The organism is Pedobacter sp. (assembly GCF_035317785.1).
GTDB lineage: Bacteria > Bacteroidota > Bacteroidia > Sphingobacteriales > Sphingobacteriaceae > Pedobacter.
In genome coordinates this window covers 1-42,447 of record NZ_DATHGC010000379.1, presented here as the reverse complement: position 1 = coordinate 42,447, position 42,447 = coordinate 1, and the positions used below count along the sequence as shown (strand labels likewise).

The following is a 42,447-nucleotide window of genomic DNA, read 5'->3' as shown; positions in this document are numbered from 1 at the left end:
TTTGCTGAGGGATTGGCCAAAGTGGGATTAAAGGTTTCCTTCTCTGACAGACAGGACGAAACTTCGTCACTTTGTGATGTCATTGCGATCAATCCTAATTATCTGGAGTCATGGGGTGATGCAAATGCATATGATGGATATTACTCCATTGTACAGCCGACCATCAACCCGGTATTCAATTCACGTCAGGCAGAGGAGAGTTTGCTGATCTGGTCTAACGCACCTGTTAAGGAATACTATCAGTACGTGCGCAACAACTGGGAAGCGACGATACTTCCTGCACTGGGCAAGACCTGGAAGGATGTACTGCAAACAGGTGTATTTGCTTCGGCAGCCAAACCGGCAGGAACTTATGCTTTCTCATTGTCACTTGCGGCGGTGATTCCTTCCATCCTGAGCAACAGCAAGGCTTTAGCTAAAGATATCGAGCTTGAGGTTTACGAAAGTACCGGCATGCGCAACGGTAAACATGCGAATAACGCATTCCTGCAGGAACTTCCTGATCCGGTTTCTAAAGTGACCTGGGACAATTACATTGCCCTGGCACCTAAGTTTGCCGAGAAGCTGGGCTTTAAAGAATTTGATATTGTATCTGTAAAAGATGATAAGGGTTATTCCATTGAACTGCCTGTGCTGATCCAGCCGGGGCAAGCTCAGGGAACGGCTTCTGTCGCTTTAGGATATGGTCGTACCAAGGCCGGTAAAGCCGGAAATGATGTAGGCCAAAATGCTTACCCGTTTGTTAGCTTCACCAACGGTACTTCCAAATATGCGACTACTGTAAAATTAGAGGGAACAGGAAAAAGAGACGAGCTTGCCCAGACGCAAACCCATCACTCTTTTGAAGGCCGCAGCATTATTCGGGAAGCTAGTTTCACGGCATACCAAAAGAATCCTGCTGCCGGATCTGGCAATGATCACGCAAAGCATAAAACTTACGATCTGTGGGATAAATACGAAAAACCGGGTAACAACTGGGTAATGGCGATCGATTTGAATGCCTGTACAGGTTGCGGTTCGTGTATTGTGGCCTGTAACGTCGAAAACAACATTCCTGTTGTAGGTAAAGACGAAGTTCGCAGACGCAGAGAGATGCACTGGATCCGTATCGACCGTTATTACAGCTTCAATGTTGAAGGTGAAGCCCACGCAGAAGCTGAACACGGGGCGCACAGCACCGGCATCAATTCGGTAACTAAAGAGAAGGAAATTGCACATCTGGATAACATGGACAATGTCTCTGTAGTGCATCAGCCGATGCTTTGCCAGCACTGTGACCATGCGCCATGTGAAACGGTTTGTCCGGTACTGGCTACCACTCACTCTTCAGACGGCTTAAACCATATGGCTTATAACCGCTGCGTAGGTACCCGTTATTGTGCAAATAACTGTCCGTACAAAGTGCGCCGTTTCAACTGGTTCAACTACTGGAACGACTCACGTTTTGACAATTACCTGAACAATGAGTTTACTCAGCTGGTACTTAACCCCGATGTAACTGCCCGTTCAAGAGGTGTGATGGAGAAATGTTCAATGTGTATTCAGCGTATCCAGTCTGGTAAACTGCAGGCCAAAATCGAGAAACGTCCATTGAAGGATGGCGATATCAAAATGGCATGCCAGCAAGCTTGTTCTGCAAATGCGATCATATTTGGCGACGGCAATGACCCTAATTCGGAAGTTTCCAAAGCATTGCGCAGTGAGCGTACTTACTACGTGCTGGAAGAGATCAACGTACAGCCGGGTATAGGTTATATGACAAAAATTAGAAATACAGATACAACAGTACACGCGTAAGCAGATAGCTGATATTAAAAGAAAATAAATTATGTCAGGACATAAGGAATCAATATTAAGAGAACCACTAATTACCGGCCAGAACATCACGTATTCGAAGATTACGAGTGACATTCTGCTGCCGGTGGAGAACAAGCCTAACAGGGCGTGGTGGATTGGATTTATAATCGCACTTTGCGGTGCTACACTTTGGGTGTTTGCCGTGAGCTACACCTTCTGGTTCGGTATCGGATCATGGGGATTGAATAAAACAGTGGGCTGGGCCTGGGACATCACCGGTTTCGTGTGGTGGGTGGGTATTGGTCACGCAGGAACACTGATCTCTGCGGTACTGCTGCTCTTCCGTCAGAACTGGAGGAACTCCATCAACAGATCTGCTGAGGCGATGACGATATTTGCCGTTATCTGCGCAGCCACTTACGTAGTATCTCACATGGGCCGCCCCTGGCTGGCTTACTGGGTACTGCCATTGCCAAATCAGTTTGGTTCACTATGGGTAAACTTTAACTCGCCGCTGGTATGGGATATGTTTGCGATCTCTACTTACTTCTCGGTTTCCTTATTGTTCTGGTACACAGGTTTATTGCCTGATATCGCAACGATCCGTGACCGTGCTACAGGCCTGAGACGCAGGATCTATTCTATATTCTCATTCGGATGGTCTGGTAATGTGAAAACCTGGCAGCGTTTTGAGGCGGTGTCTCTGATCCTTGCAGGTATCTCTACACCACTTGTACTTTCGGTACACACCATTGTATCCATGGACTTTGCTACCTCGGTAATTCCGGGATGGCACACCACGATCTTCCCTCCTTATTTTGTGGCGGGAGCGATCTTCTCAGGCTTTGCGATGGTACTTACCTTATTGCTGGTTGCACGTAAAGTGCTGGGTCTGGAAAATTACATCACCATGTTCCACATTGAATCAATGAACAAGATCATCATCCTGACCGGATCTATTGTGGGTGTAGCTTATTTAACTGAGTTTTTCATCGCCTGGTATTCAGGTTCTGAATATGAGCAATACGCATTTATCAACCGCTCAACCGGTCCGTACTGGTGGGCATACTGGATGATGATGACCTGTAATGTGATCTCGCCGCAGCTGTTGTGGTTTAAAAAGATCCGGACCAACATTGCGGCTACCTGGATCTTATCTATCGTAGTGAATATCGGGATGTGGTTTGAACGTTTTGTAATTATCGTGACTTCACTGCACCGTGATTATATCCCGTCAAGCTGGGCGATGTTCTATCCAACATGGGTTGATGTGAGTGTGTTCATAGGTTCAATAGGATTATTCTTCACTTTGTTCCTGCTGTTCTTAAGGGTGTTGCCGTCAATTGCAATCGCAGAGGTTAAATTACTGCTGAAGAGTGCCAGTGAACAGGCTAAACTGGAGCAAATTAAAGAAGGTCATTTAGATAAAGAATATGTAGCAGAATACATAGAATCTTTAGATAAGTTTGATAGTGTTAAACAAGAAGAATACGCAAAAATATAACAATGAGTGATATCAAATATATTTTAGGCAGTTTTGGTGATCCTGATGAAATGATGCATGGCATCGAAAAATTGCAGGAGAATAACATTAAGATACATGATGTTTATACACCAATGCCTATTCACGGCATCGAAGCTAAATTGGGAATTAAAAGATCCAGACTGGATATACTCGCATTCTTTTGCGGATTAACAGGTACTGCATCTGCATTTGCACTGATCTATTTAACATCTGTAGTAGATTGGAAGCACAACATTGGTGGTAAACCCGCTTTAGCACTGCCGGATTTTATTCCAATCATGTTTGAGCTTACAGTTTTGTTCTGTGCATTCAGTCTGGTTGGTGCTTACTATGCATCTACACATTTGTTTCCCGGACGGGCTCCAAGAGTAATGGACCTGAGGGCAACTGATGACAGGTTTATCATTGCGATAGACGCTAAAGAAAATGCTGAGCACAGTAAAATTGATGATTTATTAAAAGATGCCGGTGCTTTGGAAATAAAGTACAATGAAAGGAAGTATGTTAGCTATGAATAAGAATAAAGTAGTTTTAGCCTCGTTTTGTATTCTGGCTAGTGCTGTGGTATTTTCAGCATGCCGGGATAAAGAAAGCACGGGTTTAGAATATGCAAGGAATATGTATGATCCGCTTGCGCCTAACCCGGATCAGCCCCTGTCTACTACTAATGAGCAGTTGAAAAGTTTTAAGGGACAAACTGCGCAGACACCTCCGGCTCATACAGCACCAATTGGGTTTGTGGAGGATGATATTTATCCGAATACAAAGGAAGGGTATGAGGCCGCAGGTGTGAGCCTGGTAAATACCATGCCGCTGACTGAAGAGAACTTACTGAAAGGGCAGCACCTTTATGTGGTGATGTGCGGTCCTTGCCATGGAGAAAAAGGTGACGGACAAGGCCACCTGGTTAAAATTGAGAAGTTTAGCGGGGTACCTTCATTCATTGATCCGGAAAAAGCATCTTCAAGGGGTGGTCTGATGAAAGACCTGACTGCAGGAAAAATTTACCATACCATTAAATACGGTGTGAACATGATGGGATCTTACGCCTCCCAGCTCACGCCTGACGAGAGATGGAAAGTGGTATTGTACGTACAAGAATTACAAAAAGCAAAATAGTAAAGAAGAAATAAATGGGAACTCATAATTATAATTTAACTGAGCAGTTTGAGTTTACAGGTAAAGCAAAAACTTTAAGCATAATCGCTATAGTTATAGGTATAGCGGCTATTGGTTTTGGTTTTTCTAAAGAGTCGCTGCATGAGCGTACTTTTGCAAACCTGTTACTAATGGCTTATTACTTCGCTTGTGTTTGCATGTCCGGCGCCTTCTTTTTAGCCGTACAGTTTGTGGCGCAGGCAGGATGGTCCGCTTCGATACTACGTGTACCTGAGGCCATGGCCAAAGTGCTGCCGATTGCAGTAGTGATCTTATTGGTGGTAATAGGGCTTGGATTATATTCGCACAACTTATATCACCACTGGCACGCAGAGGGTCTTACCGATCCCAACAGTGAGAACTATGATAAATTGATAGACGGCAAGTCGTCGTTTCTGAACGTCCCGTTCTTTATGGGCAGACAGATCGTTTTTCTGACGATATACAGTATATTCGCCTATTACCTGGCTAAATGGTCAAACAATGAAGATTTAGAGGGCGGTCTGAATTCATACAGAAAGAGCTTTAAGTACTCTTGTATATTTTTAGTGATCTACGGATTTACTACGCCGATATTTGCATTTGATACCGTGATGTCACTGGAAGCTCACTGGTTCTCTACCATGTTCGGCTGGTACAATTTTGCCGCCATGTGGGTGAGCAGCCTGGCTGCTATTGCCATCATTCTGATCCTGCTGAGAAAAGCGGGTTACATGAGCTGGGTAAATAACAGTCACCTGCACAATCTTGGACAGTTCATCTTTGGCTTCTCTATATTCTGGACCTATGTATGGTTTGCGCAGTTCATGCTGATCTATTATGCGAACATTCCGGAAGAGACCGTGTATTTTTACAACAGATGGGAGAATTATGAATTCTGGTGGTATTTAAACCTGATCCTTAACTTCTTATCACCGGTATTGCTGCTGATGGACAGGGATAACAAAAGACAGGAAAATATATTGCTGGCGGTTTCAATTGTTGTGTTGTGCGGCCACTGGGTAGACTATTATCAGATGATCATGCCTGGGGCAGTGAAGAAGGGTGAGAATGGGTTTGGATTTATTGAGATCGGAACTGCAGTAGGTTTTGTAGGTTTGTTTACCTTTACCGTTCTGAGGGCATTGAGCAAGAAGCCATTGATCGCAAAAAATCATCCTTTCTTGCAGGAAAGTTTAAATCACCACTTGTAATACCGGTGGAACAGCATATAATAAATAATAGTATAATAGAAGTACAGTGTTACTACTTTTAAGGAAATGAGTTTAAGAAAATTTATAAGTAATAAAACAATAGCGGGACTGGCAGTAATATTGACTGCGTTTGCAAATACCGGTGCATTTGCTCAGGCTGCAGAAGCTGCTGCTGCGACCGCCGAAAAACCAGTGGACATGGGCCCGGTCTATAAGTCGGCAATTTTTTACGTGCTGGCCTTTTTGGTACTGTGCTTGTTCATAGCAATAATCGGAAAGGCACTGAAAGTGTATGAACTGACCAGGCAGGCACAGGATAAACCTAAAGGGATCAACTGGGATGCTATAAATGGATTTCTTTTCGCTCTGTTTCTGATCGTAGGTATATACGGAGTATACTGGGAATATACAGTCCATGGCAACATGCTGCTGCCCGAGGCAGCTTCAGAACATGGTAAAAAGATCGATCAGATGTTTAACATCACGCTGATCATTACGACGATCGTTTTTATACTGACACATATTGCCTTATTCGGATTCGCCTATCTGTATAAGAATACCGGTAAACGAAAAGCATATTACTATCCGCATAATAACGCTCTGGAACGTTTGTGGACTATTATCCCGGCCCTAGTGTTAACGGTACTGGTTTTAATGGGTTTCCTGACCTGGAGGTCTATATTCTATAAAGTTGTAGACCCGAACAATAAGCCGATCAGCATTGAGATCACTTCTGCTCAGTTTTCATGGACTATCCGTTATCCGGGAGCCGACGGTGTGGTAGGTGTTAAAAATTACAAACTGATCAATTCCGCCAATTCACTGGGTATAGATTTTAACGACAAGAAGTCTCTTGATGATCAGGTAGCAGATGTCATGGTGATCCCGGTGAACAAGCCTGTTCGTTTGATCCTGACCAGTAAGGATGTATTACATAGTTTTTATATGCCGCATTTCAGGGTTCAGCTGAACACCGTTCCCGGCATGACTTCTTTCTTTGAATTCACGCCAACGATCACCACTGCGGAGATGAAGAAGAAAACGAATGATCCTAAATTCCAATATTTGTTCCTGTGTGCAAAGATCTGTGGCCAGGGCCACTACAACATGCAGAAGGAAGTAAGGGTGGTATCACAGGAAGAATACAATGTCTGGATTGCTGAGCAGGCTCCATATTTAACTGACGATTTGAGAAAACAATTTAACATGCCTGTAACCGCAGCACCGGCAGCTGAGCCGGCTGCAACGGATACTTCAGCGGTTAATACAAATCAAATAGCTTTAAAAAAATAACAATACTGGAATAGCACATTATGTCAACTATATCATTACACGATACACATAACCACGATAGCCATGATGATCATGGACATCACAAAGAGACTTTCTTAACGAAGTACATCTTTAGTCAGGATCACAAGATGATCGCCAAACAGTTCTTGATAACTGGTATTATCATGGCTGTAATAGCAATGTGTTTGTCCATATTGTTCCGGTTACAGCTGGCCTGGCCTGATAAATCTTTCCCTATCCTGGAAACTTTTTTAGGAAAGTGGGCTGAAGGCGGACGGATTAAACCCGATTTTTACCTGGCGCTGGTAACGATTCACGGAACCATTATGGTGTTCTTTGTGTTAACCGCGGGTTTGAGCGGTACATTCAGTAATTTACTGATCCCGCTTCAACTGGGTGCAAGGGATATGGCTTCGCCGTTCCTGAACATGCTTTCTTACTGGTTCTTCTTTTCGGCCTGTGTGATCATGATGAGCTCATTCTTTATTCAAACGGGTCCTGCGAGTGCCGGATGGACGGTATATCCTCCATTGTCTGCTTTGCCAACTGCAATTAGCGGATCCGGACTTGGAATGACCTTATGGCTGATCAGTATGGTGCTTTTTGTTGCTTCATCTTTGATGGGTGGTATCAATTATGTAACTACTGTATTAAATATGCGTACAAAGGGTATGGACCTTTGGAAAATGCCGCTGACGATCTGGGCATTTTTTCTGACTGCCGTATTGGGTATCTTGTCATTCCCTGTGCTGGTAGCCGGTGTTGTGCTCCTGATATTTGACCGTAGTTTTGGAACGAGTTTTTATCTTTCTGATATTGTAATGGGTACCCAGGTATTGCCGAATGAAGGGGGCTCGCCGATTTTATGGCAGCATTTGTTCTGGTTCCTTGGTCACCCGGAAGTATATATTGTAATTATGCCTGCTCTGGGTATCTCTTCTGAGATCATCTCGGTGAACTCCAGGAAGCCGATATTTGGTTACCATGCGATGATCTATTCATTGATCGGTATCACTACGCTGTCCTTTATTGTATGGGGTCACCACATGTTTGTAACGGGTATGAACCCGCTGCTCGGAGGTGTATTTATGATCACCACGCTCATTATCGCGGTACCTTCAGCAGTCAAGACTTTTAACTACCTGGCTACACTTTGGCGCGGGAACATCAAATTTACCCCTGCAATGCTGTTTGCCATTGGACTGGTATCCTTCTTTATTTCAGGAGGTCTGACCGGTATATTCCTGGGTAATGCTGCATTGGATATTAATCTCCACGATACTTATTTTGTGGTAGCTCACTTCCACCTGGTAATGGGTTCAGCAGCGATCTTTGGTATGCTCGCGGGTGTTTATCACTGGTATCCGAGAATGTTCGGAAGAATGATGAACAATAAATTGGGTTACCTGCATTTCTGGCTGACCTTTATCGCGGCTTATCTGGTATTTTTCCCATTACACTTCTTAGGCCTGGATGGTGTACCCCGCCGTTACTATGCTTTTACAGAGTTTGAGTTTATGCAGAAATGGCTTACCGTAAACGTGTTTGTGACATGGGCGGCGATCATCGGCGCGCTTGCACAAGTGGCCTTTCTCTGGAATTTCTTCTACTCTATATTTAAGGGCAAACGGGCACCTCAAAATCCCTGGGGAGCTAATACGCTGGAATGGACTGCTCCGGTAGAGCACCTGCACGGCAACTGGCCTGGCGAAATCCCAACTGTTTACCGCTGGCCATATGACTACAGTAAACCTGGTGCTGAAGAAGATTTTATTCCGCAAACTGTGCCTTTCTCGCAAACCATGAGTTCAAATATGCCGCATGACTTTGAGGGAAATGCTGAATCTGAGCGTATACAGAGAGAGTGGGAAGAGCAGGAAGAAGCTGCTGCAGCTAAAACGAAATTAGACTAGTATTATAGTTTATAATGAGATGGGGTATCTGCAGTAGGTAAATACTTACAACAGATACCTCATTTTTTTTAATCATTTACACATGGTTCCTAAATCTGAAGAGAGATTTATCAGGCTAAACCTTACAACAATTGTGGTTACCCTTTTGCTAATTCTGGCAGGCGGTATCGTACGCAGTACAGGGTCTGGTATGGGCTGTCCGGATTGGCCAAAGTGTTTTGATCAATATGTGCCGCCAACTGCTGTCAGCCAGCTTCCTGCCGATTATAAGGAGAAATTCGTGGCTGAGCGGGTTGCAAAGAATGAGCGTTTCGCGAAGACACTTGATAAAATGGGCAAATCCCAGCTTGCAGACAGTATCAGGCATGATGCGTCAATCCTGCAGCCGGAGACATTCAATGCTGCAAAGACCTGGACTGAATATGTAAACAGACTAATGGGGGCTTTGACAGGATTTTTGTTATTGGGACTGCTGATTTTTTCTTTTACTTATCGCAGAACAGCAAAAAGAATAATCGCACTTAGTTTTTTAAATCTGATCATCGTGGGTTTTCAGGCATGGCTTGGCTCTATTGTGGTCTCCACTAACCTGGTCGCCTGGATCGTTACCGTACACATGCTCCTGGCCCTGGTGATATTGGCAATTCTGATCTATACATATAATTATGCGCAGCAAATGCATAAACAACGGACCGTGGTTATGGCGCAGGTGTTCTGGCTGAAACTGCTGATCTTTCTGGGAATAGTGGTCACTGTGGTACAGATCGTTCTGGGCACCGAGGTAAGGGAAGCGGTTGATGCGGTATCCAGGAGTCTGAGGTATGGGGACAGGGGGAGCTGGTTAAGCAGGGTGGGTGAGATTTTCTCTTTACACCGTGATCTGGCCATAGCGGTACTCTTACTGAACATTATTATTTATAAGGTGACAAAGGACAGATTCAGCGGAAAGTCTGCTGCATTGATGGTCATAAATTCTATAGCAGTTACTTTGATCCTGCAGATCATTACTGGTTTATTGCTGTCAAATCTTGCCCTGCCTCCTTATGCGCAAGCGCTGCACATTTTATTTAGCACACTTTTATTTAGCCTTCAATATTACCTTTATTTGCTGGTTTACAAAACAACGGCCTACAAACAGGGGATTAATTAAATATAACTTGAAACAATTTTTAACAGATTTCTCCAAACTCATTAAATTCAGATTAACTTTTCTGGTTGTGTTTTCGGCATCGGTTACTTTTTTGATCGGTTCGAAGGTTTCAATAGACGGAGTTGCACCGGGCATTGACTGGACTAACTGGCTGATCCTGATCGCAGGTGGTTTTTTGGTTACTTCTGCGGCGAATTGTTTCAATGAAGTAATTGAGGTAGATCTTGATAAGCTGATGACCAGAACAAAGGACCGGCCGATGCCTGCAGGTCATATGACAACCGGGCAAGGACTGGTCTCCGGTTTGGTAATGGGTATGCTGGGGACCTGGCTGCTGGGTAAGCTGAATATTGAAACAGGTCTGCTGTCGGTATTTTCCATATTCTTATATGCGTTTGCTTACACTCCTTTAAAAAGAAAGTCACCTATAGCTGTGTTTGTAGGTGCGATACCAGGAGCTTTACCGCCGCTGATCGGTTATGTAGCCGCGCATGGCAAAATCGACAGGATCGCAGTGATACTTTTCCTGGTCCAGTTTGTATGGCAATTCCCGCATTTTTGGTCCATTGCCTGGGTATTGGATGATGACTATAAAAAGGCGGGATTTAGGTTACTGCCTACTACAAAACGGGACAAGGTCAGTGCCTTCATTACCTTTCTGAGCGCGTTGATTTTGATCCCTGTAAGTTTACTGCCAACATTCTATGGTTTTGGAGGGTATTACATTGCGGCGGTTTCCCTGGTAGCCGGATTGGTTTTTGCCTGGCTTGCATTTAAGATGTGGATGAATATGGATTTGGCGAGTGCGAGAAAAGTAATGTTTTGCTCTTTCTTTTACCTGCCGCTGGTGCAATTGATTTTATTGTTTGATTTTATAGCGAAATAAATTTAAAATGGTACATACATTAAATAAACAGGATGTGAACAACGACGCTCAGACAGATTTGAAACCTAAAAAGTTCATAGTGTGGCTGTTCATGGTGTCGTCAATGATCATGTTCGGGGGCTGGACGAGTTACTATATTGTGTTCTCCGCCTCTAAAGGGAAGGGACACGGACTGGTATTGCCGGATCTGTTCATTTACAGTACAGCGGTTTTGCTGGTCAGCAGCCTGTGTTTGTTTTTAGCCTCCAGGGCATTAAAAGCAGGAAATACAGGTGTCCAGCGCGGGCTTTTGTGGGTGACACTGGCATTGGGGATCTTATTTGGGTATTTGCAGATATCCGCATGGTCTACACTGGTTGCAACCGGTGCTTTTTTCTCTAATAATAACGCAGCGATTTCCATGATCTATGTGGTGTCCGGATTCCACTTATTACACATTTTCGCAGGGGTTTGCTTTTTATTGAACGCCATTGTGGGCACATATTTGAATATCTCTTCGGAGAGGCGTAAATTCCGGATGGAAGTCGCGGCTATATTTTGGCATTTTATAGATATATTATGGATATATCTGTATGTTTTTTTACTTTTGAACAGTTAGATTTTTTAACAAACTATTACTATTTACAAAATGAGTTCATTATCACAATTAGATCAGGTAAAAACTACTCCATGGAGTGGAGGCCGCTCGCCGTGGTCAGTAGAGTACGGCAAAATTATGATGTGGTTTTTCCTGGTTTCTGATGCATTCACATTTTCGTCGCTTTTGATCTACTACGGGGCACAGCGCTTCAGTAAGTTTACATGGCCTGCACCTGATAAGGTGTTCCAGTCCATTCCGGGAATAGCAGAACATGGCGCTCCATTGGTTTTCGTCGGTATCATGACTTTCATCCTGATCATGAGTTCGGTAACCATGGTACTGGCTGTTGAGGCCGGACACAGACGCTCTAAAAAAGAAGTTATCGGATGGATGATCGCCACGATTATAGGAGGGTTAATGTTCTTAGGCTGTCAGGCGATTGAATGGACTCACTTGCACCATGATGGTTTCTGGTGGGGAACTATTCCTACAGCAGAGGAACTGAAGCACTTCTTTAACGGACCGGTATCTTTGGTGGCGGCGCAGCAATTCGCCAACCTGTTCTTTACCATTACGGGTTTCCACGGGTTTCACGTGTTTAGCGGAGTGATCATTAATATCATTATATTGTGTATGACCATTAACGGAACTTTCGAAAAGAAAGGTCATTACTTAATGGTGGAGAAAGTAGGTCTGTACTGGCACTTTGTAGATTTAGTATGGGTGTTTGTATTTACATTCTTCTATTTGGTTTAATTGTAATTTTATAAAAATATTATCATGTCAGAACATCACTCACATACAGAAGAAGGTCACGAGCACGGTGATCACGCAGGTTTATCGAAAGGTAAAATCTGGAAGGTATTTGGAATTCTATTGCTGATCACAGTAATTGAGTTTATCATTGCGCTATGGGCAATTCCTGGTGGTCACCTTACCCAGCATACCGGTAATTACATCTACATCGTATTGACGTTATTAAAAGCGTTCTACATTGTTGCATATTTCATGCACCTGAAATTTGAGAAACGCGGGTTACAGCTGGCGTTAACAGTTTCATTCGTATTCATCATGTATTTTATCGTGCTGATGATGATTGAAGGAGATTACCTGAACGTGCATATGCCTGTTGTTTAATGAAGCCTGCTTCTATAAAGAAAATCTTAATCCTGGTCACCATATTAGCGGTACCAGGATTTTTATATTATTTGCTGCAGGACCAGGGCAAGAACAGGTATAAACCACTGCCTTTTTTTGGGCCCAAAGTGTATGGGCATTCTTTTCATGAGGTAAGGGGTAAAACGATCGCTGATACGATATATCATGAGGCGAAGGGTCTTGATTTTATCAATCAGGCTGGTAAATCTGTCAGCTGGAATAATTATAAAGACAAGATTGTTATTTTTAACGTGTTCTATACTCAGCCGGTTTCGGAAGCAGTGAGGTTATCCAATAAGGCAATGCAGGCATTTGACGCCATGTATTCGGAAAATAGAATGATACATTTTGTGAGTATGAGCATTGACCCTGTTTATGACCAGCCTGAAGTATTAACAAAATATGCAGACAGTCTCTCTGCAAAACCTGGAAAGTGGGATCTCCTTACAGGAGACAGCACTAAGCTTTTTTCATTTATAAATGAGCAGTTATTTATGGATGCGCATCAGGCTTTTGGCAGGGGACGCAAGCATTTTCTATTGAGTGATTATTTTGTGCTGGTTGATCCTCAGCACCGGATCCGGGGTTATTACCGCTCAAACAGGCAGGAAGATTTATCGAGGCTGGATGATGAGATCAAGGTATTGATCGCAGAAGTACTGAGAAATACTGAAGACGGAAGATAATTTTTCCAATATCCAATTTATATGAATATCAACGATAAGTTTTTTTTAAGATTAATATGGGTGGTGACCGCAGTGGTTTTGCTGGTGGTCATTGCTTTAAAACTGATTCCCCCGCCTCAGGGCAGACCCGCCTTTATTTATATGTTGCCGCATATTATTGGAGGTATTAACGCAACATGTTCGGTTCTTCTTGTGGTTTCGCTGATCTTTATCAGGCGAAAGAATATACAGGCCCATAAAGTGACAAATGTGATCACTTTCGTCCTGTCTGCATTATTTCTCGTATTTTATATCCTTTTCCATCTGTATGAAAAAGATACCCGCTTTGGCGATGCAGATCATGACGGACTTTTGTCGGCCGCAGAGCTGGCAGCAGCAGGGGCATTCAGGTATGTTTATTTCTTTATCCTGATCACGCATATTATCCTGGCCGTTGCTGTATTGCCGCTGATCCTGATCAGTTTCTTAAGAGGTTTCAGTATGCAGGTAGAGCGTCACAGGAAGATCGTTCGCTGGGCTTATCCAGTCTGGCTGTACGTGGCTGTTACAGGAGTTGTGGTTTATCTGATGATCTCTCCATATTATAATTTTTAGTCCGGATTTTCTTTCCTTATATTTGCAGCATGAAAAGGATAGCATTTGTTTTCATTCTTATTTTATTGTTTGCGGGTTCGTCTGTCACTCCTGTTAAGGCGCAGTGTGCGATGTGTACAATCAGTGCGGAGCAGGGTACAAAGAATGGCAATACACAAGGTAAAGGACTGAATTCAGGCATCATATACCTTTTGGTAATTCCTTATCTGATGATATCCGGTATAGGTGTATTGTGGTATTTAAAATACCGTAAAAAATCTGCAGGATATGCTCAAAACATCTAAGTTTTATGCAGTCATCCACGGCAAATGTCCGCAGTGCCGGCGAGGTGATATTTTTACAGGCAGTCTTTATGGCCTGGATGTTCAGCGTACCAATACGGTTTGTGCGCACTGTGGTCAGCGGTTTGAGATAGAGCCGGGATATTTCTATGCCGCGATGTACGTGAGCTATGCGATGAACTGTGCTGAAATGATCGGGCTGGGCATTGGTACGTACGCGTTTTCAGGAGGAAACCTCGAATTTGAATCACTTTGGCTATACATTACGGTAATTTTTACAGGCTGTTTACTTTTGGCGCCATTTAATTACCGGTATTCACGGGTGATTTTATTACATTGGCTATCTCCGAAAATAAAGTATAACGCCTATTATGATAAGCCATGATTAAGCCTGAGACCCTTGGATTTATAACCGATGTAGCTAAAAATAATAACCGTGAATGGTTCGCGGAAAATAAAGAGCGCTACGAAACGGCACGTGAAGATGTATTGTCGTTCATCACACTGCTCATTCAGGAGCTGGCCGCTGTCGATAAAGAATTTCCGGCAGATATGCCTGCTAAGAAATGCTTAATGCGAATTTACAGGGATGTGCGGTTCAGTAAAAACAAAGATCCTTATAAAAATAATTATGGCACTTCATTCAGGGTAAAGGGCAAAGGAGTTCCCGAACCCGAGTACTACCTGCACATTCAACCGGATAATTCCTTTTTTGCCGCAGGATTCTGGATGCCGGAGGCTGCTGTACTAAAGAAGATAAGAGAAGAGATTGATTACAATACTTCGGAATTTCTGGACATCATTAATGCCGGGGATTTTAAAAAGATCTATAAGCTGAGTGAAGAAGATAAATTAAAAAAGGCCCCGAAAGGCTATGAAAATGATCATCCGCAGATCGAACTTTTGAAGCTGAAAAGCTATATTGCGATCTATCCCCTTAAAGATGAAGAGTTCCTGAGCCCGGGAATCGTTGATAAGTTGAAAAATGCTTTTAAAAGTGTCTACCCATTTATTTTATTTTTGAGAAATGCCATGGCACAATGACCAGGTTAGATTTTATTACTGCTAGAAAAGCAATTATATATTAATGAAAAAAATCATTTTGTTTTTGTTCGCCGTGATGGCCGTCAGTGCATGGAGCTCCTGCGTTATTTTGTCCCCGAAAAAATACAAGTCTTTATTGTCTAAACAGGACTCATTGAGTAAAGGCTGGACTGAGTCACAGCAGAAGAATGAAAGTTTGGAAGGTCTGATCGCCAGGCTTAGAAAAGACACTGTTGGTTTAAGCAGTGCGCTAAATGATCTTAAAAGCAGGTATTCTGAGATGGACAGCAATTATACGAAGCTGCGCAGCAATAGTTCCTCTGAGATCAACAAATTGAGCAGTGACCTTAAAAAACGTGAGCAGCGGTTGAAGGAAGTCGAAGAGATCCTGCGCAAACGTGATGAGGCCACCAATCAGCTCAAAGAAAAACTGCAGCAGGCTTTGCTGGGCTTTACCAAGAATGGACTGACGGTGGAAATCAGGAACGGTAAAGTATATGTTTCGCTGATGGATAAACTGCTGTTCCCTTCGGGAAGTATCATCATTGATGAAAAAGGTAAGCAGGCGCTGAGTCAGCTGGCTAATGTGCTGAAACAGCAGCCGGAGATCAATATCGCTGTCGAAGGCCATACCGATTCACAGAAAATTACCAACCTTGGGCAAATTAAAGACAACTGGGACCTGAGTGTTTTAAGGTCTACCTCGGTAGTCAGGTACCTTACAGAGGTAAGTAAAGTGGAAGCTGTTCGCATGACTGCAACCGGCAAGGGAGAATTTCAACCCTTAGGACCAAATACAACCGCTGAAAGCAGAAGTAAAAACCGCAGGATTGAAATTGTGTTATCTCCTAAACTGGATGAGCTATACGATCTGATCAAACAATAAAGCTGATTAAAACGGACTGTCGAAATCTTTAAACGCTGGTAACAGCAAGTCCTTTTCAGACAGCAGCAGTGATTCTTCAGCAATTTCTGCATTCCATTTGATATTCAGGTCCGCATCATTCCACATCACGCCGATCTCTGAATCCCTGTCATAGTAACTGGTTACTTTGTAGGTAAAGATGGTATGGTCTGCGAGGGTTAGGAAACCGTGCAGGAAACCAGGAGGAACCCACAGTTGCTTATGGTTTTCCCCGCTTAGCTCAATGCTGAAATGATGTCCGAAGGTGGCAGAATTTTTCCTGATGTCTACAGCGACATCCAGTACACTTCCAGCGATAACGCGTACCAGTTTGCCTTGTGCGAACGGAGGTTTTTGAGCGTGAAGACCACGTAAAGCTCCTTTTTGCGAAAAAGACTGATTGTCTTGTACAAAGGCGTGGCTGATACCGGCATTGGCAAATAAATTGGCATTGAAACTTTCGTAAAAATAGCCGCGGTTGTCTTTCCAGACTTTAGGCTCTATGATCAGCAGGCCTTCTATTGGGGTTTTAACAATATTCATATGTGGGATTAAGCAATGTATTCCATCAGTGTTCTAAAGGCTACAACCCTGGTTTCAAAATGTTGAAGGGCCTCTGCCTGTAATTCGGGCGCAAATTTTTCCTGATACTCCTCGTATTCAGCCATACTTTCGGCCACATACTGGGCGCAATAGGTGACTCCTTCATTGGGAGAATCCAATACTTTTAACAAGCGGTAAGACACGAATTTTCCGGTTTCCATCACTTTTGGAATGTGTTCCTCCTGCATCCATTGCAGCCATTGTGCGGCGGTATCGTCCTCTATGATCGAGGTAACATTATATAATAACATCGGGCAAAGATATGAACTATGTACCAATAATATCCCCGCGAAGTTTTCTAAAGCGCTTGCGCGCCTCTGTGGTAAACATACTGCCCGGATGGTCATTGATCAGCTTCTGATAGAGCGTCTTGGCTTGTTCGGTATCCTTGATGTTCTTTTCATAAAGCTCAGCCAGCGCAAACAAAGCATCATCGGCCCATATGCTGCTGCTTTCCTGCGCTGTAAGCGTCGTTAAGGCCTTGACTGCATTGGTGATGTCCTTGTCTTTGATGTATATCCTTGATTTTGTCATCAGGACATCGTCAGTAAGGCTATTGGCCGGGAATGCTATACTGATACTATCCAGTTTGGCCAATGCTTTTAATGGAAGGTTTCTGAATTCGAGCATCTCTGCATCAGCATACATTTTAAGTGCGCTGCTGTCTGTAGCAGACTGCAGGTTATCAGAAATGAGCAGGCTCAGGTTAAGCGCATCATTGGCGATAAGCTGAGAAGTGGAGGCCTTCAGGACATCGGCCTGGGACTTGGCATAGGAGAAGTTGCCCTGGTAGAAAGATAGTTTTGCTGACCTGTAGTGTGCCTCATTACCGATAGGCTGTGCTTCGAACTGTTTGGCTACCTGTTCATAGATCAGAAACGCTTCCCAGGGCTGCCGGGTCAAGATATAGATGTCGCCAAGATCCAGTTTGATCTGGCCGATATCAGCAGCGGCAATGCCCTGGATCGCCAGGGCACTTTCCAGTTCCTTTTCAGCCTTATCCAGGTCACCGATATAATAGGCCTGGAGGTTTGCCAGTTTTTTTAAGGCGAATACTGTTTGGGGGGTCTTTCCATATTCCTGCAGCAGGGATTCATATTGGGCCGCGAGATCTGCTATGGCTTTCTTATCGAACTGTCCGGATAGCGCGAGCTGGTACCTGGCATCGATCATCTCTATCTTGGCGGGCAAAAAATATACGTTGTCCTGACCTTTTCCGACCAGGTACTCATAGGCTTTAATGGCTGTTGTGTAGGCTTTGTTGGCTATAAAGCTATTGGCTGCATTAAAAAGGATGCCGCCGTCATCCTTGATCCTTTTGTCCTGGGCAATGAGTTGTCTTAGGGCCATTTCGTACTCCTGCTGCTGCAGGTACTGCCAAATGAGGAGCCTGGTATAGATTTCAGCCTGCGGATCCTTTTGGATCTTTTTTAGCAGGGCGGCCTGTAAGATCTGATAATCAGTGTTGTCTTCAAATATACTCGACAATACACTCTCGGCCTGCGGCAATAATTCCGGCATAGCGGCCAATGCACTAACATATTCCTGAACGAGCATATTCTTGTCCTTTTTAAACCGGTATATCGTTAGCAGCTCATAAGTGAATATTTTTTCGCTGTTTAATATTTTTCTGCCCTGCAGGAACGTGGTAATGGCAAGATCGTAAGCCTGAAACCCATAAAAGAGATTGGCCAGTTCCCGCACTTTAAATTCATCCGCAGGCACATTGTTTATGGTTTCCATATACATTTTTGTAGCGGCTTCAGTCTGCCCTTTTTCCTGGTAGACACGGGCAAGTGCCAGGGTGTAATGGAAATTTTTCGGGTTTTGCCTGATGAGCTTTTTAACGGCCTTTTCGGCATCATCCAGTTTTTTGAGTTTTACGAGTGAATTGTAATAAAAATCAAAATAAGTGTCACTTTTTGTACGGCTGAAAAGCTTTTCAAATAATACAGAAGCTTCCTGATACTGGCCTTGCTGGTAATATTGAAACGCAAGTGCGTCATCAACCTCATCCTGGGCCAGGCAAAGCAGATGAACGGTAAACAGTAAAATGGTCAGCACAAATTTCTTCATAGGAAGTTTCAAAGGAACTACTAAAATAACGATTTGAATCGTAATGTTTAACGTATTGCCCAAACATAAAATTTGAGCCCGTATTTTAAATGTTACTCAGATTATGTTTTCCTTTCTGATGAAATTTTCTAATTTAAGCTCAACTGACAGGCAAACGGGCTTTCGAGTAACAATGTTAGTGAATAATGTATATACATAAACAGTGTTGCGTAGTTTTGCAAACCAGAAGATGATATGACAGGAAGCAGAGCATTCTTACTATTCTTTTTATTGTGTTTTGCTTTTGCATGCAGACAGCAGGATAAGGTGAGGACTTTGCCTGTAGATGCTTTTTTTAAATCTCAGGATAAGATCGCTTACAGAATATCTCCTGATGGAAAGAACTTGTCATACCTCAAACTGGAGGGCAAAAATCAGAACCTTTACATTGAAAATATTGCAACAGGTCAGGATAAGCGCATTACAACGCTGAAGGATAAAAACATTAGCTTTTATTTTTGGGCAAGTAAGAACGAGCTGATTTATTATAAAGAATTTGATGCTGGCAAACAGCGTTCGGATCTGTTTATAATTGACAAGGACGGCACCAATGAGCGGCAGCTCACCAACAATGAAAAAAACAAGGTAAAGGTTCTGGAGGACCAGTTGATCGATGATAAATATCTGCTCATCTCTTCGAATAAAAGAGACTCCACGGTATTTGATGTCTACCGGCTTAACGTGCGCAACGGGCTTACTGAAATGGCGGCCAAAAACCCGGGAAATATTACAGACTGGATCACTGATCCGGAAGGAAAATTAAGACTGGCGACCAGCAGCGACGGGGTAAATCAGACCTTGCTGTACCGGGAAAATGAATCACAGCAATTTAAGCCAGTGCTGACCAATAATTTTAAAACTACTTTCAGACCGATCGCTTTTTCACATGAGCGATCCAATGTCGTTTATGCCATTTCTAATATCAACCGCGACAAATGCGCATTGGTCCAGGTAGACTGCAACACCGGTAAGGAAATCAAAATCCTGTTTGGTAACGATACTTTAAATATCACGGATGCCCAGTATTCCAGGAAGAAGAACCAGATGTCGTTTGTCGTTTACGAAACCTGGAAAAAAGAGAAACATTACCTGGATGATTCTATAAAACTGCTGTATAATGATCTTGATAAATTATTGCCAAAGACCGAAACACGCATTATCGACAAGGACAGGGCGGAGACCGTTTATATAGTAAGAACCTTTACTGACCGTAATCCGGGGTCTTATTATTTATATTTTCAAAACACAGGAAAGCTGAGAAAGTTAAGTGACTTTAACTCTGCAATCAGAGAAGAAGAAATGTGTGAAATGAAGCCTGTTACCTATACTGCCAGTGACAGTGTGAGCATACACGGATACCTCACACTTCCGCTGTATAAGAAGGCTCAGAACCTTCCCGTTGTCGTGTTGCCGCATAATGGTCCGGGCGGCAGGGATCTTTGGGGATATAATCCTGAAGTCCAGTTTTTAGCAAACCGGGGCTATGCGGTTTTCCAGGTAAACTACCGCGGATCATCGGGCTATGGAAAAGCTTTTGCGGCATCAGGATTTAAGCAATGGGGCTGTAAGATCCAGCACGACATTACTGATGGTGTAAAATGGCTGATCAGCAAGAAAATTGCCGACCCCAAACGAATAGCGATATACGGAACAGGTTTTGGAGGACATGTTGCGCTGAACGGAGTAGTTGCAGGCAAGGGAAATTATGCTTGTGCCGCATCAAACTCCGGAGTGATCAATTTGTTTACCTATCTTAAATCCATTCCGCCGTATTTGAAGCCAAACCTTCAGATGTTTTATGAGATCATCGGAAATCCGCTGACAGATGTGGACCGGATGAAACAATCCTCTCCGCTGTTTCAAACAGACAAAATAAATGCCCCTGTATTTGTGGCCCAGGATATTAAGGACCCAAATATTAATATCGGGGAGACCATACAATTCGTTAAGAATCTGCAGAAGCGTGAGGTAAAAGTAACTTACCTGGAGAACGAGGGGAATCCCTTTTTCGGTAAAAGTGATGAAAACAGGCAAAAATTTTATACTGCACTGGAGCAATTTTTAGAAGTTAATCTCAAAAAGAAGTAAATCCGGAGTAATGTCTTCAGACAAAAAGAGCGGTTACCGTAAGAATTTTTCACTGATCATTACCTTCATCATCCTGATGTCGGTATTGTTTATTTTATCGCTTGCTCTGGCCTACCGCTTCAGTACCAAATTTATAGAAAATGAATTTGTATCTGAAAAGGTAAACGTACTCGAAAAGAGCATTAAACCCTATAATGACTTCTTTCAAAAGAAATTGCCCGAGGTGTCTTTTTATAATGGATACCTGGACTCCGCAACGGCGTCAAACTTTGTGGACACCGTTTTACTGGAATACCCTTTTGTGTCGAAGGTAATTTTCTATGATTCAGAAGTGCGGAATACCCCGGTCAGTGACGGCCTGAATATTGGGAAATTTTCTTTCGGGCCTAAAAGTATATATCAATTTGGCACTCTGGTGCCAACGGATTCGGTGTCCTTGTTTTCAAGAAATGACACCAGGAATTTTATCGCCGGGGACGATTTTAATACGCTGGCACTGAAACTGGTGACATTTATTGAAAGTCTGGATACAGGCCGGGTACCCGGCCAGGATGAACTGTTTAGTAATTTCAGTGTTGTCCGCTCTAATAAGATCACTTATTTGAACATCCCAAGAATAGAAGACCTGAAAATGTACAAGGCCATGATGCGGAAAGAGCTGAAGTCTCAGCCGGTTTACCAGCAGGACATGATGTCGTTCCATCTGGACCCTTATAAGATCAGGATCATCAATTCCAGACCGTTACTGTATCAGTACATCAAGATTGAACCGCTGACTTACGATCCTTTAGATACTTCATCAGCTTACCTCACCACGGAGATTACTCTGCCCGGCCCCTTTTCAGACTACAAGCTTTATTTTATCTCCTCTAAATCTTTTATAGACAAGGAGATCTTAAGCTATTTTTTGCCGATCGCTTTAGGAATACTTGGGTTTTACAGTATTGTGGTACTGGTGGCCTTTCTGATCTATCGTAACCTGAACATCAATCACAAGATGTTTAAGCTGCAATATGATTTTATGAACAACCTTACCCATGAATTTAAAACACCGGTAAGTGTGATCAAGATTGCAGGGAATAACATTAAAAGCGCAACTACGCTGTCACAAAAAGAACTGAACCTCTATGGCAAGATACTGGATGAGGAAGCTGATAAGCTGAACGGGCTGATGAATAAATTGCTTGCTTTCACCCAGATTGAAAATAAAGCAATAGAGCTGAACCAGGATGAAGTAAATATTGATGATTTTATTGTAAGTACAATAGAATCTCACAAGCTAAAACATCCTGATTTTGATTTTACTTATGAGGTTTCGGGTTTTACCAGTTTTATAACCGATCCGGTATTGTTAGGGAGCTTGTTTGATAACCTGGCAGAAAATGCTTACAAGTATTCTCCCCCGGACCGGAAGAAACTGCACATTAGTGCCAGGCTGATCAAAGGTAAAGTGGTATTCAGGTTTACCGATCACGGAATAGGCATTCCTGCATCAGAAATTAATAATATATTTAAGAAGTTTTTCCGCATACAGAACCAATATAACCAAAATGGAAGCGTAGGGCTGGGTTTGGCTTTCTGTAAGGAACTGGTTAACTTTATGGATGGAGAGATCACCGTAAAGAGCAGGGTTGACAAAGGAACGGAATTTAAAATTGTACTACCACATAATGATTAATAGATATGGCAAAGGGAATTAAAATACTGATAGTTGAAGATGATGAAAACCTGCGATTTTTAGTAGTACACCGTTTAAAGGCAGAAGAATATAATGTTCTGGAAGTTGGCGACGGAGAAGCTGCCGAAAAAATCATATTGACTGAGAAACCTGACATTGTGCTGCTGGACTGGATGCTTCCGGGCAAACAGGGCTCTGAAGTTTGTCAAGAGGTCCGTAAACAGGGTTTTGAAAACCTGATCATCATGATGACCGCCAAGGCACAGGATATAGACAAGATCGATGCTTATAATTTTGGCGTCTCTGATTATGTAACCAAGCCATTTAACATGGATGTTCTTGTAGCCATGCTGGATAGCAAGGTGAAGTTCCTGCTGAACAATGACCGGTCCGAAGTACACCGTTTTGGCAACATGGAGCATCATCCGAATATTCATACTTTATTCAGGAATGGAAAGAAAATAGAGCTTACGATACTGGAGAACAGGATTTTGCTTTATTTCCTCAGAAATCCAAATAAGGTGATCAATCGTGATGAGCTGATGCTCGTGGTTTGGGGATACAATTCAGATGTGAATACCAGGACACTGGATATGCATATTGTAAGGCTGCGCAAAAAGATAGAGTTAAATCCGGATAATCCTCAGCTGCTGCAAACAGTCAGGGGTGTTGGGTACCGGTTCAATCCTTCTTAGGTGAGGGACTATATTAATGCCGAAATATAGCTGAACAGGATCAGCACGAGGTATTGAAGCAGCATGGTACCGTCGAGATAGCCGAAATAATAGTATTCATTTTTTTTGATGCCGGACTTAAATATGAGCCAGCCGGTAAGCACCAATGTCAATCCAAGTCCTATGGCATCCGGATAAGTCACCTGGTTGAACAGCAGAAGCAATACCAGGTATCCTGCGAGCAAAAACTGGCAGAAAATATAGGCCTTGCGCTCGCCCAGCATAACAGGGATGGTTTTAAGTGCATAAAGTTTATCCTGGAACAGGTCCCTGATGTCAAAAGGCACGGTGATGGCAGCGATAAATAAAAATCGCTTGGCCACCAGCAGCAGCGTCTCGGCAGAAGATATATTGATATGGTAGTTTCGTTCCAGCTCGACGATGGGCAATAATACGCAGCTGACAGACCATACCAGTGCAATCAGAAAAAGTTTAATGCCGGGAATGTTTCTAAGCCCTATTTTTTGCTGATTGAGCGTTAAAAAAGGAACATTGTAGCCTACAGCCATAAGTCCCGTAAAGATCATCAGCAGCTTTGATTCTATACTGAGGTACCACAAGCCCAGCGGAATGATGCACAATATGGAGATGAGTGTTATAGAGATGATCAGCCGGTGATGTGAAAAGATCCACCTTACCCTGGCATATGGAGAACTGCCGGGATCCTTGGGCTTGGCCAGAAGCATGCTGAAATTGTAAAGCCCGATAGTGGAAAAGAAAAGAAAAGCCAGGACGTATTTATCTGCCGGCACGTGTAAAAGGTGATAGGTAATCAGGCCCTGCGCTACTGCACAAATGGCAATAAAAAGATTGCTGAAAAGCAGGAAATCAAGAATGGAAAGAAAGATCCTTTTTATCATCTGCATGAAGCCGGGAGATTGGTTATGCCCGCGTCAGTTCAAATATCGTTATTTCCGGTAAAATTCCAACTCTTCCAGGGTAACCTAGAAAACCGTAACCAACATTCACGTACAATTGCTGCTGCTGCTCCCGGTATAATCCTGCCCATTCTTTATAAATGTATTGTATCGGGCTCCACTGAAAGGACTCGGTTTTCACTCCAAACTGCATTCCGTGTGTGTGTCCGCTAAACATGGCGTCGATTTGCGGATATTTTTCCAGTACCTCTCCCCGCCAGTGTGAGGGGTCATGAGAAAGCAGCAGTTTAACGGGAAGATCATCTGTGTCCTTCACGGCCAGTTCCATTTTGCCGTATTTGGGAAAACGGCCCATGCCCCAGTTTTCTATACCCAGGATACCGATCTCTTCACCGCTGACCTTTAACCGTCTGTGTGCATTCATTAACAGGTCCCAGCCCATTAATTTGTGAGTCTTCATGACATCCTGCAGGTTTTTGACTTTAGCGGGTGAAGATTCTCTGCCAAAATAATAATCACCATAGTCATGGTTGCCAAGTGTAGAGTAGACACCCAGAGGAGCACGCACTTTGCTGAATATATCCTGATAATCCCGCATTTCAGAGGCCACGCTGTTTACAAGATCACCGGTAAAGATGATGACGTCGGGTTTCTCTGCCAATAAAAGTTCAATCCCGCCGCGGACGGCTCTCGGATTATAGAAACTCCCTGAATGAATATCTGATAGCTGCGCAAGCTTCAAGCCTTCAAATGCCTTTGGAAGATTTGGCAATATCAGTGGCTTTCGTATCACTTTATAATCGTACGCTCCTGATGCAATGCCCCAGGTCAGTGAGGTCAGGGGGACGGCAGCAGTAATGAGGCCGGCTTTAATAATAAAAGACGAGCGGCTTATGGGCTCTCCGGCAGCAACTATGGCTTCCGGCCTGCTTATCGGGGATTCCTTTCGTTTATATGTTTTCTTTAACCTGATCACGAGCCGCCGCAGGTCGTCTGCAAGCAGAAAGGGCAGCATCACCAGTTTACAGGCAGCGGTCAAGAAAAAAGCCACAAGTATGATCGATCGCAAAGAAAGATAGAAGATCGGAATGGTTACAAAAATGGAGATAAAAACGCCAAATATTAAAAAATAGTTGTATCCCCACCACAAGGCGGCAAACCATTTTTTGGTTGTGGGTTTCCAGTTTTTAAATACATTGAGAATTGCCTTGAAGCAATAATAGTCAAATGCGAAAAGGAAAGCACAAAGCACTAAAAGTAAGGTTAGTCTGCCCATTTATAGGTTATTTAAAGTCAATGTCGTCATCCTCATCCTCAAATTCACCGGCATTAAACAGGCTGTCAAACATGTCAGAAAAACCGAAACCTCCATTGAGGAAATTTTTGTTCAGCTGAGAATATTCTGCAAGTCCATGGAGTACAAATTCCATCAGCAGCAGTGTTTGGTTTTCGCTAAGCTTAGGATGGAATTTTTTGACAAGTTCATGGAGGCCGGTGACCTGCGTCAGGGCTTTTTTGTATTGGGCTATGGTAAGGGCGTCTGAAATGTCCAGTGTGTTCCCTTCTGTAAACCACTCGGTAACCGATGTGTAAGGATTGGCCGTTTTACTTTTCTTTGCTTTTTCCGGATCAGGAAAAAACCGGGAAAACAAAGTTTTAACGGCTTTGCCGATCAGTGTATTTGCTACCTTGGCTGGTCCTTCCAGCTCGCCTTCGTAAACCAGCTCAATTTTACCCGTGATCGCCGGAATGATCCCGGCAAGATCGGCCATGCGTACAAAAGTATCTTTCTCCCTGTTGATCAGCATTCTGCGCTCAGCGGTACTGATGAGGTTTTCATAAGCAGAGATGGTCAAACGTGCCGATACACCGGATTTTTGGTCTATAAACTCGCTTTTACGAGCCTCAAAAGCCACCTGTTCCACCAGGTCTTTTACCAACCCGTCTACCTCTATCAGCTTTTGTTCTTCCGTCAGCTTTGCTTCCTGAAACGTGATCTTCCTGGAAATGCCAATTGTTTTAGGGTAATGGGTGAGGATCTGGCTTTCTATGCGGTCTTTCAGGGGTGTAACAATTGAGCCCCTGTTGGTATAGTCTTCCGGATTGGCGGTAAACACAAACTGCACATCGAGCGGTAACCTCAGTTTGAAGCCCCGGATCTGTATGTCTTTTTCCTGCAGCATATTGAACAATGCGACCTGTATGCGGGCTTGTAAATCGGGAAGCTCGTTAATGACAAAGATACTGCGGTGTGCCCTTGGGATTAGTCCGAAATGGATCACACGCTCATCATTGTAGGTTAATTTCAGGGTTGCTGCTTTTATGGGATCCACATCGCCGATCAAGTCCGCTACAGTAACGTCGGGCGTCGCCAGCTTCTCGGTATACCTTTCAGATCTGTGCTGCCAGCTGATTGGGGTATTGTCACCATGGATGTGAATTTCGTGTTTTCCATACCACGATATAGGCTTCAGGGGATCGTCGAAAATCTCACTTCCGCTTACATACGGTATGTATTCATCCAGCAGGTTTACCATCAGGCGGGCGATACGGGTTTTAGCCTGACCCCTTAAGCCCAGCAGCAGGATATTGTGGCGCGACAATATAGCCGTTTGCAATTCCGGGATTACGGTTTCATCGTAGCCCAATATACCTTCAAACCCAGCCTCTTTATTTTGAAGCTGTGTGATGAGATTTTTGCGGAGTTCGTCTTTTACAGATAGTGATTTATAGTTAGTGGCTTTGAGTTGGCCGAGGGTTGTTATGTTGTTGTAGTCCATTCAGTTTTTTTAATTAAATTATTTTTCAACCTGTCGTTCCTCCTCGCAATGACGACAGAGTTTATTAGTCATTACCTTACGGTTTTCCTTCTGTTCTTAATGTAATCTTCAAATATATATTCTCCAAGTCCTGTTAGCGAACTGTAAAAAGCCCGACCTCCATTAACCCGGGTAAATTCCCGCACAAATTCCTGCAGGTACGGGTCTTTAGCGATCATAAAGGTAGTTATCGGAATATTGAGCCGCTTGCACTGGGCAGCCATATTTAACGTTTTGCTAATTACCTTCCTGTCCAGCCCCATGCTGTTTTTATAATAGCGGCCGTTTTCCTTAAGGCAGGTCGGCTTGCCATCAGTGATCATAAAGATCTGTTTGTTGTGCGTTTTACGGCGGCGCAGCAGATCGGCGGCCAGCTCCAGTCCGGCAAAAGTATTGGTATGGTAAGGGCCAACCTGTAAATAAGGAAGATCTTTTATGGTAATGGGCCACGCGTCATTACCAAACACCACGATATCCAGCGTATCTTTAGGATATTGTGTTTTGATCAGTTCTGCCAAAGCCATTGCTGTTTTTTTTGCCGGGGTGATGCGGTCTTCGCCGTAAAGGATCATGGAGTGTGATATGTCGATCATCAGCACTGTAGAGGTCAAGGTCTTATAATCTTTTTCCTCCACTTCCAGGTCGCGTTCTGTAAGGGTAAAATTACCTATCCCGTGATTGATCTGCGCATTTTGTATAGAAGCGGTCATGTCTATCTGATCCAGGCTGTCCCCAAAGGCAAACTCTCTTCTGTCCGCATTCTTTTCCTCCCCGATACCCGAGATATTGCTGTTGTGATTTCCCTTCCCGGCTTTTTTGAGCTTACCGAAAATCTCTTCCAATGCAGATTTACGGATCGTCTGCTCTGTTTTTGCAGTGATTTTCAGGTTTCCACTGCCGTCTTCATTGAGATAACCCTTTTCTTTGAGCTCATCAATAAAGTCACCCATGCCATACTCATTGTTGGTGAATTTGTACTTCTTGTCCAGCTCATTCATCCATGATAGAGCCTCAGCGGCATCACCAGCAGTGTAATTGAGCAGTTGTGTGAATAATTTCAGCAGTTCGTCAAACCCGCCTTTGGGCAGGTCATCAGGCGTAAAATCAGAAAAATGGAACCCTCTCATAGCTACCTTAATAAACGATTTACCGAAGGTAAAAGTTTGCGGGTTGACTAATGTTATCCACTTGTAAAAATAGCGGACTATTTAGGGCTGCCGTGTGCCAGCGCTCTTTCTGCTCTTTTCACGGCAAGTTTTTCTCTCCATTTGGCATAAGGAGCTTTGAAAACCATTTTCAGCATACTGTCCAGACCGCCTTTGATGGCCAGGTTAAGTACACTTTGCGCTTTTCTGGTTATTGAAGCATCCCATGCCCTGAGGCTGAGTGAAAATGATCCGTCCAGGTATTTCATCCAGTGCCACATTCCGGTGGGCATGAATAGCGTATCTCCGTGTTCCAGGAACACCTCGTATCCTTCAACGCCTTTTAAAGCAGGGAATTTTTCAAAGTCAGGATTTGCTACATCATAATCTTCCAGGGCATAAGTTGCATTGGGGATACAGTATAGTCTTTTTTTCCATTTGTTGTCAAAAAGGATGATGTGCTTTCTTCCTCCAAAGTGCGTATGAAAAAGATGAGGAAGGTCGATGTCGTAATGTAAAAACGTTACGGAATTGGAACCGCCAAAGAACATTGCGGGCATACTTTCAATAAAACCACCCATCAGGTCTTTAGGAATTACAATATCGTTGATCAGGTCCGGATGATGTTTAAAAAGGTTAAAAAAGAAAATACGCAGTTCTGTAGGCTCTCTTTTTATCAGGTCAAGATAATCTCCAAATTTCATTTCTGCAACCGAGGCATTGATCGGTTTAGAGGGATCGGCTTTGGAGTTGTCCATCAGGCTAACGGTGATGTCGCCGCCGATCTGTTTTAAATAATCGGTGTTCCATTTTTCTCTCGCCGGCCATGATTTGGTCAGTCCTTTAATGATCAGCGGACGTCTGGCATCCAGGTAGTTTTTTTTAAAATCAGCAGGGCTGATGCTCTCTACGGTATCTACCGGCTTTAAAATAAAGCTCATAATTTATAAAGAATAAGATACCTGCGAACGGCTAAATGCCAGCTGACCGACCTTATGTTAAGACAAACATATAAAATTTCCGTATCACCATAACCTCAATGTTAATTTTTAACACAATTTAGCGCAGGAATGGCGGAGATTAATACCTGTAGGAGTCGGTCGCTACTTTCAGAAATTCATTCCGGTATTGATTTGGCTGTTTCTCCATTACTGTCTTAAACTGTTTGTTAAAATTTGAAAGCGTCTGGAAGCCACATTCGTAACCGATCTGGTCAATGTTCATATTTCCTTCTTTCAGAGTTCTGATGAGCTTGCTATAGAAGGCCTTGCATTCTATAAAAAGATGTTTTCGATATCATAATGAAAACAAGCGAGGCGGGTGATGAGGTAAGCGCAAGACTGTATTTGCGAACTGTGGATTAACGGTTGTAGATTTTTACAGCATTTTTTACTTTTTTATTGGCAATAGGAATGCTGATCAACATACCGGGGAAGCCGATCATGCCAGCTGTAAAAGCAATTGTTGAAACGCTGCTGTTGGCATCACGGGTTAGAACGGCCGTTCCCGTACCTCCAATGGCAGCAATTGTCATGACCCACGCAAGGGTTCTGTAGATGCGTGCCGCGTTGGCCTTGCGATAGGCGGGAGGATTGTCTTTTGTAAGTTCCATCAGGGTCTTGCTGTCAAGACCAAAGACCTTATCGCCGGGCTTTTGCAGGAAAAGATCTATGCTAGGGCTTGAGGTCATTCTTGATGTACTGGTATTAAAAGTTGTCTGATAGCCACCAAAGGCTGACAATACCCTTAACTTGCCATATACGACTGTATTGTACCAGTCGCCGTTTTGCTGAACGTAAAAATCTTTTTTTCTTTTTACAGCACTGACTTCGGTTTTTTGATAGACCACCTGATCTGCAATAATTTCATCTCTTTTTACTTCGATGGTCTGTGCCTTTATGGTGTCGTTCTTGTTCGTAACTACATAATTGGAGGTCTTATCCGGCAGGCCTTGTGTATGAAAATGGATTCCGCAGGAAGACAGGAATAGCAAGGCGGCGCATGCCTTAAACAGGCCGCAGGGAGCGTTAAATCTGATCATTTTTATGAGTGTTTTGTCCCTATATAGACAAATCGTGACCTAAAATACTAATTACGCTGATATTTGCCAATTCCTGCTGAATTTTACATTGTTTTTGCGGGCTTTCAATTAACGGGGCATTTGTCTTTCCAGTGCCCTGTCCGCCCTTCTTACTGCCAGCTGCTCTTTCCAGTTCATGTATTTTTCCTTAAAACGCGCTTTCATAAAGTCATCAAATTTGCGCTGTAAAGTCAGGTTGTAGAGGCTCTTGGCCTTAACTGTCCAGGATTTGTCCCAGGCCCGCAAACTGATGGAAAAGGAACCGTCAACAAAAGCCAGTTTAACCGGCACAAAAAAACCGGTGTACCTAAAAGATGCACCGGTCAATCTATTGCCCCCCCGAATAAATTAGTTTGGCATCAATACCGTGTCAATCACATGTATCACGCCATTTTTTTGGTTAACATTGGCTATGGTCACCGTAGCGGTTCCACCTTTTTCATCTTTCAGCATGAGCCTGCTTCCTTCCATCCATGCCCAAAGTTTCCCACCGCTTACCGTGCTCAGTTCCGCTTTTCCTTTACCCATTTTGATGGCCTTGGCTATGTCATTGGCGTTCATTTTCCCGGCTATAACATGGTAGGTTAAGATTTTAGTCAGCATAGCTTTGTTTTCTGGTTTCAGTACAGATTCCACGGTCCCGGCAGGAAGTTTATCAAATGCTGCATTTGTCGGCGCGAAAACCGTAAATGGCCCCGCTGATTTTAAAGTTTCTACAAGGCCGGCAGCTTTTACCGCGGCTACGAGGGTAGTATGATCCTTAGAGTTTACCGCATTGTCTACAATGTCTTTGGTCGCATACATTTCTGCTCCGCCAACCATCGGATTTTTTTGAGCGTAAACCTGAGTTGTACATGCCATAGCTACTAAGGCAACGACTGATAAAATTAAGTTTTTCATGTTCTTTTAGTTTTCTTTTTAAAGGTCATGAAGCTTGCATAAATGCAGGTTTCATAGATAGATGTATTTTGTTTTTCACAGTCAGATACGAAGAATAAAATACAGCAGATGTTGCCCGCAGGAAAATGCGTAGATGTTTGAGTTGTAGATGATACGCGGACGCTTTGAATAGTTAAATTTTAATTGGTCATTTGTGTTACCTAAAAAACCAGAATATGGTAAAACACTTTACTCCGGAAGACCTGGCTTCTTTCGTTCATACTGAACTTCAGCGATCTAAAATAAAGGAAGTAAAACCCTCAGAGTCGATCCTAAAAGAACTTTTCAATACGCTATATTACACTAGTCTTCAAACCGAAGAGGGGCAATTTATAAAAGTGACAGTGACACTTTTTGACCATGCGGATTTTGAAAACAAAGACCTGTCAAAACATGACAATCCGGGTTTTTTTGCGTTTGATCCTAAGATTGAATTTTCAATAAAAAACCTGGTTAAGCTGTCTAAAGCTGCAGATCCATGGAGTTCAAGCCTTTCGGTGTATTACGATGACAGCGAAAAGCTCTTCATCTATGGAATGATAGATCAGACGATCCATTACCAGAGCTACCTGAATTATGAAGAAGAGGAAAAACCCCTGTATCCGGGAATTATCCAGGCAATGATCAACGGGATTGGCATATTGAATGTGATGCTCGATTATCATCCGATCGCAACTTTAAACCAGCATTCGCTGGTGAAACTGTACCCAAATGTCTTTGAATATGGACCCGTTTCGGAGTTCATCAGTGAAAATGCCGCATATAAAAAAGCATTTATTGAAAAGAAAGTAGGGCATAGCCTTACTGCAGAAGACGCAGAGATCTATAACGAAATTATTTTTGAATATGTGATCCAGGCGATCAGCAGAATTCTTTTGAGAATAAAAAACTATAGCCACGGTGGAGCAATCCTGATCACAAAAAACTTTAACGCCGATCTGACCACCAAGTACCATCTTGAATATGACCGGATCCAGTCAGCAATATTGCACACCCTGACCAGTGTGACCGACAATGACCTTCTGCTGAACGAGATAAAGTCCTATAAGAAGAAAGCAAAGGATATCCCCGCTGTACTTCACGATGAATATAAAGAAAATGAGCTCGACATCGATAACAGTTACAATGAAATGATCGGGGCGGTGCGCTTTGTTTCTTCTTTGAGCTGTGTGGACGGTCTGGTACTAATGTCTCCCCATTTGGAGGTAAAAGGCTTTGGTGCTGTGATCAATGAAAAAGAACTCCCGGAATATATCGCTGTCAGCAAATCTTCAAAACCATCTGCCCAACGGCTTAAGATTGACCCCAAACATTTTGGGACCAGGCATCAGTCCATGTTTTCTTATTGTCTGAAACACCCTGACAGTCTTGGGTTTGTCGTGTCTCAGGACGGGGAGATCAGGGCGATTAAGAATGTAGAAGGAGAGGTCATGATGTGGGAAAACATCAAAGTTTACCAATTTGAAAGAAGTAACAAAATCCCTAAGCTGCCACCGAGAAAGTAGGCCTATTTATTACCGCTGAAGTCAAACCACAGTGTTCCGTTGATCTGTCCCCCGTTGTGATGGCCCTTCTGACTTTGAGGTCCCATCTGGCTTGCGCCCTGGAATTTGGTGCCGATAGGGCTGATCGAATTTAAAAAACCAATGCTGCCTTCCGGGAACGCCGGTTCTACATTGTTATTTTTCAGCGCATCCTTTTCTCTGGCAGGGCGCAGCATTTGCAGGTACATGTTCTTATCGGGAGTATAGACTGTAAAGGATGATTCCTTGTTCTCGATCACCACCCAGTTGACTTCTGCATGATAGCCTTTAAACTCAGGATATTCAAAAGTTTCTCCGGTAATGGTGTTGTTGTAGGCCTTATGCCAAACTCCAAATTGCTGTCCTTTTAGTCTGTTTTGCCAAACACGGAAAGGTCCACGGCCAAGCCATTTCATCCCTGTGATTTTTTCTTCGGGGTAGTTAAAAGTAATGCCGGTAAAATCAGCATCACCTTGCTGGCTATGCTGGTATTCCAGTTTAACCGGTTGCCCGGGGGCGAAGGTCCATTTTAGATGCAGAGCACCCGCACCCTGGTAATCGGCTTCGACCACATATTGTCCTTTTGCCGCTTTATGGCTGAACTCTTTAAGCGCGGTACTTACGCCCGCCAGTACCGGCCCCCCGGATAGTGAGATGGTGCCGGATGGTTTGACTACTTTTTGGATATAGCCTGTGGCCTTGTCGAAATAGTAATTTATCCCATCGCCTTTTACAATAAAGGATTGATCTGTTTCTTCAGTTTTGATCCCGGATTTAACTGTTTTAGCAGATGGGGCGTTGATTTTTTTAGCAATCGCAGCTGGTGCAGTAATGGCCCAGCTCCAGGTAAATATTTCTTTCTTGTCGGGTCCGTATGCAGTCAGGTACAAGGCATCGTTTTTTGACCATAATGAGGGCAGGCTTAATTTTATCACGCCCTTTTCTCCCGGTTTAAGACCAGGTGCTGCGGGTGTTCCTGTTGCCGCTACAGTAGCCGCAGTAGTTTTGGCTTGTGCCGATGGAAATTTTACCAGTTTCCATTTGAATGTGCATTGGTTTAAATTGGTGAAGGAATACCGGTTCTCCACGGCGATCTCTCCCTTAAAATTTCCATCAATGGGTTTGGGGTCAATATAAACGGGCGACCAGATCTCTTTTATGGTGTAATAACTCGCTTCCTTTTCACGGTGCGGACCAACGATCCCGTCGGCTCCATGATTGCCGTCAGAATCATAGGCCCCGTTTTTATCTGTGCGTATCACTGCCTCGTCTATGAAGGCCCAGATAAACCCGCCCGCTGCATGGGGGTGCTTCATCATCAGGCTCCAGAAATCGTCAAGCGCAGCACCTGCGCCGCCATCATACAGCCCGTGCATAAATTCCGTGGGAAAGAAAACCTCCTGGCCGGTGGCCACAGTCTTTTCGATAGCTTTATAATCCTGATAATGCTTGGTGTCGGTGCCATTAAACTTCTCCCAGGGATGGATTACCGTCCTTTTTTGCGGATCATATAAGGCATAGTCGTTATCCAGTTCTGTATTCCAGCCGCCTTCATTGCCATTGTCCCAAAATACAACTGAAGGGTGGTTCACGTCACGTACTACCAGTTCCTTCACCAGTTTATGACCTACCTCACTGTCATATTTTGCCTGCCAGCCGGTTAACTCATCCAGAACATACAAACCCAGAGAATCACATACATCCAGAAAATCAGCATCCGGCGGGTAGTGCGACATACGCACAGCGTTCATGTTCATTTCTTTCATGAGCCGGACATCCATCAAATGGATCTTGTGGCTCAGCGTCCTGCCGCTTTCCGGCCAGAAGCTGTGGCGGTTACTGCCCTTCATGATTACCTTTGCATCATTTACATAAAAGCCATCATTCAAACGCAGTTCTACCGTACGGAAGCCAAATGTATGCTTCATTTGATGTATGGTGCCCTGCTCGTCTTTTATAGTCACTGCAACCTGGTATAAATTAGGGAATTCCGCGCTCCACAACTGCGGATTTGTAAAGTTATTTTTCAGTTCAAGATGATCTAAGCTGGCATCTGCCTTAACAGAAAAAGGCTTGCCCACATTTTCCCCGTTCAGCTTCTGTACCTGGGCTTCGATCCGCTCATCACCTTTTAAATTTTTGGCATAGACATCCAGTTGAAAAGAGCCATCCGCTTTGGCATTTACAGCTGTCCGCTCTATGAAGGTATTGGGAACAACCTCCAGATAGACAGGTCTGAAAATGCCGCCAAATACCCAAAAATCGCTCTTGCGCTCCGCAGTATTGACAGAGGTATTGGTGGACATTTTTGATACAGTGACTTCCAGCAGGTTTTTGCCATTTGGCTTGATCAGGCCGGTGATGTCGTATTTAAAACGGTAAAAACTCCCCTGATGTACAGGGCCTGCCTCTTTGCCATTGATCATTACCTTTGTGTCGGTCATCGAGCCTTCAAATACAATGAACACTTTTTTGTTTGTCCAGTTTTCTGAAAGGAACTCGTGTTTGTAAAGACCCTGTTCGCTTGCCTTGTCTTTGTCGTGACCATAATTATACGCGCCAAAACCCTGCAGTTCCCAATTGGAGGGAACAGGTATTTTTGTCCATTCACCACTTTTTCTGCCAGCTGTACAGTAAAAATCCCATTGTACAGTATGGTCTTTGTCCGTTCCTGACAGGTATTTAATAATGGTTCCTTGTGAAAATGAACTGAAGCAGATCAGCGAGAATAACAATTGCAGTAATATTTTTTTCATTGGGATCGATTTTGTATTGGGTAATCAAACGGTGAGGGATGGTTTCTGCTTCTAATTTAGAGAATTACTTGATATCACCAAACCGAACTTTTTCAGTGATGCCGTTGGGGTCATTGAGCAGCTGGAAGGTTGTCGACGGTCCGAGATTTACAGGATCGGTCCATGCCCTTAGCGCCCATACAATTTTCTTGTCCTGTGTAACTTCTACCGCCTGTACCGGAAGGTTGTTGAGGTCAAGTCTGCCGTCCCACTGATTAAACCAGTTATTGATCAGGGTGTTTCCGTTTGGAAGACGCATGGCCAGCTGGGGCGATGACAATTTATAATCCGGTACTTCATCGAGCAGGTATTCCCAAACCGTATCTCCCCCGCGGGTCATTTCTTTTACAAATCTTTGATTGCTCGTGACCAGCATATTGCCGTTTTTTAAAGGTACGGCCGACCAGACACTGGGAACCTCAAGGGACAGAAGCTCTTTTCCATTGACATCGTATTCACAAACCCTGCCCAGATCCATATGTGCAACCAACAGCGTGCCTGCTGCGGTTAGCCTTGCGTGTCTGATCTGACCGTGGGTACCGCTTTTAAAGGGTATTGTGAATTCTTTTGCAATCTTGTCGGTCTTGATGTTTATCACAAATACTTTTGCCGGATTACCATTCTGCACAAACACAACATGATCATTTCCTATCGGCTGGGCAGTATGCGTTTCAAAGCCCTCAGGAGTATTATATTTCCATAGAACTTTCTTATCACTGTTGATTAACGTAATGCCATATTGGTGTGCAAACAGGATATTGCCGTTGGTCATCAGCACAGCGTCGCTGATTTCGCCTCTGCCTGTCGTATCAATGTAAGACCAGGCGATTTTGCCATCCCGTACGATGTACATATTGCGGGCTTTGGCTTCACCGGCATAAAAGAAGTCAAATTGCTTAAGGCCCTTCCCGGGCAATATTTTAGGGGCAAATGGCACAGCAGACATTGTCTGAGCTGCTAATTGCCTGCTCATGCTCAGAAGCACGAAGATAAATGCGATTTTATATTTCATAATGCTTTCAATTTCTTACCGAAAACCTGAAGATCGTCTGTGATCTAAAGGTTTCCCCCGGCCTTAAAACCGTAGAGGGAAATGATGGTTGATTGGGAGAATTGGGGTAATGCTGGGTTTCCAGACAAAATGCCGCATATTTGACGGAGGGTTTCTGCCTTCTGCCAATTATGCCCGGGTTCAGGTGATTACCGGTATAAAATACCAATCCCGGTTCCGTGGTGAACGCTTCCAATACCCTTCCGCTGAGCGGCTCATAAGCCTGCGCAGCCAGTTTCAATTTGCCGCTTTGATTGCGCAGCACATAAGTCAGGTCGTAGCCATTACCAATTTTTAAAGCAGGATGCTCTTCAGCAATCCGCTTGCCTATTGGCTGGGCTGCCGTAAAATCAAGCGGCGTTCCTTTCAAACCGGGTATATTCCCGGTAGGTATATTGTTTTTGTCGGCTTCCAGGTACTGATCGGCCACAATGCGGAGTTCCGTATCCGCAACGGTTTCCGCTTTGCCTCCGGAAAGGTTAAAATAGCTGTGATTGGTGAGGTTGACGTGGGTTGTTTTATCCGTCGTAGCCGTATAATCAATTTTTAGTTCATTTCGATTGGTCAGCGTATAGGTGATGCTCACGCTCAAATTGCCGGGAAAACCCTCTTCCCCGTCTTTGCTGAAATAATTCATTTTCAAGGCCACTTCTTTGTTCCTGGTAATTTCCTCTACCTTCCAGATCTTCTTGTCAAAGCCCTGTCTGCCGCCATGGATGTTGGAAGTCAGTTTGTACTCCCGGCCGTCAAGTATAAATTTGCCGCCGGCAATACGGTTGGCCACCCTGCCCACCACAGCTCCCATCAGGGCATTCTGTCTGCCGGTGTACGCACTAAGCGAATCAAAACCAAAAACAACGCTGCCCATATTGCCGTTTTTGTCGGCTGTGATGATGTCAGTAATGCTGGCCCCGTAGCTGATCACCTTAACCTGCATGCCATTGCTGCTGGTCAGGGTGTACTGGTAAACCTGCTGTCCGGCCGTTTCGCCGAAAAGTTTTTTTGAGATGCGGGGTTTAACTGATGCCCCGCCAGCAAAACTGATCATTAAAAGACTGGTGAGCAATAAAAAAGTACCTCTGTTTATCTTGTTCATCACTGATTTATCATTAGTTAATTACCACTCCAGCCTAACCCTGATCCCGTCCGGAAGATTCTCAAAACTCAGGAAGCTGGTCTTGCCTGCGCTGTCCCATGAACTTTTGAGCAGGGCAACGGTATTGCCGCTCTCAACAGTCAGGCTAATCTTTTTGGGTTCAGCGGGGAGGTGGATACGCATGGCATTGGTGGTATTGAGCGGACTTTTAACAACGAAGGAGTAGCTTTTCCCGGTTCGCTTTTCATCATAGACCCTTGCAGCTGTTGCCAGCACCTGTGGTGTCCCCGGGTTCAGGATCCGGTCCAGATTATACAGATAGCCCTGCTCGCCGGGTTGTACCTGTTTCTCATTGATGACCGGCAATTCGGGATCAAAAAGGTCGATGAATTTACCTTTAATGGTGTAGGGATCTTTGGTCACTCCTTCGTCCAGTACGGAAATGATCTCGTAGGCCCCCCTCGCCAGGTAAAAACTATTTTTGTACTCAATTTTTTGTCCAAAGGCTTGCTTGTACAGCTCTTCAACTTTTTCGCGCAGCACAAAATCCCTGTTGCTTTCGAGAACATACTCCTTCGGATCCATGCGGATGACACAGACCTGGCCTTTGCCAGCCTCATAAATGCCGTCTTTAGGATTTTGGCCAATGCCCAGTTTCTCAAACAGATCGTCTGCCGGGCATTTGTATTTCTTGCCACCCTTGTTCCACCACTCCTGTACGGTCTGAAAAGGATCATCATCACGGCCGGAGTACACAATGATTCCACCATTGCGCACCCATTTGACCAGGTGGTCGTGTGCTTTCTCTTCAAGCGGTTTCATATTGGAATAAGACATCAGCAGGATCCTGGTGTCATCAAAGGCTTTCTTAAAGCCTGTGTTTTCGATGTGGACGACATTGACCGGCACTCCTCTTTTGAGGAACGGCAGTGCTTCGCCAAAGAAATTAGAAAGCTGCGGATCCATCAGTTTTTGATTGGTGGGTACCCGGTGAAACATACCCGAGGTTTCATAAAAATTGGAGAAGTAAGGATTTGCCCAGGCCTTGCCGTCATCATGCGTCGGCAGGCGCTGGAACATCATCGAATTGCCCATAAGCACACTAATGCCTTGCGTACCCGATGTTTTATTGGGAGAGGTCTTCATGTCGTTCAATGAGTTGATCATTACCATCATTTGGGTAGAGTATGACCTGGGCATGCCCGCACGTTCATTGCTGGCCCTGCTTACAAAGTACTTGCCGTCAAAGATCCGGTCAGGCCAGGGCATGACCTCATAATTGTCGATGTCGGGAAAGAACAGTTCGGCAGTAAAGGTGGTCTGATAATTCTTTTTGTAATCGCTCCAGTCGCGGCGTGTATCCTCGACAGGATCGTTCTCGAAAAAAAGTTTCCGGTTGGTTGGTACAGTCATCGACCGCATGCAGCCATATTCGAGAAAGGCAGTTTCAAAGGTGCGTTCTTTGGCAATGCCATTGAAATAATTGGGTTCGCGTGCAGTGCCGGTCCAGGACTGTACAATATAACCATCCACGCAGTCTAATGAGGCAAGACTGGCCTCCGGGCTCACAATCTCCCACATGGCGTAGTTGATCAGTGAATGCGTGGGTACATAGCAGCGCACGTTCATTCCTTTACTTTTGCCGTATTCCTTCGCGTAGGTAAAAGACTCTTTTAGCGCACGGTAATAGAGAAAATATTTGAGTTTACTGGACAGGTACATGTTCTCCGCAGATTCGTGCTGCGGCCTCCAGTCAAAACCATAATAATCTTTCCATTCTTTTTTAAAGGCTGCGCTGTATCCGGCGCGCGACCAGTATTCCGGTTCTTCCAGGTAAATGGCATCGATCCCGTTGTCGATCACGCGCTTAATGATCTTCTCCTTAAAATATTTAAGGAAGTTGGCAGTTGGAACGATATACGGTGTGTTCTTGCCGTGCCAGATGGTATCGCCGTTCATCTCCACCTGAGCTTCGTCAAAGTGCTGTTTACCGTCCCATTTTCCTAAAAAATATTCCTGGTAACCGCCCCAGGCCATACCGGTCATAAACTGGGTGTTGTAACCTCTGTCACGCCAGGTTTGTGCGCGCTGTTCAAAGGTCATTCCGGGTCTGTCACCAGCCCCATAAACCATGGCCACGTCTGCCCGCAGATCTGTTGTCGGCTTCCATGGAGCAGAAGTCTGAAAGCTGGTCTTCTCTTTCTTGTCAGGCAGCTTTGTTTTGTTCTGCGTCCATCCGGCCGAAGCAGCAAGCAGCATTATTAAAAAGGCATAGGATAATTTCTTCATGTCTCCGTTATAAGATCATCAAATGTTCAGCTTATAACGGCTTTCCAGCCAGGCAAAACGGGCCAGTATTTCCAGCATTCCGCCATGTTCCACCAAATTTTGAACCCCCTTTTTGGCGTTGAACAAACCCTGGTCATTTTTCTCATTCGTCAATGCATGATCTAAAGCTTTTTTAAAGCCTATGATGTATTTAGTGTCCTTATTATGTTTTAGTAAGTGCTGATAACCTCTTAACAATACTGCGTTGAACCAATACCCATCCCTGAATTTGCCCTCACCGTAAAAGAAGGATAGCGAACTGTCAGCCATGGCATTGGCCGCATCCAGGTATTTTTTATCACCCGTGATCTCATATAAATAAACATTCGATTCCAGCATGGTTCCCGTATTGTAAGAGAATGTGGCTTTGCCCAAACTTCCGTCTTTTGTTCTGATGTTGTCATAAAATAAACCTGAAGGTGTCTGCAGTTTCGCATTCGTCCAGGTGAAAATCTTCAATGCCGTATCCAGGTACATCTTGTTTTTAGTGGCCTGGTACATTTGCAATGCGACCAATACTCCGGGCCCGTTGGAACAGGTGTTTTTGGAGCTTTTTGAACCCTCCACCCAATACATACCTCCGCCCAGCACCTGGTCATATCCGGACATCATGAAGTCGTACATCTCCTTACCCTTGGCGAAGTCGGATTTCTGTTTTTTTCTGGCGTAGGCATCCAGAGCCGTAATGCCGATCCACTGGTTATCGTCATAATACCGCTGACCGGGTTTCAGTTTCATGATGTAATCTGTATAGCCTCCTTTTGGCGGTGCCGGATCGTAATAATCTGCCATATTTTTGATGAGCGGCTCCATAAGCTTAGCTTTCGGATCGAGTTTTTCGATCTCGTTCGCTGCCTGGTATAAAGCACAGAGTGACCATAAATAAGTGTATTCCCGAAGGTAACCGTTCTTGTTCTCACGCTGTGCGGAATCTACAACAACGAAATAATAACCTGACGCTTTATCATAGAAATTCTTTTGAATAGCAGCCTGCAATGATTGCAGCTCATTCTTGTAAATGCCTTCCCCGGGTTTATTTTTCTTTTGTGCAGAAAGAAAAGTAGAGTAAGCCGTGAAAAACAGAAGAACAAGCAAAGCTTTCTTATTGATGGTCATAATTTAAAAATTTAGGTATTGATAATCTACTGCTAACTTATAAACTTTCAGCAGCAGATCAGGCATATCGTTTAAGAATTTTGTGTAAGAAGCTCTTTACAGTCTGGCATTTGACCGGTTTCAGAGAATAAATAAAGAGAAAATAATATTTGATTAATCTTTTTGGCGTTTCAGTTGTCATAAACATACAAACATTGAAATGCCATGAAGACCTCATTAAAAGTTATTTGTTCGTTCGTGTTCCTTTTTATTACGGCAATTTTGTTTTCATCTTTTCGAAATGAACATTCAGCAAAATTTGTTTTTCCATATAAACAGGCCGGTCTTACGGAACGACAGGCTGCTGCCCATTTACTAAGCAGGTTTACTTATGGTGCAAAAAGCGGCGATGTGGATGAGGTGGTTAAAACGGGTTTGGGGAAATGGTTTGAACGGCAGCTCGATGGCAATATAAAGGATGTACAGTTAAATCAGCTGCTCAGTAAATTCGAAGACATCAACCTGAGCAATGCTGAAGTTGAAGACAAATATCCAAGATCAGCAAAAGTGTTGAGAATGGCGATCAGCGATGGTTCAATCCATAAAGATTCAGTAAATAAAGGTGACAAGAAAGAATACCGGAAGCAGATTCAGGATTATATGGAGGTCAATGGATTAAAGCCCCAGCAGGAGCTTTACCGCCAGTTCATCAACCAGAAAATACTCAGGGCCGCGTATACCAATAATCAGCTGCATGAATTGCTGACCGATTTTTGGTTCAATCATTTCAATGTTTCCCTGACTAAGAATCAATGTGCATCATTCGTCCCCGCCTTCGAGCGGGATGTGATCAGGCCGAATGTGACCGGAAAGTTCAGTGACTTGTTGCTGGCCACAGCCAAATCACCAGCCATGTTGGTTTACCTGGATAATTTTAGCAGTTCAGGTACACCAGTAAGTATAGATATGAAAGCCGGCGAAATGGGCATGCAGGCTATGCAGGAGAAACCATTTCAGAGAAGACTGAAGAATAAAAGACTGCAGCAACTGGATTCCGGTATGCTGAACAAGGTCAAAAAACTGCAGGCAAATAAGAAGAAGGGCGGACTCAATGAGAACTACGCCCGTGAAGTGATGGAGCTGCACACTTTAGGTGTAGACGGTGGTTATACGCAAAATGATGTGACCCAGGCCGCCAGGGTACTTACCGGATGGACCCTGGCCCCAATGGGAGAGGACGGAGGTTACGGTGCCGGAATGAAAAAAATTGTGGAGAAAATCGGAGCAGATAATCTGCAGAAACGCGGGTTTGTAAGAG

General features: G+C 43.9%; 40 protein-coding genes. 23 read left to right on the top strand and 17 right to left on the bottom strand.

The window, feature by feature from the left end; genetic code table 11:
* The 18 genes from VK541_RS23890 to VK541_RS23805 form a co-directional block, all read left to right on the top strand.
* The coding region (locus VK541_RS23890; RefSeq protein WP_324373114.1) for a 4Fe-4S dicluster domain-containing protein at window positions 1–1,797 on the top strand (1,797 nt) is incomplete at its 5' end.
* A 31-nt stretch (window positions 1,798–1,828) separates the two neighbouring features.
* Window positions 1,829–3,301: an NrfD/PsrC family molybdoenzyme membrane anchor subunit gene (gene nrfD, locus VK541_RS23885; RefSeq protein ID WP_324373113.1), complete on the top strand. Its 1,473-nt coding sequence runs from the start codon at window positions 1,829–1,831 to the stop codon at window positions 3,299–3,301.
* Between the two features lie 2 nt (window positions 3,302–3,303).
* Complete coding sequence (locus VK541_RS23880) at window positions 3,304–3,840, top strand: DUF3341 domain-containing protein (RefSeq protein WP_324373112.1); 537 nt, start codon at window positions 3,304–3,306, stop codon at window positions 3,838–3,840.
* Window positions 3,833–4,441: a cytochrome c gene (locus tag VK541_RS23875; protein ID WP_324373111.1), complete on the top strand. Its 609-nt coding sequence runs from the start codon at window positions 3,833–3,835 to the stop codon at window positions 4,439–4,441. The genes VK541_RS23880 and VK541_RS23875 overlap by 8 nt, the downstream gene beginning before the upstream one ends.
* Before the next feature lie 14 nt (window positions 4,442–4,455).
* Window positions 4,456–5,673, top strand: coding sequence for a quinol:cytochrome C oxidoreductase (locus VK541_RS23870; protein ID WP_324373110.1), 1,218 nt, complete (start codon window positions 4,456–4,458; stop codon window positions 5,671–5,673).
* A 66-nt stretch (window positions 5,674–5,739) separates the two neighbouring features.
* Window positions 5,740–6,966, top strand: coding sequence for a cytochrome c oxidase subunit II (locus tag VK541_RS23865; protein WP_324373109.1), 1,227 nt, complete (start codon window positions 5,740–5,742; stop codon window positions 6,964–6,966).
* Window positions 6,967–7,094: 128 nt separating this feature from the next.
* Window positions 7,095–8,879, top strand: a complete 1,785-nt coding sequence (locus tag VK541_RS23860) for a cytochrome c oxidase subunit I (RefSeq protein WP_414692643.1) — start codon at window positions 7,095–7,097, stop codon at window positions 8,877–8,879.
* Window positions 8,880–8,961: 82 nt separating this feature from the next.
* Window positions 8,962–10,029, top strand: a complete 1,068-nt coding sequence (locus tag VK541_RS23855; RefSeq protein WP_324373107.1) for a COX15/CtaA family protein — start codon at window positions 8,962–8,964, stop codon at window positions 10,027–10,029.
* 7 nt (window positions 10,030–10,036) lie between these two features.
* Window positions 10,037–10,915, top strand: a complete 879-nt coding sequence (gene cyoE, locus VK541_RS23850; RefSeq protein ID WP_324373106.1) for a heme o synthase — start codon at window positions 10,037–10,039, stop codon at window positions 10,913–10,915.
* A gap of 7 nt (window positions 10,916–10,922) precedes the next feature.
* Window positions 10,923–11,513, top strand: coding sequence for a cytochrome c oxidase subunit 3 (locus VK541_RS23845; protein ID WP_324373105.1), 591 nt, complete (start codon window positions 10,923–10,925; stop codon window positions 11,511–11,513).
* Window positions 11,514–11,543: 30 nt separating this feature from the next.
* A complete protein-coding gene (locus VK541_RS23840) occupies window positions 11,544–12,251 on the top strand; it encodes a cytochrome c oxidase subunit 3 (protein WP_324373104.1) in 708 nt (235 codons plus the stop codon).
* A gap of 24 nt (window positions 12,252–12,275) precedes the next feature.
* Window positions 12,276–12,632 (top strand): cytochrome C oxidase subunit IV family protein, encoded by a 357-nt coding sequence (locus tag VK541_RS23835; protein ID WP_324373102.1) that lies wholly within the window; start codon window positions 12,276–12,278, stop codon window positions 12,630–12,632.
* A complete protein-coding gene (locus tag VK541_RS23830; RefSeq protein ID WP_324373101.1) occupies window positions 12,632–13,339 on the top strand; it encodes an SCO family protein in 708 nt (235 codons plus the stop codon). The genes VK541_RS23835 and VK541_RS23830 overlap by 1 nt, the downstream gene beginning before the upstream one ends.
* A gap of 21 nt (window positions 13,340–13,360) precedes the next feature.
* On the top strand, window positions 13,361–13,933 hold the full coding sequence (locus VK541_RS23825; protein ID WP_324373100.1) for a DUF420 domain-containing protein: 573 nt from the start codon (window positions 13,361–13,363) through the stop codon (window positions 13,931–13,933).
* A gap of 29 nt (window positions 13,934–13,962) precedes the next feature.
* The gene (locus tag VK541_RS23820) at window positions 13,963–14,217 is read left to right on the top strand and encodes a hypothetical protein (protein ID WP_324373098.1); all 255 of its coding nucleotides are present in this window, start codon (window positions 13,963–13,965) and stop codon (window positions 14,215–14,217) included.
* A complete protein-coding gene (locus VK541_RS23815; RefSeq protein ID WP_324373097.1) occupies window positions 14,201–14,599 on the top strand; it encodes a DUF983 domain-containing protein in 399 nt (132 codons plus the stop codon). The genes VK541_RS23820 and VK541_RS23815 overlap by 17 nt, the downstream gene beginning before the upstream one ends.
* Window positions 14,596–15,258, top strand: coding sequence for a DUF2461 domain-containing protein (locus tag VK541_RS23810; protein WP_324373095.1), 663 nt, complete (start codon window positions 14,596–14,598; stop codon window positions 15,256–15,258). Before VK541_RS23815 ends, VK541_RS23810 begins: the two co-directional genes overlap by 4 nt.
* Before the next feature lie 43 nt (window positions 15,259–15,301).
* Window positions 15,302–16,144 carry an OmpA/MotB family protein gene (locus VK541_RS23805; RefSeq protein WP_324373094.1) on the top strand — a complete coding sequence of 281 codons (843 nt, stop codon included), beginning with the start codon at window positions 15,302–15,304 and terminating at the stop codon, window positions 16,142–16,144.
* Window positions 16,145–16,150: 6 nt separating this feature from the next.
* On the opposite strand, the gene rfbC is transcribed toward VK541_RS23805, so the two are convergent.
* Genes rfbC through VK541_RS23790 form a run of 3 tightly spaced genes read right to left on the bottom strand, consistent with a single transcriptional unit; the run spans window position 16,151 to window position 18,841 of the window.
* Entirely contained in the window at window positions 16,151–16,705 is a 555-nt protein-coding gene (gene rfbC / locus VK541_RS23800) for a dTDP-4-dehydrorhamnose 3,5-epimerase (RefSeq protein WP_324373093.1), read from the bottom strand.
* An 8-nt stretch (window positions 16,706–16,713) separates the two neighbouring features.
* A complete protein-coding gene (locus VK541_RS23795) occupies window positions 16,714–17,016 on the bottom strand; it encodes a DUF4286 family protein (protein WP_324373092.1) in 303 nt (100 codons plus the stop codon).
* 16 nt (window positions 17,017–17,032) lie between these two features.
* Entirely contained in the window at window positions 17,033–18,841 is a 1,809-nt protein-coding gene (locus VK541_RS23790; protein ID WP_324373091.1) for a tetratricopeptide repeat protein, read from the bottom strand.
* 234 nt (window positions 18,842–19,075) lie between these two features.
* On the opposite strand from VK541_RS23790, the gene VK541_RS23785 reads away from it, so the two are divergent.
* Genes VK541_RS23785 through VK541_RS23775 form a run of 3 tightly spaced genes read left to right on the top strand, consistent with a single transcriptional unit; the run spans window position 19,076 to window position 23,341 of the window.
* Window positions 19,076–20,968 carry a S9 family peptidase gene (locus VK541_RS23785; protein ID WP_324373090.1) on the top strand — a complete coding sequence of 631 codons (1,893 nt, stop codon included), beginning with the start codon at window positions 19,076–19,078 and terminating at the stop codon, window positions 20,966–20,968.
* Window positions 20,969–20,978: 10 nt separating this feature from the next.
* A complete protein-coding gene (locus VK541_RS23780; protein ID WP_324373089.1) occupies window positions 20,979–22,646 on the top strand; it encodes a HAMP domain-containing sensor histidine kinase in 1,668 nt (555 codons plus the stop codon).
* A 5-nt stretch (window positions 22,647–22,651) separates the two neighbouring features.
* Entirely contained in the window at window positions 22,652–23,341 is a 690-nt protein-coding gene (locus VK541_RS23775) for a response regulator transcription factor (protein ID WP_324373088.1), read from the top strand.
* 8 nt (window positions 23,342–23,349) lie between these two features.
* On the opposite strand, the gene VK541_RS23770 is transcribed toward VK541_RS23775, so the two are convergent.
* From VK541_RS23770 to VK541_RS23730, 9 genes are all read right to left on the bottom strand, one after another.
* Window positions 23,350–24,246, bottom strand: coding sequence for a hypothetical protein (locus VK541_RS23770; protein ID WP_324373087.1), 897 nt, complete (start codon window positions 24,244–24,246; stop codon window positions 23,350–23,352).
* A 16-nt stretch (window positions 24,247–24,262) separates the two neighbouring features.
* Window positions 24,263–25,534 carry a metallophosphoesterase gene (locus VK541_RS23765; RefSeq protein ID WP_324373086.1) on the bottom strand — a complete coding sequence of 424 codons (1,272 nt, stop codon included), beginning with the start codon at window positions 25,532–25,534 and terminating at the stop codon, window positions 24,263–24,265.
* 7 nt (window positions 25,535–25,541) lie between these two features.
* On the bottom strand, window positions 25,542–27,038 hold the full coding sequence (locus tag VK541_RS23760; protein WP_324373085.1) for a sigma 54-interacting transcriptional regulator: 1,497 nt from the start codon (window positions 27,036–27,038) through the stop codon (window positions 25,542–25,544).
* Between the two features lie 71 nt (window positions 27,039–27,109).
* Window positions 27,110–28,204 carry a vWA domain-containing protein gene (locus VK541_RS23755; protein WP_324373084.1) on the bottom strand — a complete coding sequence of 365 codons (1,095 nt, stop codon included), beginning with the start codon at window positions 28,202–28,204 and terminating at the stop codon, window positions 27,110–27,112.
* 77 nt (window positions 28,205–28,281) lie between these two features.
* The gene (locus VK541_RS23750) at window positions 28,282–29,163 is read right to left on the bottom strand and encodes a cupin-like domain-containing protein (protein WP_324373082.1); all 882 of its coding nucleotides are present in this window, start codon (window positions 29,161–29,163) and stop codon (window positions 28,282–28,284) included.
* 139 nt (window positions 29,164–29,302) lie between these two features.
* Complete coding sequence (locus tag VK541_RS23745; protein ID WP_324373116.1) at window positions 29,303–29,461, bottom strand: helix-turn-helix domain-containing protein; 159 nt, start codon at window positions 29,459–29,461, stop codon at window positions 29,303–29,305.
* Window positions 29,462–29,582: 121 nt separating this feature from the next.
* On the bottom strand, window positions 29,583–30,263 hold the full coding sequence (locus tag VK541_RS23740) for a hypothetical protein (RefSeq protein ID WP_324373081.1): 681 nt from the start codon (window positions 30,261–30,263) through the stop codon (window positions 29,583–29,585).
* Window positions 30,264–30,371: 108 nt separating this feature from the next.
* Window positions 30,372–30,593, bottom strand: a complete 222-nt coding sequence (locus VK541_RS23735; RefSeq protein ID WP_324373079.1) for a hypothetical protein — start codon at window positions 30,591–30,593, stop codon at window positions 30,372–30,374.
* A 57-nt stretch (window positions 30,594–30,650) separates the two neighbouring features.
* The gene (locus VK541_RS23730; protein WP_324373078.1) at window positions 30,651–31,202 is read right to left on the bottom strand and encodes a fasciclin domain-containing protein; all 552 of its coding nucleotides are present in this window, start codon (window positions 31,200–31,202) and stop codon (window positions 30,651–30,653) included.
* 215 nt (window positions 31,203–31,417) lie between these two features.
* Here VK541_RS23730 and VK541_RS23725 point away from each other — a divergent pair, with 215 nt between their 5' ends.
* A complete protein-coding gene (locus VK541_RS23725) occupies window positions 31,418–32,746 on the top strand; it encodes a putative sensor domain DACNV-containing protein (protein WP_324373077.1) in 1,329 nt (442 codons plus the stop codon).
* Window positions 32,747–32,748: 2 nt separating this feature from the next.
* On the opposite strand, the gene VK541_RS23720 is transcribed toward VK541_RS23725, so the two are convergent.
* The 5 genes from VK541_RS23720 to VK541_RS23700 all read right to left on the bottom strand — a co-directional run bounded on the left by VK541_RS23720 (window position 32,749) and on the right by VK541_RS23700 (window position 41,150).
* Window positions 32,749–35,520: a glycoside hydrolase family 2 protein gene (locus tag VK541_RS23720; RefSeq protein WP_324373076.1), complete on the bottom strand. Its 2,772-nt coding sequence runs from the start codon at window positions 35,518–35,520 to the stop codon at window positions 32,749–32,751.
* A gap of 64 nt (window positions 35,521–35,584) precedes the next feature.
* Window positions 35,585–36,571 carry a hypothetical protein gene (locus VK541_RS23715; protein ID WP_324373075.1) on the bottom strand — a complete coding sequence of 329 codons (987 nt, stop codon included), beginning with the start codon at window positions 36,569–36,571 and terminating at the stop codon, window positions 35,585–35,587.
* 7 nt (window positions 36,572–36,578) lie between these two features.
* Entirely contained in the window at window positions 36,579–37,706 is a 1,128-nt protein-coding gene (locus tag VK541_RS23710; RefSeq protein WP_324373074.1) for an aldose epimerase family protein, read from the bottom strand.
* Between the two features lie 21 nt (window positions 37,707–37,727).
* A complete protein-coding gene (locus VK541_RS23705; protein WP_324373073.1) occupies window positions 37,728–39,995 on the bottom strand; it encodes a hypothetical protein in 2,268 nt (755 codons plus the stop codon).
* A gap of 18 nt (window positions 39,996–40,013) precedes the next feature.
* The gene (locus tag VK541_RS23700; protein ID WP_324373072.1) at window positions 40,014–41,150 is read right to left on the bottom strand and encodes a glycoside hydrolase family 76 protein; all 1,137 of its coding nucleotides are present in this window, start codon (window positions 41,148–41,150) and stop codon (window positions 40,014–40,016) included.
* 204 nt (window positions 41,151–41,354) lie between these two features.
* On the opposite strand from VK541_RS23700, the gene VK541_RS23695 reads away from it, so the two are divergent.
* Window positions 41,355–42,447: DUF1800 family protein (locus tag VK541_RS23695; RefSeq protein ID WP_324373071.1), on the top strand; the 1,093-nt coding region annotated here is incomplete at its 3' end.

Excerpts from the sequence above, each read along its gene's own strand:
- nrfD (WP_324373113.1), top strand. The coding sequence starts at position 1,829 with ATGTCAGGACATAAGGAATCAATATTAAGAGAACCACTAATTACCGGC.
- VK541_RS23880 (WP_324373112.1), top strand. The coding sequence starts at position 3,304 with ATGAGTGATATCAAATATATTTTAGGCAGTTTTGGTGATCCTGATGAA.
- VK541_RS23875 (WP_324373111.1), top strand. The coding sequence starts at position 3,833 with ATGAATAAGAATAAAGTAGTTTTAGCCTCGTTTTGTATTCTGGCTAGT.
- VK541_RS23870 (WP_324373110.1), top strand. The coding sequence starts at position 4,456 with ATGGGAACTCATAATTATAATTTAACTGAGCAGTTTGAGTTTACAGGT.
- VK541_RS23865 (WP_324373109.1), top strand. The coding sequence starts at position 5,740 with ATGAGTTTAAGAAAATTTATAAGTAATAAAACAATAGCGGGACTGGCA.
- VK541_RS23860 (WP_414692643.1), top strand. The coding sequence starts at position 7,095 with ATGATCGCCAAACAGTTCTTGATAACTGGTATTATCATGGCTGTAATA.
- VK541_RS23855 (WP_324373107.1), top strand. The coding sequence starts at position 8,962 with ATGGTTCCTAAATCTGAAGAGAGATTTATCAGGCTAAACCTTACAACA.
- VK541_RS23845 (WP_324373105.1), top strand. The coding sequence starts at position 10,923 with ATGGTACATACATTAAATAAACAGGATGTGAACAACGACGCTCAGACA.
- VK541_RS23840 (WP_324373104.1), top strand. The coding sequence starts at position 11,544 with ATGAGTTCATTATCACAATTAGATCAGGTAAAAACTACTCCATGGAGT.
- VK541_RS23835 (WP_324373102.1), top strand. The coding sequence starts at position 12,276 with ATGTCAGAACATCACTCACATACAGAAGAAGGTCACGAGCACGGTGAT.
- VK541_RS23830 (WP_324373101.1), top strand. The coding sequence starts at position 12,632 with ATGAAGCCTGCTTCTATAAAGAAAATCTTAATCCTGGTCACCATATTA.
- VK541_RS23825 (WP_324373100.1), top strand. The coding sequence starts at position 13,361 with ATGAATATCAACGATAAGTTTTTTTTAAGATTAATATGGGTGGTGACC.
- VK541_RS23820 (WP_324373098.1), top strand. The coding sequence starts at position 13,963 with ATGAAAAGGATAGCATTTGTTTTCATTCTTATTTTATTGTTTGCGGGT.
- VK541_RS23815 (WP_324373097.1), top strand. The coding sequence starts at position 14,201 with ATGCTCAAAACATCTAAGTTTTATGCAGTCATCCACGGCAAATGTCCG.
- VK541_RS23810 (WP_324373095.1), top strand. The coding sequence starts at position 14,596 with ATGATTAAGCCTGAGACCCTTGGATTTATAACCGATGTAGCTAAAAAT.
- VK541_RS23805 (WP_324373094.1), top strand. The coding sequence starts at position 15,302 with ATGAAAAAAATCATTTTGTTTTTGTTCGCCGTGATGGCCGTCAGTGCA.
- rfbC (WP_324373093.1), bottom strand. The coding sequence starts at position 16,705 with ATGAATATTGTTAAAACCCCAATAGAAGGCCTGCTGATCATAGAGCCT.
- VK541_RS23795 (WP_324373092.1), bottom strand. The coding sequence starts at position 17,016 with ATGTTATTATATAATGTTACCTCGATCATAGAGGACGATACCGCCGCA.
- VK541_RS23790 (WP_324373091.1), bottom strand. The coding sequence starts at position 18,841 with ATGAAGAAATTTGTGCTGACCATTTTACTGTTTACCGTTCATCTGCTT.
- VK541_RS23785 (WP_324373090.1), top strand. The coding sequence starts at position 19,076 with ATGACAGGAAGCAGAGCATTCTTACTATTCTTTTTATTGTGTTTTGCT.
- VK541_RS23780 (WP_324373089.1), top strand. The coding sequence starts at position 20,979 with ATGTCTTCAGACAAAAAGAGCGGTTACCGTAAGAATTTTTCACTGATC.
- VK541_RS23775 (WP_324373088.1), top strand. The coding sequence starts at position 22,652 with ATGGCAAAGGGAATTAAAATACTGATAGTTGAAGATGATGAAAACCTG.
- VK541_RS23770 (WP_324373087.1), bottom strand. The coding sequence starts at position 24,246 with ATGCAGATGATAAAAAGGATCTTTCTTTCCATTCTTGATTTCCTGCTT.
- VK541_RS23765 (WP_324373086.1), bottom strand. The coding sequence starts at position 25,534 with ATGGGCAGACTAACCTTACTTTTAGTGCTTTGTGCTTTCCTTTTCGCA.
- VK541_RS23760 (WP_324373085.1), bottom strand. The coding sequence starts at position 27,038 with ATGGACTACAACAACATAACAACCCTCGGCCAACTCAAAGCCACTAAC.
- VK541_RS23755 (WP_324373084.1), bottom strand. The coding sequence starts at position 28,204 with ATGAGAGGGTTCCATTTTTCTGATTTTACGCCTGATGACCTGCCCAAA.
- VK541_RS23750 (WP_324373082.1), bottom strand. The coding sequence starts at position 29,163 with ATGAGCTTTATTTTAAAGCCGGTAGATACCGTAGAGAGCATCAGCCCT.
- VK541_RS23740 (WP_324373081.1), bottom strand. The coding sequence starts at position 30,263 with ATGATCAGATTTAACGCTCCCTGCGGCCTGTTTAAGGCATGCGCCGCC.
- VK541_RS23730 (WP_324373078.1), bottom strand. The coding sequence starts at position 31,202 with ATGAAAAACTTAATTTTATCAGTCGTTGCCTTAGTAGCTATGGCATGT.
- VK541_RS23725 (WP_324373077.1), top strand. The coding sequence starts at position 31,418 with ATGGTAAAACACTTTACTCCGGAAGACCTGGCTTCTTTCGTTCATACT.
- VK541_RS23720 (WP_324373076.1), bottom strand. The coding sequence starts at position 35,520 with ATGAAAAAAATATTACTGCAATTGTTATTCTCGCTGATCTGCTTCAGT.
- VK541_RS23715 (WP_324373075.1), bottom strand. The coding sequence starts at position 36,571 with ATGAAATATAAAATCGCATTTATCTTCGTGCTTCTGAGCATGAGCAGG.
- VK541_RS23710 (WP_324373074.1), bottom strand. The coding sequence starts at position 37,706 with ATGAACAAGATAAACAGAGGTACTTTTTTATTGCTCACCAGTCTTTTA.
- VK541_RS23705 (WP_324373073.1), bottom strand. The coding sequence starts at position 39,995 with ATGAAGAAATTATCCTATGCCTTTTTAATAATGCTGCTTGCTGCTTCG.
- VK541_RS23700 (WP_324373072.1), bottom strand. The coding sequence starts at position 41,150 with ATGACCATCAATAAGAAAGCTTTGCTTGTTCTTCTGTTTTTCACGGCT.